This is a genomic window from Pseudoroseomonas cervicalis (assembly GCF_030818485.1).
GTDB classification, from domain to species: domain Bacteria; phylum Pseudomonadota; class Alphaproteobacteria; order Acetobacterales; family Acetobacteraceae; genus Pseudoroseomonas; species Pseudoroseomonas cervicalis_A.
In genome coordinates this window covers 54,197-106,795 of sequence record NZ_JAUTAJ010000001.1, presented here as the reverse complement: position 1 = coordinate 106,795, position 52,599 = coordinate 54,197, and the positions used below count along the sequence as shown (strand labels likewise).

The window sequence follows — 52,599 nt, the reverse complement described above, 5'->3', positions numbered from 1 at the left end:
GACCAGCGCAGCTTCGCCATGGCGCCCTCCAAGATCCAGGAGCTGGTCAGCGCGACCCGCGCCCGCATCGCCGAGGCCGCCGCCAAGGGCGACTGGCCGGCGGTGCTGACCTCGGCCGGGGCGCGGCCCTTCGTGCGGCATCTGGTGGAGCGCATCAACCCGACCATCGCCGTCATCTCGCATGCCGAGGTGCATCAGCGCGCCAAGCTGCGCACCGTGGGCACGATCTGAGCCCATGCAGGCGGCGCTGCATCTCGAGGCCTGGCTCTCCTCCGAGCTCTACCGGCTGCTGCTGGTCTTCGGCCGGGTCTCGGCGGCGCTGCTGCTGCTGCCGGGCTTCGGCGAGATGACGCTGCCGGGGCGCATCCGCATCCTGGCGGCGCTGATGATCGCGCTCTGCCTGGCGCCGCTGGCCGGCCCCGCCCCGGCGCCGCCCGGCGCCTTCGGCATGGTGGCGGCGCTGGCGCTGGAGGTGGCGGCGGGCGCCTTCCTCGGCACGCTGTCGCGGCTGCTGCTCTCGGCGGTGCATGTGGCGGGGCAGATCATCGGCCAATGCATCGGCATCAGCAACGCCTTCGCCTTCGGCATCGGCGCCGACAATGCGGCGATCCTCGGCTCCATGCTCTATGCCGCGGTGCTGGTGGCCCTCTTCGCCATGGATGGCCACCATAGCGGGCTGCGCGCGCTGGCCGACAGCTACCGGCTGCTGCCGCTGGGCGAGCCCCTGCCGGCGGCGGCCAGCGCCCGCGCGGTGACCGAGCTGACCACCGGCGCCTTCCGCCTGGCGATGCAGCTCAGCATGCCCTTCCTGGTGCTCTCCGTGCTGTTCAACGCGGCGCTGGCCGGCATCAACCGCGCCCTGCCGGCCATGCCGGTCTTCCTGATCGGCGCGCCGGCCATTCTGCTGACCGGCCTGTCGCTGCTGGCCCAGGCGGCGCCGACCCTGCTGGGCGAGGTGCTGAGCGCCTATTCCGACGTCTTCCAGCTGAGCCGCTGAGCCATGGCCGAGGAGACCGGCCAGGAAAAAACCCTCGACGCCTCGCCCCGCAAGCTGCAGCAGGCGCGCGAGCGCGGCGACCTGCCGATGTCGCGCGAGGGGTCGAGCTTCGGCCTGTATTTCGCGACGCTGCTGCTGCTCTGGCTGGGCGGCGGGCTGATCGGCCAGCGCTTCGCGACCGTGCTGCTGCCGCTGATCGAGCAGCCGGAGGCGTTTCTCGACCTCACCGGCGCCGGGCATCGCCAGGCCGCGCAGGCGGTGTTCGAGGCGCTGGCCCTGGTGCTGCTGCCGGTCTTCGGCCTGCTGCTGGCCGGCAGCCTGCTGCCGCATCTGCTGCAGAACAATGTCGTGCTGGCGCCGCAGCGGCTGGAGCCGAAGCTGTCCCATCTGTCGCTGATCTCGGGCTTCCGCCGGATGTTCGGGCTGAAGGGGCTGTTCGAATTCGCCAAGGGCGTGGCCAAGGCGCTGACGGTCGCCGCCGCCTGCTGGCTTGTCGCCGCGCCGCTGCTGGAGGGCAGCGCGCAGCTGGCGGCGCTCGACGCCGCGGCCTTCCCGGTGCTGGTGCTGCGCGCGCTTTCCGGCATGCTGCTGGCCATCACCCTGGTGGCCGCCGGGGTGGCGGTGATCGACATCGCCTTCCAGCGCTTCGACTATGCGCGCCGCCAGCGCATGACGCATCAGGAGATGCGCGAGGAGATGCGCTCCACCGATGGCGATCCGCATGTGAAGGCGGCGCTGAAGCGCAAGCGCAAGCAGCTCTCGCAGCGGCGCATGATGGCCGATGTGCCGGGTGCCACGGTGGTCATCACCAACCCGACGCATTTCGCCGTCGCGCTGCGCTATGAGCGCGGCAAGGATGTGGCGCCGGTCTGCGTCGCCAAGGGGGTGGACCGCATGGCGCTGCGCATCCGCGCCATCGCCCAGGGCGCCGGCGTCGCGGTGATGGAGGACCGGGCCCTGGCGCGGGCGCTGCATGCCTCGGTGGAGGTGGGGCAGGTGATCCCGCCGGCGCATTTCGAGGCGGTTGCGAAAATCATCGGCATCGTCTGGGCGCAGCAGGGGCGCAAGGCGACACGCCCGGCCGGCCCTGCCCGACCGCATTGAGAATGCGGTAAGGATTTCAGTGCCTCAGACACACAATTTTCTGCGAGGGCTCGTCACAAAATTTGGAACATTGGCGTTGACGCGAGACGTCCCTTTTGCGAAATAGGGTGCATCGCAACATTCGAGGCCGCTGGATGTCCTTCTCCCTTCGCCGTCCCCTGCTGGGTGCCCTTGCCGCGCTGGCGATGCTGCCCTCCCTCGCCGCCCCGCTGGCCCCCGCCTATGCGGCCGAGGCCGCGCCGCGGAAGGAGTTCGAATTCCTGGCGCTCGGCGATTTCACCGTGAACCTGCCCGGCACCAACCGGCGCATGGCCTATGTGGTCGTGTCGGTGACGCTGGAGACGAAGTCGGACCAGACCCAGTCCTTCCGCGACCTGTCGCCGCGGCTGAAGCAGGCGGTGCTGCGCCGGCTGATGGCGATGTCGGAGCGGCAGGAGCTGCGCCAGGGCCGCGTCGATCCCGCCCAGCTGCGCGACAGCCTCTATGACAGCCTGGCCCAGGTGCAGGAGGAAGGGCTGAAGGATGTGGTGATCACCCGCCTCATCCACAGCTGAGGCAGGGCCGCCTCGGCGCGGCGGCCGGGGCGCCTCCCGGCCGCCGCCCGGCTCCGGAGAGGGGGCGCGGCCAGCCTGGCCCCGCCCCCTCCCCGAAAGACCAGCACACAGAACCGCCCCGGCCTGGCCGCAGGGCGGTCTTTCGCATGGCGGTCGCGAAAAGCGGCCCCGGGCGTGGCGCCCGGAGCCCGGAGCCCCGAGCCCTCAGCCGCGGCCGGTCAGCGAAAGCAGGGCCGCCACGCTGGCGCCGCTGAAGCGATCGCCGCCCCAGCCCAGCGGCTGCACCAGCGACACCAGGCCGGAACTGGCCAGGGCCTTGGCCTCCTCCACGCTGCCCTGCGCCACATAGCGGTCGAGCAGCTTGGACAGCTTGGCCGGATCCTGGAAATCGCTCAGCGACATGCGCTTCTCCAGCTCCGCCTTCTGCCGGTCGACATCCAGGCTGGCGAAGCTGTCCGGCAGGCCGAGCGTCTTCTGCACCACCGCGGCCAGGTTGCGGTCGGCGATGACGCTGTACCAGCTGCCGATCTGCGGCAGCATGCGCTTGGCATAGATGGCGCGGCGCAGCGTCTCCGAGCTTTCGCCGAGCGATTCCTCGAAGCGGATCTGGGTGTAGCGGGAGGCGATGAAATCGATGGTGGCGCTGTCGCCCACCTTGGGCCCGCCGCTGCCCGGCACCGCCTTGCTGCCCGCCGTCTCGGAGACGAGATAGGCGCGCGCCGTGCTCTCGGGGTCGGCGACGAAGCTGAAACTGCCCTTGCCGCGGCCGCGCGCATCGGTGACCACCAGCTTCAGGCCGAGCGCGGTGACGCTGATATCCTCCGCCCCGCCATCTGCCTTGCGGAACGCCTCCTGCAGCGCCGCGGCGATGTCCTGCCGGCGGGTCAGCCCGCGCAGATCGACATTGTCGATGGTGAGCCCGGCGAAGCTGGCGCCGGCGACGGTGAAGCTCTGGCCGGCCATCACCCCCTCCAGCTGCAGCGTGGTGGTGGAGGGCACGGCCGGGATCTCCGGCACGGCGATGCCGCCATAGTTCAGATCGCGCGAGAGCTGGCGGTAGCGGTAATCCGTCATCCGCCCGGCGACCGAATTGCTGTCGTCCGGATTGCTCTCCAGCACCTTGCGGATCAGCGCGTCATAGCCGATCTGCCCCTCCAGCCCATAGGCCTTCAGCACCATGGTCTGCAGCCGGCGATCGGCCAGCAGGTCCTTGGCGGTCAGCTTGGTCGGCAGCTTCTCGCGCAGATAGGCGAGATCGCGCTGCAGGACAGGATCCTTGGCAAAGGCCTTGAAGTCGGTCGGAGCCTTGCCCTGCAGCAGCTTCCACCCCGCCACCCCGGTCGGGATGCCGAGGCTGATGGCCGCGATGCTCATGCCTCGGTGGAGAGACGCGGCGCCCCTGCCTCCTCATCGGAAGGCTGGTAGCCGGCCGGCAGGCGCAGGATGACACGATCCGTCTCCGGATCGCGCAGCTCGGAATAGAGCCGCATCGTGTCGCCATCGAGGCGCACATCGAAGCTCGGCCCGGCGGCCGTGACCTGCTTCTGCCGCTCGGCCACCTGCACCTCGCTGGGGCTCGGCGTGGCGGAGGGGCTTTCGCGCTCCTCGCTCTCGACCCGCGGCAGGCCCTTGGTGGTGGGCTCCGGCGGCGTCGCCTGCTTCTTCACCGCCTGGGTGGCTTCGATCATGGCAGATGCTCCTGTCTTCGGCGTTGAACCGGGTCTTTGATCTCGGTCGTTCTGGGCTTCTCCCATCCGGCCTTATGCTAGGCTGATCACGGGGCTTTCACATCATCCGGCGTGTGCCTCAGCCGGGCCTCGCCCGGCGGCACGGGCGGCATCGGCCGCAGCGCGGCATCGCGACGGAAGCGGGGCGGCGGATCGAGCTCGAGCAATGCCGATTCATACAGCACCAGGTCGCGCAGCGCGGCCAGCGCCCGGTAGGTGTTGCCCTGGCGCATCTGCTGCTCCGCCTCGTCCAGCAGCGTCACATGCTCGGGCTTGAGGAAGACGCTGCGCAGGCTGGCGATCTGCTCCAGGAAGGCATCGATGCTGCCCAGCGAGGATTGCGCGTTCAGCAGCACATTCTGCGCGGCGAAATAGGCGCGGCGCACCGGCGTGCTGACATCCTCGGGCAGCAGGACATCCTTCTCGCGCACGATCTGCGCCTTGGTCTCGACCATCAGATAGGCGCGGCGGTCGCCATTGGTGACGACGGCGCCATTGATGAACAGCCTCTCGCCGGGGGCGAGCTTCAGGATCAGCGACATCTCAGCCGGGCTCCGCGGCCTGGGCCGTGGCGGGCCGCAGCCCGGCCATCACGGCGCGGTTGACATCGCACAGGGCCTGCGGGCTGCGGCCATCGCGCAGCACGCGCTGGCTTTCGGCGAAGACCCAGCGGGCGAGGGAGAGCAGCCGCCCCTTGGTCACCATGTCCCAGCCATTGTCCTCGGTCGCGAGGTCGGCGGCGAAGGCGGTCCAGACCATGCGGTTCTCATGGATCGCCTCGGGCAGGGCGGCGGGGCCGGCGCCGGGACGCTGCGCCGCTTCCAGCAGCGAGGTGGCGCGCGCCAGCACACGATACTCGATGTCGCGCGGATCCTCGGTGCCGCGTATGACCGACCCGTAGGCCGTCGCGGCGCCGCGCGGGCGGTGCAAAGGCGCTTGCAATGCGCCGTCGGGGGCAGCGGTCAGCATCGGATTCTTCCTCGGTCACGCGCAGGCCGGGGCTGGCAGGGCACAGAGGGGCGGCGATGGCGGCGCGGCGGAGGCGAACCCCGCCGCACGGCCTTCCGCCCCTCAGGGCAAGCGGGGCGCGGCACCGGCCGCGCCCCACGGGCTCAGCGGAACAGCGACAGGATGCTCTGCGGCGCCTGGTTGGCGATGGAGAGCGCCTGGGTGCCGAGCTGCTCCTGCACCTGCAGCGCCTGCAGCCGCGCCGCCTCTTCCGACATGTCGGCATCGACCAGCGCGCCGAGGCCGGTGGTCAGCGTGTCGACCAGCTTGTCCAGGAAGTCCTTCTGGATGTCGATGCGCGTGCCCACCGTGCCGAAGGCGGCGGCGGCGTTGTTCACCGTGCTGGTCGCGCTGTCGATCTTGCCGAGCAGCGTCTGGTAGTCGGTCAGCGAGGAGTTGAAGTAGTAGAGCTCGTCGCCGGTGATGCTGTCGCTGATGATCGACATCTTGCCGGTGGTGCTGTCGACATAGACACCGAAATCGGTGCCCGCCGTGGCTTCCGGCGCCGCCAGATAGTCATCGGCGGAGACGAAGTCGGCCGTGGCGCCGCCCATGCCCTCGGCGGTCGCCGCGACATTGGTCGAGCCGGTGGTCAGCGCCGTCTGCAGCTCGGTCGCGATGTCCTTGCCGGTGACATTGGCGTTGGTCACCTGGCTGGCGGCGACCGCGATGACATAGACATTGTCGACATTGCTGTAGGCGCTGTCGCCCACCAGCAGGTCGCCGGTGTTGTAGGCGCCGTCGACCACCTTCAGCACATAGCGGAACTGCGTGGTGGCGTCGTCCTGGTCGAGGCTGGAGCCGACCTTGATCTCGAAAGTGTCGCCGAGCTGCAGCGGGCGGTCGACGAAGCTGACATCGAGGCGGCGCATATCGGCGCTCAGCGAGGTCGAGGCGGTGGTCGCCGCGTCGAAGCTGCCGGCCGAGCCGGTGCCGGCGGCCACCGTGACGATCGCCGAGTAGTTCACCACCTTGGTGGTGCTGTTGATGTTGCCGAAATACTCGACCACATCGCGGTTCTTGGCGCTGATGGTCAGCGTGTCGGTGTCCAGCGTCGAGCCCGAGGTGTTCAGGCGGTCGGCGCGGAACAGGGCGCTGAAGCCGGAATCGGCGTTCAGATAGTCGACCAGGGTCTGGATATCGTTGATATCCTTGGTCAGCTTCACCTTCAGCGTGCGCTGCGTGCCGGTCGAGTCGACATATTTGAAGTCGACCTCATTGCCATTGTTCAGGTTGGTGCCCGTCGCACCGACCGTCAGCTGCAGCTTCTTGGTGCCGTCATTGGTGTTGACGAAGGTCTGGTCGGCGCGGGAGAGCACCGTCAGATCCTTCAGGCTCTCCAGCATGGAGCCTTCGGCCACCGTCAGGTTCTGCTTGTTCAGCGCGGTATAGGCCGCGGTGGAGACGCCGTCGACGGCGTTCACCGAGGTCAGCACGCGCTGTGAGCCGCTGGAATTGACCAGGTTCACGCCCTTGAAGGAGGCGGCCTGCGCCGTGGTGTTGATCTGCGCCAGCAGGGCGTCGATATCCGCCTGCACCTGCTGCTTGTCCACCGCCGGGTTCTGCGCCGAGGTGACCTTGGTGCGCACCTGCTTCACCAGGTCGGCGATGGTGGTCGCCGCCGCCTCGGCCGTCGACAGGATGGAGGAGGAGACCGAGAGATTCTCGCTGACCTGCTTGTAGTTGGCGATGTCCGACCGCATCGAGGTGGCGACCGCCCAGGTGGCGGCGTTGTCCTTGGCGGTGGAGACCTTGAGGCCGGTGGAAATGCGGTTCTGCGTCTGCAGCAGGTTCTTCTGGGTCGCCTTCAGCGACTGCAGCGCCGTCATCGCGCCGTTGTTGGTGAGGATCGAGCTGACCATGATTGCGCCCTTCGAGGGTTCCGGTTCTCTGGGAAGCGCCTTCTGACGCGGCTATCGGCGGCACGGCCCCTTGGGGGCGGCGGCGACGAGCGTTTCTAGCATTCTGCGAAATCCGGCCACAAGAATCATCTGTGTCGCGGATCACGAGATTTCGCGTCCGGCGCCAGGCAGCGCCGCGGCCAGCCGCGCGACCGGCGCCGCCCAATCCTCGCCGGCGGCGCGGCGCCACAGGCGCAGGCTCGGATACCAGGGGCTGTCGCTGCGCGCGGCCTGCCAGCGCCATTCGGCCACCGGCGGCAGCAGCAGCTCGCAGGGCAGGCCCAGCGCGCCGGCGAAATGCGCCGCCGAATTGTCGATGCTGACGACATGGTCCATGGCGGCGATCTGCGCCAGGCCGAGCTCCAGGCTCTCCCGCGCATCCACCTTGTCGTCCACCAGCAGCTCGAGACCGGCGGCCTCCGCCTCGGCCCGCAGCGCATCGGCCTCGCCATATTGCAGGCTGACCAGCCGCCAGCCCCGCCGCGCCAGCGCGGCCAGGGCGGCCAGCGGCACCGAGCGCGCCGCGCCGCTCACCGGATGGGTGCTGCGCCAGGACAGGCCGAGCAGCCGCGCCCCGCCCGCGGTTTCGTAGCGGCGGCGCAGCAGGGCGCGCAGCCCGGGCTCGGCCGAGAGATAGGGGCGCTGCGCCGCGAAATCCGCCTCCCGGCGGCGGAACAGCCGCGCCAGCCCGGCCACCGAGATCTGCCGGGTGACGCCGGGCGGCGGCGGGCCCTCGGCCAGCAGCGTCAGCTCCGGAAAGGCGCGGCCGAAGGCGCCCCAGAGCCGCGGGTGGCAGAGCAGCAGCAGCTTCCGCCCTTCGGCCAGGAGCTGCGGCAGGATGGAGGCGAACATCACCTCGTCGCCCACCCCCTGCTCGCGCCAGACCAGCACGCGCTCGCCCTCGGGCAGCGCCTCGCCCTGCCATTCCGGCAGGCCGTGCGAACGGTCGACATGGTCGGGCTCGCGCAGTCGGCGGGCATAGGCGTCCCAGCCCTCGGCGTAATGGCCGAGCGTCAGCAGGGTGCGGCCGAGATTGGTCCAGCTCGCCGCATCCCCGGGCGCCAGCGCGGCGGCGCGGCGCGCCATCTCCAGCGCCGCCTCGTGCCAGCCTTCCTCGGTCAGCAGATTGGCCAGCTCGGTCACCGCGCCGACATCCTGCGGCCGCAGCGCGACCGCCTGGCGCAGCGCGTCCAGCGCCGCCTCGCCCTGGCCCAGGCGGCGGCGCAGCAGGGCCAGGTTGAACCAGGCATCGGCCTGGCCCGGGCGCAGCGCCACGGCGCGGGCGAAGGCGGCAGCGGCCTCCTCCAGCACCGCCTCGGGCGGGCTGCCCTGCTGCAGGCAGAGGCCGAGGCTGAACCAGCCCTCCGGCGTGGCGGGATCCAGCGCCAGGGCGCGGCGCAGCGCCGCCTCGGCCTCGGCGAAGCGCCGCTCCGCCTGCAGCGCCAGGCCGAGATGCAGCCGCGCCGGCGCCTCCGGCGCGCCGTCGCGCAGCGCCGCCTGCAGCGCCGTGACGGCCGCGGCCGGTTCGCCCGCCGCCAGCAAAGCGAGGCCCAGATTGTAGGCGGCGACGGCGCAGCCCGGCCGCGCGGCGGCGGCCTGGCGCAGCGCCGCCACGGCCTCCCCGGCCCGGCCCAGCAGCAGCCAGGCGCGGCCGAGCTGCAGCCGCGCCTCGGCATAGTCGGGGCGCAGGCGCAGCGCGGCGGCATAGGCCTCGGCCGCCTCCGCATGGCGCTCCAGCGCGGCCAGCGCATTGCCCAGGTTGAACTGGCTCTCCGCCCGCCCGGGCGCCAGCGCCACGGCGCGGCGGCAGGCGGCGAGCGCCGCCTCCGGCTGGCCGGCGGCGCGCAGCGCCAGGCCGAGATTGCGGTGATACTCCGCCTCCCCCGGCCGCAGCGCCACGGCGCGGCGCAGCAGCTTCAGGGCGGCGCCGGCCTCGCCCTGCTGGCAGAGCAGCAGGCCGAGCAGGTTGTGCGCATCGGCCTGCACCGGCTTCTGCGCCAGCAGGGCGCGGTAGAGCGGCGCGGCGGCCGCCAGCTCGCCCTGGCGGTGCCGGCGCAGCGCCTCCTGCAGCCGCGCCGCCGGCGAGGCCTCCGCCGGCGCCGCGCGGTGCCGGGCGCCGCTCATGCCGTGCGGTCGAAGCTGGCGGCCAGGGTGTGGCGCAGCCGCTGCCGCTGCGGGCCGACCGGGGCGTAGAGGCCGGGATCGGCGGCCTGGGCCAGGTCGCTGCGCAGCTGGTCGCGCACCGCCTCCAGCGCGCCGGCGACGGCGCCCAGCACCATGGCGTTCTCCTCCGCCGCGCGCATCATGCCGCGCAGCGCCTGGCGCTCCGCCTCGCTCTGCGGCGGGCCGGCCTGGGACAGGGCGGCGACGGCGCGGCGCTTCTCGGCGATCAGCCGGTGCAGCTCGGGCAGCGCCGCCTGGCGCGCCGCCGCCGCCTCCTGCTCCAGCACCTGGTGCAGCGCCTGGGCGGCCTGCAGCAGCGCGCTCATGGCCGGCCTCCCGCCGGGAGCGTGCGCCCGGCCGCCTCGCCCTGGACGCGGCGGGCGATGGCCTGCTCCAGCGCGCCGGTCAGGCCGAGCCCGCCCTGGCGCACCAGCGCCTCGCCCAGCGCCTCGTCCATGAAGCTGTCGAAGGCCTGGCCGCCGGTGCCGCGGCCGCCCAGGCCCTCCTTCTGCGGCGGGCGGGCGGCGCGCAGCAGCTCGGCGGCGAAACTGGCCTCCAGCTGCTGCGCCAGGCGGCGCGGCGTGGGCGGGCGGCTGGCGCCGCCGGCGCCCGGGGCCCAGGCGGGCGCGGCCGGCGCCGCACCGATCGGCGCCGTCTCAGCCATGCGGAAGGGCCAGGGGAAACTGCGTCATCCTATCGCTCCCTTTTTCGTGAGGAAAAGGTCTTGGACCGGGATGATGTTAGCGAGGGATCAGCAAATTTTCGCATAACGTGCGGTATCGCCGGCCTCCAGAAGGGACGGCTCCTTGATCTCCAGAAGGAGCGACCCGGATCGCGTCACGCGACGCGGACACAGAGGAAGAGACACTGTGGACGAGGATGAGGACCGGCTGCACCCCCCGCACAAGCGTCGCCAGCAGGTGCGCCGGCGTGCCCTCGCCGCCGAGCTGCGCGGCGAGTTCGACCGCCGGCTGCTGGCGGGCGAGGAGGTGAACAGCCTGGCCCGCGCCTTCGGCATCGAGCCCTGGTACGCGCAGCGCCGCGCCAAGCGCGTGATGAGCCGCGCCAGCAAGGGGCGGGACAGCTCCCCCTTCCTGTCCAGCTTCGCCGAGGTGGAGGACGACATGACGCCGATCCAGTATGCCTGCTGCATGCTGGGCGGCCGGGTGCGTCCGCTGCGCAACGGCTATTTCGTGCTGGACGGGTTCCAGGCCGGGCCGAAGGAGGTGACGCGCGCCGCCAACCGGCTGCTGCGCGAGCGCGGCCTGGCGGAGATCCCCTATCCGGGGCTGACGCCGCTCTATCGCTGAGCGACAGGGTACTGCAGCGACGGGACGCCGCAGCGGCGGGGTAGCGCAGCGAGAGGGCGCCGCGCCGGCGGCCGCCGGCCAGCAGCCAGCCGGGGCGGCCAGCAGGAGGGAAGCCCTGACGGGCGAAAACCCGCCACGGCTCATGGCGGGCGCGGAAGCGGCCGGGGCCGTGCGGCATCGCAGCCGGGCCGGGCGCCCGCCCGGGAGCGAGGGCGGCCCGGGCGCCGCCGCGGGCCGCGGCCGGGAGGGCCAAGGGGCGCCTCCCCCGGCACCAGGCGCCGATGCGCGGGCGGTGTCGCCGCCCGGCGCCTCAGCCCAGCGCCGGCTTGCCGATCAGCAGCTCCTCGGGCGTCGCGCGCAGCTCGGCCTCCAGCGCCACCAGATCGGGCACGCCTTCCTCGGCCAGGTCGGCCACCGCCTCGGCCGCGGCCTGGGTGGCCTGGGCCAGGGAGTGCAACGCCGCCTCGGCCTCCGCCACCAGGGCGGCGGTGCTGGCGGCGGCCGCCGCGGCCAGCTCCGGCGAGACGGCGAGGCTGACGGTCAGCCCGGCCTCCGCCGCGGCCATGGCGGCGGGCGGCTCGGCCGTGGCCTCCTCCGGCGCCATCTCGGCCGGCTTCGGCTCCGGGTCGCGCTGGCGGTGCAGGCCGCGCAGCCGGGCGCCGCGCTCGACGCTGATCTCGTCATAGACCAGCTCGGCATCCAGCGAGGCGGTGCGCACCACCTCGACCTCGCGCGCCAGCAGCGTGCCGCGCAGCGTGCCGCAGATGCGGGCGCGCTCCACCGTCACCGTGCCCTCGATCAGCCCGCCCGGCTCCAGCAGCAGCACCGGCGCGTGCAGCGTGCCGCGCAGCACGCCCTCCACCCGCACCACGCCGCGGCTGCGCAGCCTGCCCTCCAGCTCGCTATCGGCGGCCACCAGCATGACGGAGGCGGGCTGCGGCGCGCCGCGGCCGATGCGCGGCTCCTGCCGGTCGCCGCCGATGCGCTCGGCCGGGGTGCGCTCGGCCGGGGCGCGCTCGGCGGCCTCGACCAAGCCGCGAAAGGACGTGGCGTCCTCGGCCAGGGACGGGCCGGCGGCCGAGAGGTCGATGCGCTCGAAGGTGATGCGCGGCTCCCCGCCGCTGGGCTTGCCGAAGATGCTCATGACGGATCCCGTTCTAGGATGGCCCCTCGCGGAAGGCCGTGGGTGGCATGGCGGCGGGGCGCCGCTCCGCAGCCCTTTCTAGGTTTTTCGCACAGCGGACGCAAACATTTTCGCAAAAGCCGGCGCGCGGCCGGCTCAGCCGACCAGCGCGGCGCGCGCCCCGGCCAGGCGCAGCGCCTCGTCCAGATGGCCGCCCTGGTTCAGCGCCTGGGTCAGGGCGGTCAGGCGCAGCGCCTCCGGCGCCAGGCCCGGCCGGCCCAGCGCGGCGCCGAGGGCGGCCAGGCCGCGCTCGGCGGCGGCGCGGTCGAGGCCCGGCAGCAGCGGCGTGGTGGGGGCGGTGCCGGGGGGCGGCAGCAGCTCGGCCGGGGCCGGCACGGGCGGGCCGTCGGGGCGGTGCAGCAGCCCGGCGGCGCGGTCGGCCTGGGCGCTGCTCCAGCGCAGCAGGGCGGGCAGCGGCGTGGCGGTGGTCAGCATCAGCCCGACCATGCGCTCGAGCGCCGTGCCGACGCGGCCGGCCTGGGAGAGCAGCTGGGCGCAGGCGGCCTCGTCCAGCACGCAGAGCCCGTCGGGCGCCACCTCGGCGAAGGGATCCTCCAGCGCCGGCAGGTGGAAGTCGCGGAACTGCTCCAGCGCCGCGGCCAGCGCCGCCTGCTCCACCAGGGCGGTGTCGGGGCAGCCCAGCGCCGCCAGGCGGCGGGCGCGCAGCGCGGCCAGATCGGCCGGCAGCAGCGCCGCCAGCGGCAGGGCGCAATCCGGATCGGCCATCAGCGGGCCCAGGCGCTGCAGCGGCGCCAGCTGGGTGCCGCCCTCGCTGCGCGGCAGGGTGCCCTGGTCGATCGCCCAGCGGCGCAGCGCCTCGGCCGCGGTGCCGAGGAAGCGCTTGCTGCCGATGCGCACCAGGCAGAGCCGGGCGGAGAGCGCGGCCATGCTGGCCCAGGCCTCGGCCGCGGCGCGGTCGTGGAAATGCTCGCGCCGGAAGGCCATCGGCCCCTGGCCGACCACCACCTGCCACTGCCCATCCTGTCCGGGACGCACCCGCGCGGTCATCGCCTTCTCCTCGAGCCTCGGCACGATCACGACTCCGTGAACAGAGAAGCCGGCCCGGCGACGTCCTGCAAGCCTGCAGGCGCGCCGGACCGGCAAAAGCGCGGCCGAGCCCCGCGACACCGTCGCGGAGCGGCGCTTTTCATGGTATTTCGCACAACCATGCAGCAGGCGGCAGGAGCACAGCAGCGCGGGCCAGGCCGGGGCCGGGCCGCCCCACAGGCGGCGCCGAGCGCCGCCCGGGCCGCGTCCTGCCCCGGGCGGGCGGCGCGCGGCCGCGCCGGCTCAGGCGAGGACGAGGGGTTCGGCCGGGGCATCCGTCTTGCCGGGGGTGGCATTGGCCGGGGCGGGCGGCGCGGCGATGGGCGCCAGCGGGCCGAGGCCGGCCGTGCTGCCGGGCTGGAGGCCCGTCTGGATGCCGGCCTGGATGCCGGATTGGGCGCGCAGCAGCGCGGCCAGATCCTCGGGCAGACGGCCCTCGATCATCACCGCGGCGCCGTCGATCTCGACCATGGCGCCGGAGAGCAGGCGGGTCTCCATCTCCACCCCGCGCGGCGTGGGCTCGACCAGGCGCAGCGTTTCGCGCGCGCGGTGCAGCGCGGCGGCGCGCAGCGCCTCCAGCACCTCGGCGCGGCTGAGGCGGATGCTGTGGTTGACGAAGAAGGGGGCGGATCCGGTCATGGGAGAGGTTCTCCTTCCTGGCAGCTTGGATCAGGCACGCCTGGCGGGGCCCGGCGCGGCCGGAAGGGCGGCACCTGCCCGCTGGTCCGGCGCGGCGCCGGCGGGGCCGCGGCCGCGCCGTCCCGGGGACAGGGATTTTTAGCACCGGCGCTTCCGCCCCACCACATCGGTGATCGAGAACATGGTAAGCCAAAGCCTAACCGGGCCAGGCCTCACAGCGCTGGGCCGGGGTGGCCCGGCCTCCTGCGAAAAACAATTTACGAAAAATTGCCATGACGCATTTTTGCGTATGGATCAAAGAGCGAAAAAAGTCTAAACGCGGCGCAGGCCCCCCTCCCGATGGGGGCGGCGTTTCCAGCGGGAGCAAGCAGCGCATGGCGCGGGTCAGTGGAGCAGCACGCAAGACCCCCAGAATGGCGGAGGGCAGAATCGCGGAGGGCGCGGCCGGAGAGACGCAGCCCAAGGCGCCGCGCGCGGCGCGGGGCAAGGCCGCGGCGCAGGCCGGGCGCATCGTCCAGCTGCAGGGCCAGGCGGCGGACGGGCCGCGCTTCTCGATCGAGCTGGTGACGCCCGAGGGCGCCACGGCGCTGCTGGCGCGCAAGCGGCCGGGCGCCGGCGACAATGCGGCGGCGATCAATGCCTATGCCGAGGCGATGCGGGAGGGGCGCTGGATCCTCAACGGCATGCCGGTGATCCTGTCGCGCGGCGGCGTGCTGCTGGACGGGGTGCAGCGGCTGCGCGCCTGCGTCAAGGCGGGGCTGCCCTTCCTGACGGTGATGGCGCAGAACATCCCCGATGACGTGCTGCACACGATCGACCAGCAGCGCCGCCGCTCCTTCGCGGGCGTGCTGGAGGCGCGCGGCATCCCGCATGCGCATGCGCTGCAATCGGCGCTGGTGAAGCTGATCCGCTACGATGACGGCAAGATGCTGCGGGGCGCCGGCACCGCCTCCTGGTCGCGCATGGACCGGGTGCTGCGGGCCAATCCGGATCTCGAGCAGGCGGTGAAGATGTCGCTGGAGAGCGAGGCCACCGCGCTGTCCGAGGCGGTGCGCACGCCGCTGCTGTTCATGGGCTTCCGGGTGGACAAGGCCGCGACGCGGCGCTTCCTCGACGCCATCGCCTGGCCGGAGAAATATGCGCCACTGGAGCCGGGGGGGCGCGGATCCGCGACCTGATCGAGCTGACGCGCGGCGACCCGGCGACGCGGCTGAAGCCGGTGACGCTGTTCGCCCTGTGCATCAAGGCGCTGAACGCCACGCTGGCCGGCGAGACGCCGCGCAGCTTCGCCTGGATCGACCGCAGCGCCAACCCGACCAAGGGGGAGGAATTCCCGCGCCTGGAGGGCTATGCCGGGCTCGACGATCCCGGCCTGCCCGGGGAGACGGAGGAGACGGCGCAGGAGCTGCGCGCGGCGGTGGAGCGCCTGACGCAGGAGGAGAATGTCTTCCCGCTGTCGATCGAGACCATCACGCCGGAGATGGCCGAGGCCTATCTCGGCCACAACACGCGCAACCGCAAGATCGTCGCCGCGCATGTGGACGCCATCGCGCGCGACATCCGCGCCGGCAACTGGATGATGAACGCCCAGCCGATCTGCTTCAGCCGGTCCGGGCGCCTGCTGAACGGCCAGCACCGGCTCTCGGCGGTGATCCAGGCCGGCGAGGCGATCGAGGTGCCGGTGATGCGCGGCCTGCCGGAGGAGGCTTATGCCACCTACGACATCCACGCCAAGAAGGGCCCGCAGCTGGGCGCCGGCTTCGAGAGTTTCGGCGACCGGCCGCTGATCGCCGCCGCCGCGGTGCTGCTGTGGAAGCATGAGCTGAAGCCCGCCGGCACGCGCAACGCCAAGCCCACCCCCTCGGAGGTGATGCGCATCGTCGAGCAGCATCCGCGGCTGCTGGAGATGCGCACCTTCGGCCGCAAGATGATCGAGTTCGGGCGCGGCTCGGTGCTGGCCTATGCCGCCTATTGCATCGAGCGCGAGGATCCCGAGCTGGGCCGCGTCTTCCTGGAGCGGTTCGAGACCGGCGCCGATCTGCCGCGCGGCCACCTGATCCTGGAGCTGCGCAAGCGCATGCAGATCCTGCGCCGCGAGCGCACCAGCCAGGAGGAGCAGCTGAAGGAGCTGCTGAATGCCTGGGCCCGCTTCAAGGAGAAGCCCGATCTCGGCCGGCTGTGAGCCGGCCGCCAGCGGCGGCCGGCCCTGACAGGAAAAGATGAGGGGGTGCGGGGGAGAATTCTTCTCCCCCGCTTTTTTTGCCGTCAGCCCCGCCGCCGCCGCAGCTCGGCCTCTTCCGCCTGCTGCTCCGCCCGGCGGAGCGCCGCGCGCCGCGCCGCCTCCTCCTTCTGCCCCAGAGCGATCTCCAGCCGCTTCAGATGCGCGAAATCCTCGCGCAGCGCGTCGCGCTCGGCTTCCTCGGCCTGTGCGGCCTTGTGCAGCCCGGCCAGGAGCCGGCCGCGCTGGCGGCCGGCCCGGCGGAACCAGGCGGACCAGAGCGCCATGCCTTCGGCATCGCCGCGCGCGCCTTCGGTTTCCCGCGCCGTGGCGGTGTCGTGCGCCGCGAGGCGCGCGGCCTCGTCCAGGCGGGCGCGCTCGGCGGCGGCGACCGCCACGCGGCGGGAATCGGCCTGCTGGCGGGCCAGGCGGATCAGCAGTGGCAAGCCGTCCATGGGCGCGGGTTCCGGGCGGGTTGCGAAGGGTCTTGGCCGCCGGGGCGGCGGCGTGCTACCTCATAGCCGTTTTTCGCAAAATGGTCGAGGCGCGATGCGGGCATGGCGGCGATGGCTGGTGGTGGCGCCCCTGGCGGCGGGGCTGGCCGGGTTGTGCGGCGCGCAGGCGCTGTCGGGCCGCACCGCGCCGCCGCCCGGCGCGGCGCTGCAGGGGCATGTCTCCGGCTCCGCCTTCCTGGTGGCGCCGGGGCTGCTGGTGACCAATGCGCATGTGGTGCTGCGCTGCCGGGAGGCCGGGCTGCCGATGCAGGTGGCCGGCCAGCCCGGCCCCTGGCGCGTGGTGGCGGAGGCGGCGGTGACCGACCTCGCCCTGCTGGCCGGGCCGGCGGGAGCGGCGGATGCGCCGCTGCCGCTTTCCGCCGCGCAGCGCCTGGCGCGTGGCATGCCGGTGCTGGCCATGGGCTATCCGGCGCAGCATCCGGTGCAGCCTGGACGCGGCACGCTGCAGGCGAGCCCCGGCACGCTGCGCCGCGCGGCGCTGACGGTGCATGCGCCGGAGGGCGGCCAGGCGGTGAGCTTCACCCTGACCGACCGCGCCGGGCGCGAGATGGAGGCGAGCTGGGAGGACGGGCTGCGCTACTTCGGCGCCGACAAGGCGGAGCGGCTGCGCTGGCGGCTGGAGATCGACGCCGCCCTGGCCGGCGGGCAATCGGGCGGGCCGGTGCTGGATGCGGCGGGCAATGTGGTGGGGGTGGTCTATGCCGGCGGGCCGCAGGGAAGTTCGGCGGTGCCGCTGGCCGATCTGCGCGACTTCCTGCGCCAGGCCGGGGTGGCGCCGCTGCTGCGCAACCCGCCCGGCGGCGCGCCGGCGGATTGGGAGGCGGTGCGCCGCCGCGCCGGGGAGGCGATGCGGCAGGTGGCGTGCTGAGGCCGCGTTGCGGGGCGATTCCGGCCTGTTCCCTTCGCCGTGCAAAGGCGTTCCGCAGCGCGGGGTCCTGACCTAGCATGCGGCCGCATGCCCGCGGTCAGGCCGGAAAGGCGCGAGCGGGCCCAGCCATGGGGTCAGGGCGTCCGTGTCCAACGCGTATTTCCTCCGCAGCCTGCGGCACCATCCGGATGAAGCCGGCGCCTGGCTCTACAAGGAGGATTGGCCGCTCGGCGGCGTCTGGAGGATCAATGGCACGACCCGCCTCGGAGCCGATGAAGCCATCTTCAAGACGCATTGGCTTGATCCGTTTCTGCACGGCGACATCACGGGCGTGGAGTATGTCGCGCTGCTCTGGGCCCGCCGTGGTTGGCTGAAGGAGCATGCGCGACGCGTGCCGCGGGCTCTCTGGCACCGGGGTATCCGCATCTGAGCGCCCGGCGGGCCATGGCCCGAAGGGGTCGTGGCGGCACCCGAAGCTCGCAGGATAGGACGCGCGTGGGGCCGGCCTCAGGCCGCGGCGGGGGCGCGGGCCGGGATGGGCAGGGCCGGGCGGGCCAGCCAGGCGGCATCCTGCTCGCCCTCCAGCGCGCCGAGCAGGGCGGCGACGCCGGCGGCCAGCGCCGCCTGCCCGGCGGCGCGCAGCCCCAGCACCACATCGCGCAGCGCGGCATCCTGGGAGAGGCAGTCGAAGCCGCTGCGCCGCGCCAGATCGGGCGCCGCCGCGGGCAGGGCGGTGTGCGAAGGCGGCTCGGCCAGCAGCCAGAGGCGCTGCTCCTGGTCGCGCAGGGCATGCGGCGCGTGCTCGGCGCCCTGGCCTGCGCGGCAATCGAGCCAGTAGAGCGCGCCCTCGGCCGAGAGGCGCTGGCACAGGCCGGGCAGGCCCGGCACCGGCTGCCAGGGGGCGCTGCCGGCCAGCGCCAGCAGCGCGGCCTGGCGGCGCGCCGGCAGGCCGGCCTGCAGGATGGCGGCGGCGAGCGGCGCCAGGCCGATGCCGCGCATCTGCTGGCCGATGCGCAGCAGCAGCGCGCGCGCCGCCTGCTCGGCCGCCGCGGGCGCGGGCTCCAGCGGGGCGGGCAGGCCGGGGTCGAGATAGTCGGGCAGCACCACCGCGCTGTCCTGCTGCAGCCGCAGATGCCAGAGCCGGTCCAGCGCGGCGCCGGCGGCGTTCAGCAGCAGGGTGAGGCCAAGCGACATTGGTTCGTCCATGTCCTGGGCGGTGCGGGCGGGCCGGGCTTTGCCGGCCGCGCTTCCGGCGCTCCGCGATTCAGCGAATGAGCGGAGTATGAGGCACCGTCGGTTAACAACCGCTAAGCGCCTTTCGGGCGTATAAACAGCAGGACAAAACCGTTGTGCCCTGCAACGAGCGGCCTCGCCGTCCGTTCTGGGGGCAACGGGACGCCAGGACGGCCGGAGCGACCCGCCCCAGACCCCCATCCCTCCCCTGCCCCCTCAAGGAGGAACGCACCCCCATGCGCGTCGTCCTGCTCTCCTGCCTGCTTGGTGCCACGCTGCTGCCCAGCCTGGCGCTGGCGCAACCCGCCCGCCAGGGCGTGCCGCCGATCGACACCAGCCAGCTGCATGCCCGCAGTTTCGATGTGCGCGGCTTCGACCCGCTCGGCATGCCCAGCACGCCGCCCGTGCTGGCCGAGGCGCCCACCGCCGCGCCGGCGAGCCCCGCCGCCGCCCCGGCCGCCGCGCGCGGCGGTGCCGTGGCCGCGCCGCTGCGCGAGGCGCGCGCCGAGCAGGCCGGGCGCGGCACGCCGATGTTCAGCGATGGCTGGAGCCGCAATGGCTATGGCGCGGTGCGCTGAGCGGCCTCTCTCATTTTGAGACACCGTCTCGATTGCCGATTTCGCGCCGGCGCGGCATAGTCTGGCCACGCCGGCAGGAGGCCGCGGATATCTACTCCGCCACCTCCCATGAGGCTTTGATGAACGCGCATTTCGGACGCGGTTTCGTTGTGGTGCACGCGGCGCTGGGCCTTTATGTCGGCCGCACCCCGTCCCTGTCCTTCTGGTCCAAGCTGAATGCGGCGGGGCATGACGCCGTCGCCACCTTCGCCAGCGAGGCGCTGGCGCGCTTCCATGTCGAGCTGTGGGAAGGCGGCTGGCCGGAGGATGCGGCGGCGGCCGGGCTGCATGTGCTGCCGGTGCGGGTCGACCGTCCGGGCGGCTGGGCCAGCATCCAGGCGCTGCGCAGCGCCGGGCTGGACGAGCATCTGGGCGAGCTGGCGCATCCCGGCTGGGCCGGCGATGCGGGGCATTGCTGAGCGGCCCACGCCGCCCGCCCTGCCCCGCCTTTCGCGGCCCGCCTGGCGCTCCATCGCCTCAGATGAATTGCAGGTCGGCATGCATGGCGCCGCTGGCCTTCAGCGCCACCAGCACCGAGATCAGGTCGCGCGGCGCCAGGCCCAGCGCGTTCAGCCCATCCACCAGATCCTTCAGCGTGCTGGCCGGCGGCAGCGTCGCCAGGCGGCGGCCGCGCTGGTCGTCCACCTCCACCTGGGTGCGCGGCACCACCACCGTCTCGCCGCCCGAAAGCGGGTTGGGCTGGCTGACGATCGGGCTTTCCGTCACGCGGATCACCAGATTGCCATGGGTGATGGCCACGGGGTCGATGCGCACCTGGGCGCCGACGATGATGGTGCCGGTGCGCTCATCCACCACCACCCTCGCCGGGGTCTCGGGCCGGATGGTCAGCGCCTCCATCTGCGCGACCAGGCCGGGCAGGCGCTCCTGGAAGCCGGGCGGGACGCGCATCTCCACCGTGGCGAGGTCGAGCGCCGTCGCGCTGCCGGGGCCGAAGCGCTGGTTCAGCGCCTCCTCCACCCGCACCGCGGTGGTGAAATCGGGCGAGCGCAGCGACAGGCGGATGCTCTGCAGGTTGCGCATGTCGACCGGCACCTCGCGCTCCACCAGCCCGCCGCCGGGCACCCGGCCCTGGGTGGTGACGCCGCTGCTGATGCTCTGCGCCTGGCCGGCGGCCTGGAAACCGCCCACCACCACCGGGCCCTGGGCCACGGCATAGACCTCACCATCGGCGCCGAGCAGCGGGGTGACGATCAGCGTGCCGCCATTCAGGCTGCGCGAATCGCCAAGGCTCGAGACCTGCACATCGATCGTCGTGCCCTGGCGGGAGAAGGCCGGCAGCGTGGCGGTGACGATGACGGCGGCGGTGTTCTTGGTCTGCACGCGGGCATCGGCGACATTGACGCCCATGCGCTCCAGCATCGCGGTCAGGCTCTGCTGGGTGAAGGGGTTGTTGCGCAGCTGGTCGCCGGTGCCCTGCAGGCCGATCACCAGCCCGTAGCCGACCAGCTGGTTGCCGCGCACCCCCTCGATGGTGACGACATCCTTCAGCCGCACCTGGGCGGCGGCGGGCGCTGCCGCCAGCAGCAGCAGGGCCAGCAGCGGCAGCACAGCGCGGAGGGAGGGGGGGCGGCGCATGGCGGCGGCCCCGCTCAGAGCCGGTAGCGCAGGCCGGCCTCGGCCAGCACGTCATGCGGCATGCCGGCGGGGTCGAGGCCGAGCACGCGGCGCAGCGTCTGCAGCCCCTCCTGCAGCTGCAGGGCGCGCGTCGCCGCCTCGCCCTCCGCCCCGGTGGGCGGCAGCTCGCGCAGGCGCAGCAGCAGCAGCCACAACTTCACCGCCAGGTCGCGCGCCAGCGGGGTCGCCAGCATGAAGCCCTCGGCGCAGGCCTCCAGGCTGCAGCCCATCGCCTCGGCCATGCCGGCATAGGCGGCGACATCCTCCTCCTCCAGCGCCAGGGGCACATAGGGGGGCGGTTCGGCAGCCGCGCTGCGCAGGGTCTCGGCGGTCATGTCACGGCTTCTCCGTCTGTCGCGGCGCGGGTCAGAGATAGTTCACCAGGCTCAGCTCGGAGAGCTTCGCGGTGATCGAGTAGGTGGCCTCGAGCTGGATGCGCAGCGTGTTGATGCGGTCCGACACGGTGTAATAGTCCGCGCCTTCCAGATCGTTGATCTGCGCGGTCGCGGCGGCCACGGCGCGCTCCTGGATCTCGCCCACCTTGTCGAGCCGGTCCTGCTTGCCGCCAAGCACACCGGCCACGACGGTCAGCTTGGCGCGCGCGCCGTTCATCAGCAGGCCGGCCTGGTCCAGCAGCGCGGTCTTCGCCTCCTCCGACAATTCGGTCGAGGGCGCGTCGAGCATGGAGAGGATGGCGAGCGACTTGAACGCGTCCTTGAAGGCGGCGTTGTCGGCCCGGACATTGTAGCTCAGCGTCTCGCCCGCGCCGATGCGGATCAGCGAGGGCGCGTCCGATTCCGGATCGGTGCTGCCGGCCAGATCGGTGCGGCTGGTCGATTGGTAGACCAGGCCGTAGAAGGAGGTGAGACCCGTGTTGTCGCGCTGCACATTGGCGAACAGCGCGTCGAACTGGCCGATCAGCGCCGTCGCCTGGGTGGCGTCGAGCGGCCCGCCGGCGGCGGTCACCGCGGCATCCAGCTGGTTCTGCGCCCAGGCGAGCAGGCCGGAGGAGGACGAGAGCGGCGGCTGCGAACTGTCGGTGCCGCCGAACAGATTCTGCCCGTCCCAATGGCTGTTGAGCAGGTCGGTCATGCTGCCCATCACCTCGCGCGCATTGCTGGCGATGATGGTGTAGCCATTGCCCTTCAGCGCATCGATCTTGAGGATCTCGGGCGCCATCTGGTCCATCAGCCCGCCCACCGAGGTCAGCGCCTCCTGTGCCGCCTTCAGCCGCTGGCCGGCCAGGCTGGTCGAGTTGCGGATCGCCTCGCCCTGCTGCACATCGCCATAGAGCTTGTAGAGCAGCGAGGCGCCGACGCCGAGCGCGCGCGCCGGATCCGCCTTGCGGCCGGAGGACATCTCGGCGGTCAGCACCGCCAGCTCGCTCTGCAGCCGGGCGAGGTTGCGCTGGCGCCCCAGCGCGACCCCCGAAGGGCTGACCCGATCCGTCATCATGCTCTGTTCCCTTCCGCGGCTCAGCGGCCGATCGTGCTCAGCTCATCCAGCATGCGCGTCGCCGCCTGGATGATCTGCACGGAGGCCGAATAGGTCTGCTGCACCAGCAACAGCCGCTGCAGCTCCTCATCGACATTGACAGCGGTCTTGTTGCTGAGCTCCTCGCGCGCCTCGGCGGCGAGGCGGCCGCGCGTCTCCGCCCGGTCGCTCCACACCGCGCGCTCGCCCTGCATCAGGCCGATGCTCTGCGACGCCGCCTGGGACAGCGTCATCGAGGCCGGCAGGCCGGTGCTGCTGTCATAGGCGCGGCTGGCATTCATCGCGTCGAGGGCCGCGATGATATGCGTGTTGTCGCCGGCATTGCCCTGCGCCGTGGCATTGACGCCGGTGCGCATGCGCCAGAGCTGGCCGCCCTGCTCGGGATCGACCGCGGCGTTGAGCTCGATCTTGCGCGCCATGCCGACAAAGGTCGGATAGCCGCCGCTGCCATCCCAATTGGCGGCGCCGGCATCGGTGAACAGCCCGGCCTGGTTGCCGGTCAGCGTCGGATCGGCATCCTGGAAGCTCTCGATCAGCCGCACCGCGACCTGGTCCAGCATGTCGACGAATTTCGGCAATGTGTCGTCGCGCAGCCGCAAGGCGCCGGCCAGGCTGCCGGTGTCGGAGATGCGCAGGGCCTGCCCGTCCACCGTCACCGCCGAGAGCGCGGCGGGGTGGCGCTGCTCGGCCTGGATCACCGGGCTGTGGGTGAAGTCCAGCCGGTGCACCACGGTGCTGTCATACAGCGTGTTGCCGCCATCGCTCATCACCAGCAGATGGCCGGGGCCATTGTCGAAGATGCGGATCGGGATGGTCTTGCCGATCTCGGCCAACAGCACGTCGCGCCGGTCCTCATATTCGGCGGTGGAGCCGCCGCGGGCGCTGGCCAGGGCCAGCTTGCGGTCGATCTCGGCCAGCTGGTCGAAGGCGCTGTTCAGCCCCTCCACATCGCGCGAGACCTGCAGATCCGCCTCCGAGCGCGCCTTGGCGACGGCGGCATCGGCATCGTGCAGCGCGTCCACCAGGTCGCGCGCCGCCTCCAGCGCCTGGCTCTGCGCCACGGCATTGTCGGGGGCGGAGGAGAGCGTCGTCATCGCCGTCTGGAAGGCGCCGAGGCGCGAGGAGAGCGAGCGCGCATCCGAAGGCTGGCCGATCAGCGCGTTATAGGCCTCGAGCCCTTCCTGCAGCTGCTGCGCATAGGCCTCGCTGGCATCGGCCGAGCGCGAGGCGGCGGCCAGCGCCGCATCGCCCAGGCGCTGGGTGACGTCGGTGTTGACGCCGGAGCCGGTGCCGGCCACCAGCCGCTCGCTGCGCGGCATGTCGCGCCGCACATAGCCCGGCGTGCTGGCATTGGCGATGTTGTTGGACAGGATCGCCGCTTGCCGCTGTTCGGCGGCGAGCGAGGACAGGGCGTTCGACAGGGCGGCGGAAATGCTCATGCTGCGCTCTTCCAGGCTGGAGGACGGGAGCGGCGGGGCGCGCGCCCCGCCGCCAGGCGCCTCACCGCTTCAGGTTGGTCGCTTCCTCCAGCATCTGGTCGGCGGTGCGGATGACCGAGGCGTTGGAGCTGTAGGCCCGCTGCGTCTCGATCAGGTTCGTCAGCTCGGTGCCGATATCGACATTGGAGGCTTCCAGCGCGCCGCCGCTGGTGGTGCCGGCGGCGCCGCTGCCGGGATCGAGCAGCCGCACCGCGCCGGCATCGAGCGACATCTCATAGGCATCGCCGCTGACCGGGTTCAGCCCGTTGGCATTGGGGAAGACCGCCAGTTTCAGCGCGTAGATCGGCCGCGACTTGCCGTTGGAGAAGGTGGCGATGACCTGGCCGTCATCGGCCACTGAGACCCGCTCCAGCAGGCCGAAGGCCGAGCCGTTCTTCTCGATCTTGGTCGGCAGGTAGTTGCCGGTGAGCTGGGTGATGCCCTCGAAGCTGTTGAAGGTGCCCAGCGTGATCGGCAGATCGGTGCCGGCGAAGCCGCCCTGCACGCCGACCTTGACCGTCAGCGTGCCCTTCACCGCGTCGTAATTGCCGAGCACGCTGGCCGCCGGCAGATTGTCCGGCGTGCCGTAATTGGTGGCCGGCGTGGTCGGCGTCGCGCCATAGGTCGCCGGGTTGGGCACGCCGCTCAGCAGCGGCGAGGAGCCGGCGGGCGGCGCGAAGCCGGACGCCACCTGGGCGGAGCCGGCGGCCTGCGCCGTCGCGTCCCACACCGCCGCCAGCGTGCCGGCATTGTCGCCATTGCTCCAGAATTGCAGGCCCATGGCGGCGACCCGCTTGGTCGGGTCGTAGAGATTGGTGCTGGAGAGATTGCCCGAGGCGCTGTCGAAGATCTCCAGCGTCCAGGTGCTGGTGTCGGTCGCGCCATCCTGCTCCGGCAGCACCGGGGTGAAGCGGTAGGTCAGGGTCTGCGTGCCGCCGGTGGAATCGTAATAGTCGATGCTGCTGACATAGGCGTTGCTCGGCGGCGGCGGGTTGGCGAAGCCGGTGTCGTTCTTCGGCAGGTTGAACCAGGTGCGCATCTCCGTCGTCGGCGCCGAGGCGACGGAGATGTTGTTGATGTTCACCGTGCTCAGGCTGTCGACATTGTTGTCGCCCATGTTGCTGACGGGCTGCCCATCGGCGCCGAGCTTGACGCCCTGCAGGTAGAAGCCGGCCGAATTGACCAGATTGCCGAAGGCGTCGGGGCGGAAGGAGCCGGCGCGCGTCGCCAGATACTTGCCGGAGCTGTCGGCATCCTCGTTCACCACCAGGAAGCCATTGCCGCTGATGGCGATGTCGGTGTCGACGCCGGTGGCCTGCACCTGGCCGACCTTGCTGATCTCCAGCCGGTTGCGCGGCGCGACGCCGGCCAGCGCGTAGGAGCCGCTGCTGGAGCCCTCCAGCACCAGGCTCTCGAACTGGGTGTCGACGCGCTTGTAGCCGACGGTCGAGCTGTTGGCGATGTTGTTGGAAATGCCCGCCAGCTTGGTGGCCTGCGCATTGAGGCCGGAGGTGCTGGTGCGGAGTGCGTTGATGGCCGTCATGGCGGTCCCTCGGTGTCAGTAGGGCATCGGGAGGCGGCCGGCATCCTGCCGGCCGCGCGGTGCGGCATGGTCGTTGCGGGGACCGGCGCCGGCTTCTGCCGGCCGGCCGGATGCGTCGCGCGGTTTCACCGGCGCGGCTCCTGCTGGGCGCGGCGCGCGGCCGCGGCGCGCGCATCCGCCACCACATCGGACCGCAGCACGGTCACGGCGATGCGGCGGTTGCGCGGATCATTGGGCGCCTCGGCCAGCAGCGGCTCGACCGCCGCCTTGGCCTCGACGCGGAACAGCCGGGCCGGGCGCACGCCGGAGCGTTCCAGCACCCGGCGCGCGGCATTGGCGCGGTCGGCCGACAATTCCCAATTGCCGTAATTGCCGCGCTGGAAGGACTGGCCATCGGTGTGGCCGGCCACCACCACCTCATTCGGCACGCTGGCCAGCACGCTGCCCACCACCTCCAGGATGCGCAGCAGCCGCGGCGTCGGCTCGGTGGCCCCGGGGTTGAACATGGGCTGGCCGTCGCGGTCGAAGATCTGCAGCCGAAGCCCCTCGGGCGTCATCTCCAGCTGGATGTTCTGCGAGAATTCGCGCAGCGCGTCAGCGCGCATCTGCCGCTCCATCTCGGCCTTCAGCGCGTCGAAGCGCTGCCGCTCGATCGGGTCGCGCATCGCCTCCTGCTGCTGCGGCGCGGCCTGGGCGGCGGCGCCGTCATTGGCGGTCTCGCCGCCCTGGCTCTCCGGCCGCGCCCCGCCATCCTCCACCTGGGTCAGGGAATCCTGCCGGCTGTCGCCGGCGATCAGCACCGAGCGCCCGCCATCCAGCGTGCCATTGCCCGAGGGCAGGTCGAGGATGGAGGAGGCGGTGAAGAACTGCGCGATGCCCTCGCGCTGCGATTCCGTGGTGCTGGAGAGCAGCCACATCACCAGGAAGAAGGCCATCATCGCCGTGACGAAATCGGCATAGGCGATCTTCCACTGGCCGCCATGCTCGTCGTCATGGTCGCCATGGTGCTTCTTGATGATCACCGGGCGTTTGAGATGGTCGTCAGCGCTCATCACCCCGTCCCCTGGCGGCCTGCCTGTTTAGCGCGATGGTTTTTCGCATTTCAAGTCCGACCCTCCTGCCCGCTGTGCCGCAGCGTCAGATGGCCCTGCAGGCGGAGCGGCCGCAGCACGCCCGCGAAGCCCTCCTGCAGCGCCGCCAGCACCGGGCGCGGCAGGGGCTGGGCGGTCTCCAGCACCGCGTCCAGCCGCGCCTCCTCGAGCCGCGCGCGCAGCTCCACCCGCCCCGTCGCCGGCAGCACCAGCCGCGCCGCCAGGGCATGGCGGTCGCGCCGGCGGCGATCGGGGCGCCAGAACAGCGCCAGCCAGAGCAGCCCGCCCGAGGGGCCGAGCAGCGGCACGGCGCGGCCCTGCCAGGCGGCGGGCTCGCCCAGCGAGGCCGGCAGCGGCGGCACCGCCTCCAGCAGCGCCGACAGCTCCGGCTCGGCCAGGGCCAGCGAGGCGGCCAGCGCCGCCAGCCGCTCCGCCCCCAGCCAGCGGCGCGGATCCGGCCGCAGCAGGGCCAGCGCCAGCGGCAGGACCAGCCCGCCCGGCCCGCCCGGCAGCAGCGGGCCCAGCCCGGCCCGCAGCAGCAGCGCCGCATCCAGCGCCGGCCATTCATCGGCCGCCGGCAGCTCCGGCTGGCCGAGCGGCGGCACCGCGCTCAGCGCCCGCGCCGCGGCGGCGTAGCCCGCCCCCGCCTCCCGCCCGGCGGGCGGCGGGGCGGGCTCGGCGCGCGGCGGCGGCGGCCCGGGCGCCTGGTCGGGCGTCACCGGCTCCACCGCCCCCAGCCTGTCGCGCCGCTCGGCCATGGCCGGCCCCGCCCTTCCCTCAGCTCTCGCCCGCCTCGTCCTCGTCGAGGATGAAGATGCGGCCCTCATCGGCCAGGCGCTTGGCGATGGTGATGATGTCGGCCTGCGCGTCCTCGACCGTCTTGCGGCGCTGCGCCGGCATGTTCTCGATCTCGTCGCGCATCATCGCCGCGGCGCGCGCCGACATGCTGGCCAGGAACAGCTCGCGCAGCTCCTGGCTGGCCGCCGTCAGCGCGATCTGCAGCTTGTCGACCGGGCATTCCTGCACCAGCGTGCCGAAGGTGGTGCGGTCGACGCGGATCAGGTCGTCGAAGGTGAACATGATGCGCTTGATGCGGCTGGCCGCATGCGGCTCGCGCGATTCGATGACGCGCATCAGCTGGTCGACCAGCCCCTTGTCAGCGCGGTTCATGATCTCCGCCACGATCTGCGAGCTGTCGCGCTCGTAGCTGCGGCTGAGATTGGTGATGAACTCCTTCTGCAGCGTCGCCTCGATATCCTGCAGCACGCCCTTCTGGATGCTGTCCATGCGCACCATGCGCAGCACGATCTCGTCGATCGAGGCCTTGGGCAGCAGCGCCAGCACGCGGGCCGCGTGCTGCGCCGGCAGCTTGGCCAGGATCACGGCCGCGGTCTGCGCCAGCTCGGTGCGCAGATAGGTGGCCAGCACCTCGGGCGAGATATTGGCCAGCTTCTCCCACATGGTCTTGCCCTCGGGACCACGGATCTCGTCCATGATCTCGCTGACCTTCTCATTCGGCAGCAGGCGGCGCAGCAGCCGCTCGGTCGTCTCGGCGGTGCCGATCACGGTCCCGGTGCGGCCGACCTCGTTGCGGAAGCGGGTGATCACCCGCTCCACCTGGTCGATGTCGATCTTGCCGAGATTGGCCATGGCGCGGCTGACGCGGCGGATCTCATGCTCCTCCAGCCGGTCGAACAGCGCCTGCATGCGCTGCTCGTCCAGCGTCATGAACAGCGTCGCGACATCCGAGAGGGAATCCTGCCGGTTCTCGCTGGGGCGCACGGCGCGGCGCGCTTCGGGGGCTTTCATCGGTCGGGACCTCGCGGCTCGGATCGCAGGGCAAGCAGGGGCAACAGCAGCGCGGCCAGCAGGGCCGTGCATTCGGGGGGCGGGCCGGCATGCTGCAGCCGCGCCAGCGCCTCGGCGGCATCGCCCTCGCTGCCGGCGGGGGGCGGCAGGAACACGCCCTGGCTGGCGGCGATGGCGGCGAGCCGTTCGCGCAGGCCGGCCAGGCCGGCTTCCGGCACCGCCTCCTGCGCCGCGACCAGGCGCAGCGCCGAGGCCAGGGCGCGCCGCCGCCGGCGCCGCGGCGCCAGGGCGGGCGGCGCCACGGGCGCGGCCAGGCGCGGCGGCCCGCCCGCGGGCGGGCTGTCCTTCCCGGCGCTGCCCTTCCCCTGGCCGCCGCTCATGCGGTGAAGCTCCGCACCAGGGCGCCGGCCACCAGCGACCAGCCATCGACCAGCACGAAGAAGATCAGCTTGAAGGGCAGGCTGACCACGACCGGCGGCAGCATCATCATGCCCATGCCCATCAGCACCGAGCTGATGGCGATGTCGATCGCCAGGAAGGGCAGGAACAGCAGGAAGCCGATCTGGAAGGCCTTGTTCAGCTCGGAGATGATGAAGGCCGCCGAGAGGATGTGCAGCGGCACCGGCGCGCGCGGCGCGACCTCGCCGGCGCGCGGCTCGGCGCCCTGCGTGCCGGGGGACGGCGCCGGCGGCTGCCAGCGGGCGATCTCGATGAACAGCGCCAGGTCGCGCTCGCGCACATTGGCTTCCATGAAGCTGCGGAACGGGCCGAGCGCGCGTTCGGCCGCCATCTCCTCGGTGATGGTGCCATCGATCAGCGGCCGCGCCGCGTCGTTCCAGGCGCGCTCCAGCACCGGCGCCATGACGAAGGCGGCAAGGAACAGGCTGAGGCTGACGATCACCGAATTGGGCGGCGATTGCTGCAGGCCGAGCGCGGTGCGCAGCATCGACAGCACCACCACGATGCGGGTGAAGGCGGTGGCCACCACCAGGATGCCCGGCGCCAGCGCCAGCAGGGTCGTCGCGACGATCAGGCCGACGACATTGGTCGTCAGGCTCTGCGCGCCGCTGGCCACGGCCTGGCCGCCCTGCGGGCCGAGGCTCAGCGTCACGCTCTGGCCGAGCGCCGGCAAGGCCAGCAGCAGCAGCGGCAGCGCCAGCGCCGCGACGCGCGCCGCGCGCTGGACGGCCGGCAGGGCGGAGGGGGGAGGCGGAAGCGGCATTCTGCGCGCGTCCTCTGGAACCGGCCGGGCTCAGCTGGAGGAGGAGACGATCTCGGTGATCGAGATCGACAGCCGCCCGTCATCGGTGATCTGGATCTCGCCGCGCGCGATCAGCCGCTCATTGGCCATCAGGTCGATCGGCTCGCCCACCTTCTTGTCGAACTCGATGACCGAGCCGCGGCTGAGGTTGAACAGGGCCGCCATCGGCAGGCGCTTGTTGCCGAGCACCACCTGGACATTCACCGGAATGTCCATGATGCGGGGCTTGCGCTCGGCGAGGAAAGGGTTCTCGGTGGGCGCGCTCTCGCTCACGGCGTCGTCTCCTGTGGCATGGCGGCGCCGAGCGTGGCCAGCACACGCTGCAGCAGGGCCGCCGGGTCGTAGATCAATCCGCCATCGGCCCAGCCGGCCTCGGCCTGGCCCTCCGGCAGCGCAGGGTCGGGCAGCAGCCGCACCCGGCCGGCCGGATCCTGGGTCTGGTCGCGGCCCGGGAAGCCCTCCGCCTGCATGGCGGCGAGCGTCTCCGGATGGGCGCGAAGCGTGATGCGGTCGGCGGCGCGCTCGGTCAGCGCCTCGGCCAGCAGCGCCGCCACCTCGCCGCCGGCGGCGCGCGCCAGCAGCGTCGGGAAGACGGCCTCCAGCGCGGCCACCAGGGCGGCGCGCAGATCGGCATCGAGCAGGCGGCGATCCTCGGCCCGGCGCGCCAGCAGCCGCTCCAGCGCGGTGGCCGCCAGCGCCGCGCCCTTCTCGCCGCGGCGGGCCTGCTCCTCGGCCGCCTCGCGCTCGGCCTCGGCGCGGCCGGCGGCGCGGCCCTCGGCACGGCCGCGCGCCAGGCCCTCCTCCAGCCCGCGCTGCCGCCCGGTCTCCAGCGCGATGGCGCGGATCCGCTCCTCGGCGGCCAGGCGGGCGGCGGTGGTGCCATCCTCATCGGCGATCAGCGCCGTCAGCGAGGGCGGGTGATAGGGACGCGCCATCATACGGGGGTGCCCTCCTCGATCCAGGTGCGGATCACCGCCAGCGCCTCCTCGGGGCGCTGGTCGACGATCTCCTGCAGCGCGGTCAGCGAGGAGAGGCGGATCTGGATGTCCTGGCCCACCGTCGCGATGGCGTCGTCCATGCTCTCCGCGGCGGCGGCGGCGGCCGCGGCGGCCGCGGCGGCGGCAGCGGCGGCGGCGGCCTCGGCGGCCAGGCGCTGCTGGCGGCGGCGGAACAGGATCAGCGAGGCGCCGGCGCCCAGCACCATCACGCCACCCACCAGCGACCATTGCAGGCCGCTCAGGCCCAGCACCGCATTGGTCTCGGAAGCGGCCAGGGTGCCGAGCCCCTCATCCGGCAGGAAGCGCAGCGTGTCGACGGTGACGGTGTCGCCGCGCTGCTGGTTGTAGCCGACCGCCGAGCGCACCAGCGCCGCCAGCCGCTCCAGCTCCTCGCGCGGGCGGGGCTGCACATTGCCCTCGGCATCGGCGATGCCGTCGACGACGACGGCGACGCTGACGCGCTTCACCGCGCCCGGCTCGCGCACCGTCTCCTCGACCTTGGAGGAGATCTCGAAATTCACCGTCTCATTGTTGCGCTGCACGGCGCTGACGCTGCGCGTCGCGTTCTGGTTCACCTGCTGGTTGGGCAGGTTCTGGCCGACGGTGACCGGCGCCTGGCCGCGGCCATCCTCGCTGTTCTCCTGCTCGGTCTGCAGCTGGCGGCCGCGCTCGACCTGGCCGAGCGGGTCGAAGGTCTCGGCCCGCGCCACGGTGCGCGCGCCCTCCACCTCGACCGAGGCGACGGCGCGCACCTTGCCGCGGCCGACCAGCGGCTCCAGCAGGTCGAGCACCGCCTTCTGCAGCGCATGCTCCTGCGCCGCGCGGATCTCGCCGAGCCGGCCGGCGGCGGCGCCCATGCCGCCATCGGCGGCCAGCACCACGCCATTGCCGTCCATCACCGAGACATCCTCCTGCCGCAGCCGCGGCACGGCGCCGGCGACCAGCAGGCGGATGGCGGCGGCCTGGGCGGCGCCGAGCCGCTGCCCGGCGCTGGTGGTGACGGTGACCGAGGCGGTGGGCGGCGGCGCATCGCGCGAGAAGCTCTCGCGCTCCGGCAGCACGATATGCACGCGGGCGGCGCGCACCCCCTGCATGGTGATGATGGTGCGGGCCAGCTCCCCCTCCAGCGCGCGCAGCCGCTGCACGCGCTGCATGAAGGAGGTCATCTGCATCGGGCTGGTCTGGTCGAGCAGCTCGTAGCCGGCGCCGCCCTGGCGCGGCAGCCCCTCGGCGGCGAGCTGCATGCGCAGCCTGGCCACCTGGTCCATCGGCACCAGGATGGTGCCGTCGCCGCGCGCCTCGACCGGGATCTTCAGCTCCTCGAGCCGGGCGGTGATGCGCCCGGCCTCGGCCGGCTCCAGCCCGGCATAGAGCAGGCCCGACGGGGCATTGGCCGAGCGCGCCACCAGCAGGACGGCCAGGATGGCCATCACGGCGACCGCCGCCAGCCCGGCGAGTTTCGCAGGCCCCAGCCGTGCCAGGCCACCGCCCAGACCGCCGAGATCGAAACCAGCTCCGAGGGTGCGTACTTGCTGCATCGACCTTCTATCGCCCCATGCTGACCCCGGCGCGGCCCTGCCGGCCGCCCCGCCCGCCACGCCCTTTGGGCGCGCCGCCTCCGCGCCGCCGCGCCGGGGCGCGCCGGGCACTCTGCCCGCGACACCCTTGCGAAAACGTCGCTCCGCCGCGTCCCGCCGCCCACCGCCCCGCCCGGCGCCGGCCCCGTCGCCCGCCCTGTCGCCCCCGGGCCGGGGGCGGAAGCGCCGCGAACTCGACCGGTGGTTGTTTTTAGCGTGGCATGCGAGAACGCTTCGGTTTATATCTGCCGCCACTCCGCTTGTCGCGCGAAAAATCGCCAGTGCCGGGAGATCGCCGCCCATGTCCTCCACCACCGCGGAGAAATCCGCCAAAGCCACGGAGAAGCCGGCCCGCCGCAAGGGGGGGCGCGGCAAGCTGCTGCTCCTGCTGCTGCCCCTGCTGCTGCTGGGGGGCGGCGGCGCCGCCGCCTGGTTCCTGGTGCCCGCCGTGCCGGCGCTGGTGGGCGGGCTGCTCGGCGCCGCCCCGGCCGGGGAGGCCGAGGCCGCCGCCGCGGCGCCCGCCGGCCCCGCCGCGCGGCCGAGCTTCGTCGAATTCCCGGAGATGACGCTGTCGCTGCCGAATGGCGGCCGGCCGCGCCAGCTGCGGCTGCGGATCGCCGTCGAGGTCAATGGCGACCCGGCGCTGCTCTCGCCCGAGCTGCTGAGCCCGCGCATCTATGACAGCCTGCTGCTCTATCTGCGCACGCTGCGCGAGGGCGAGATGGAGGGCGCGCTGGCGATGGACCGGCTGCGCGGCGACCTGCACCGGCGCTTCGAGCTGGTGGTCGGGCCCGGCAAGGTGCGCGACGTGCTGATCACCGGCTTCGTGGTGGCCTGAATGAGCGGCAGCGAGAACAACGACACCCCCGAAGGCACGGGCGAAGGCGCCGAGCCGGATCCGATGGCCGATTGGGGCGCCGCCGGCGTCGCCATGGGCCAGGGCGACATCGACGATCTGTTCGGCGGCGAGGCCCCGGCCGAGCCGGAGGCCCCGAAGCGCGGGCTGGAGGCGCTGGTCGGCGGCGCGGTGCGCTATGAGAAGCTGCCGATGCTCGACATCGTCGTCGACCGGCTGGCGCGGCTCATGACCAGCTCCTCGCGAAAATTCACCGCCGACAACGCCGATGTGGTGATCGACCGCACCCGCCCCGTGCGGGTCGGCGCCTTCCTCGACACCGTCACCCTGCCGGCGCTGATCGGCATCATCCGCATCGAGGAATGGGATGGCTATTGCCTGGCCGCCCTCGATTCGCGGCTGATCGGCTCGATCGTCGACATCCTGCTGGGCGGGCGGCGCAACGCGCTGCAGCCGATCGAGGGCCGGCCCTACACGCCGATCGAGCGCACCTTCGTCGAGAAATTCGTCTCGGTCGTCACCAACGACCTCAGCCGCGCCTTCGAGGCGGTCTCGCCCGCGAGCTTCCGGCTGGAGCGCTTCGAGATCACGCCGAGCTACGCGCTGATCACCAAGCCCACCGCCGCGGCGCTGACCTTCCGCGCCGAGATCACCATGGAGGGGCGCGGCGGCTTCATCGACTTCCTGATCCCCTATGCCTCGCTCGAGCCGGTGCGCGACCTGCTGAGCCAGGAGGTGCTGGGCAAGAAGTCGGGCGGCGACACGATCTGGCGCAGCCACCTGGCCGAGGAGCTGCCGCGCGCCTCGCTCGAGCTGACGGCGGTGATCGAGACCCGCACCGTGCCCTTTTCCGAGGTCGCCGCCTGGCAGCCGGGCTCGGTCTTCGTGCTCGACAAGCGGCAGGAGGACCCGGTCGATGTCTTCTGCGAGGGGCTGATGATCTGCCGCGCCACCATCGCCACCAAGGGATGAGCGGGTGGTGCTGCGCGTCGAGGATTGCGTGATCGAGAAGGGCTGGCCGGGCGACGCCACGGGCCAGCAGGACGGATGACGGAGAAGCCGCATGAACTTCCCCCAGATGCTCGATGCCGCCGCCCTGCTGGTGCTGGGCGCGCAGGCGGTGTGGATCACCCTGCTGTATCGCCGCATGGGCCGGCTGCGCCTGGCGCTGGAGGGCGCCGGCGCGGTGATCGGCCAGCTCGATGAGGCGTCGCGCCGGCTCGATGCCTCCTCGGGCGGCATCGTGCAGAAGGTGCGCGACGGCATCGCCGAGGTGGACAGCAAGATCGGCGCCTGCCGCAAGCTGATGCTGGAGCTGAACGGCGCCTCCCGCCAGGCGGAGGAGGTGGCGGCGCGCCTCGACCAGGCGCTGCGGCAGAACCGCCGGCTGCAGCAGGCGCGCGCCGCCGCGCCGCCGCGCGAGCTGGTGGAGCCGCTGGGCCTGGCCGAGCGCCTCTCCGGCCGCGCCGCCCCGCCGCTGCTGAACCTGGCGCCCGAGCCCGTCGCCGCGCCGCTGGCCGGGCTGTTCGAGCCGGCGGCGGCCCTGGCCACGCCGGGGCCCGCGCTGGGCGCGCTCACGGCTTCGCTGGACGAATCCCTGCGGGGGTCCCTGGCCGCGCCGCTCGCCGACCCGCTGCCTGGCCCCCTGCCGGGCCCGCTGCCGGCGGAGCTGACCGAGCCGCCGCTCGGCAGCCTGCTGGCGGCGGAGCTGCTCTACGCCCATCGCGCCGCCGCCCTGCCGGAGACGCGCACCATCCGCGTCAAGCTCGACTGACCGAGGGATCAGAGCCATGACCCAGCCCGACCTTGCGATCCCCTCCCCCCGCCGCGCCCGCTTCGGGCCGCGGCTCGGCCTGCCGCTGATGGCGCTCTCCCTGACGGCGCTGCTGCCGGGCCGGCTGGACGGCCTGTGGCCGGTGCTGGCGCAGACCCTGCCCGGGCCGCTCTCCACGCCCGCGCCGCGCCCCGCTGGCCCGGCGCCGGCGCTGGCGGCGCGCGAGGGGGTGGTGGTGGTGCCGCAGATCAGCGCCATGCTGGCCGCCCCGGTGCGTCCCAGCCCGCTGGGCGAGGAGCGCCCCGGCGATGGGAGGCTGCTGGCCGAGGTGACGCGCCGCCAGGCCGAGATCGAGCGGCGCGAGCGCGCGCTGGAAGGGCGCGAGGCGCGGCTGCAGGCGGCCGAGAGCATGGTGCGCAACCAGATCGCCGAGCTGACCCGGCTGCGCGAGGAGGTGGAGCGGCTGGTGGTGAAGGAGAGCGGCGCCGCCGAATCCGACATCGACGCGCTGGTCTCGCTCTACGTCAACATGCGCCCGCAGCAGGCGGCCAAGGTGCTGGAGCGGCTGGAGCCGCCGCGCGCCGCGGTGATCCTGCTGAAGATCCCCGAGCGGCAGGCCGGCCCGATCCTGGCGCAGATGGAGCCGCCGGCGGCGCTGGCGGTGACGCAGGAGATCGCCGGGCGGCGCGAGGCCCTTCCGCGTCAGCAACTGAGCCGCGCGGCGGGCCATACCGAAAACGGGGAGAGCCGCCCGGCTCTCCCCGTTTCCCGTGCCGCGGTTTCGCAGAACATCAGGGACGGCGCGGCGGCGCCTGGGCCAGCAGACGGTCGGCCAGCTGGGCCGAGATCGGGTGCAGCCCGGTGCTGTCGCGCAGCGCATAGCCGCCCTCGGCCAGGGCGGTCATCTGGCTGTGGCCGGCGGGCAGGCTGAATTCCAGATCGCCCTCCAGCAGCTCGGCCGCCTGGCGCAGCCCGCCCTCCCCGGCCGGGGCGCGGCCCGTCGCGGCCCAGCCGGCGGCGGCGACCGGCCCGCCCCACAGCCCGCCCTGGGCGGAGAGGCGGCGGGAGAGCTGCAGCACGGCATCCAGCGTCGCGGCCTCGGCCAGCGGCACCGCCTCCTGCGGCCCCTCGGCGCGGCGCAGCGCCATGCGCCAGGGCAAATCCTCCCGCCCGCTGCGCACCAGGTCCAGGCACCATTCGCCGCGCCGGGCGCACCAGGCCAGCGGCGCGGTGGTGGCGAAATGCACCACCCCTTCCATGGTCTGGGCACCGGCGGCGCTGGGGCCGGGGCGCGCCAGCTCCAGCTTCAGGCGGGTGTAGCGCCCGGGCTGGCGCTGGCTGCGCCACCACATCCAGGCGCCGGCGGCCCAGGCCAGGGTCAGCCCCCCGGCCAGGCCCCAATCGAGGCGGGGCGCCATCCCGTCCATGGCGCCGGCGCGGGCGCCGAGCGCCACGGCGCCCAGCATGGCGGCGGTCTGCAGCACGGCGTGTCGGCGCCAGGGGGTGGAGGTCATCGGCGTTCTCCGGCGAAAGGGCTCCGCCGCGACTCTGCGCCTCATTTATTATTTTTCGCACAATATGGCCGGCAGCATGACCGCCGATTCCCGCCCCCCCCCCCGGCGCCCGGCGCCCGGAAGGAAAGCATGCGCGACGCGGCCCCCCCGCCCCTGCCCGTGCTGCTGGACCCCGCCCTGCCGCAGGAGGGCGCCTGGGTGGTGCTGCCGCTCGCCCTGCTGCGGCGGCTGCCGGCCGCCCCGCGCCCCGGCCGCGGCGCGCTGGCCTATCTCGGCCTGGCCGAGCAGCTGGCCGGCGCGGCGCCGCCGCAGCCGCGCGCCCGCATGACGCTCAGCCTAGCCTATGTGCCCGCCCTGGCCCTGCCGGAGCCGCTGCGCCAGGGGATGGCCGCGCCGGCCCTGGCGCTGCGCCAGCCGGGCTGCATCGCCCGGCTGCTCGGCCTGCCGCCGCTGGATGCGCGGGCGGTGCGCTTCGGTTTCCAGGGGGCGCGGCTGCGCTTCCATGATGGCGGCGAGGGCGAGGTGGTGGCGGTGGAGGAGCGCGGCGGGGTGGCGCTGCTGGTGGCCGAGGAACCGGGCGCGGCGCCGGGGGCGGCGCGGCGCGAGGTGCCGCTGCATGGCTTCGCCCGCCAGGTGGCGGGGTGGGAGGGTCCGCCCGCCCCGGCGAAAAACCCTTGAATGGCGCCATGCGAAAAATCAACATTGCGCGACGACACAGGAGCACCCCGATGATCGAGCCGGAACCCGCCCCCACCCCCGCGCCCCTGCTGTCCGAGGCGGCGGCGGAGGCGCTGCTGCGGCGCGCCGTGGCGCTTGGCCGCCGCGACGGGCTGGCGGGGCCGGAGGACCGGCCCGCCTGGCCCCGCGCCGCCCTGCTGCGGCCGCTGGGCACCGCCGAGGCGGCGCCGCCCCTGCTGCTGCTGGCGCTGCGGCAATGCTATGCCGCCGGGCACCGCCATGGCAGCGATGTGCGGCGCGAGAAGGCGCGCCGCCGCGCCTGAGGGGCGGCCGGCTCAGGCCTGGCGCTGCGCCGCGGCGTCGCCCGCCGCCGGCTGCGCGGCGGGCGGGATCGGGCCGGCCTGTGGCGCGGCATCCACGCCGGCCTGCGGCGCGGCATCCGCGGAGGGGGTGGCGGCCGGGGAGGCCGCGGGGGTCCCGGCCCGGCCGCCCTCGCCCAGGCTGTAGGCGCGCGCCGCCGCCGCCGGCTGCTCGCGCAGCGCGCCCAGCACGCTGGCCGGCAGCGCCTCGCCCTCCTCGCGCCCGCGCGGGGCGCTGCGGGCCATGCGGCTGAACACCTCGACCAGGGTGGAGACCATGGATTGCTCGGTCGCGTGGCGCACCCGCGCCGGGCTGCCGCTGCCCCACCAGCGCGGCTCCTCGCTCGGCTTCGCCTCGCCCGGCTTGGGCGGGGTCTGCTGCTGCGGCCGCAGCTCCACCGGCCCGGCCGGCGCCTGCAGGCCGAGCTGCGCATAGACCTGGCCGATGCGCCCGCGCAGCTTGTCCATCACCTGCTGCACCGAGAGCGGCGCGCCATCGGCGGCGCGGAAGATCGCCGGATTGGCGCGCGCCGCCTCGGGCAGCACGTCGCTGGCGGCGCGGCTGGGGTCCTGGTTCAGCGTGCGCAGGAACTCCGTCGCGCCGCGCTGGCCGAGGAAGTGGCCGAGATACAGCTCCGTCGAATCGGGCGCGCGGCCCAGCACCGGGCGCAGCGCATCCGCCAGATCCTTCAGATGCTCGGCGCCCAGCCGGGCCGAGATCTCCGGATCGTCGCGCAGCGCCAGGATGCGGCTGCGCAGCGCCGGGTCGGAGACGGTGAGCCGGCCGCCCTGGCGGGTGATGGCCGCGGCCTCATTGGCCAGGCCATGCGCCGCGCCATGCTCCTGCACCACGGCGAGCCAGGTCTGGTCGATGAACTGGAACAGCCCGCGGGCCGAGGAGGTGCCGGCCTGCGCATCGCTGCGGAAGCCGCTTTCCATCGCCGCCTTGGCGGCCAGCACGTCGAATCCCATGCCGGTCGCCTGGGCGGCGCTGCGCAGCGCGCCGGCCACCTGGCTGTCGACGCGGTAGCGGCCGATCGCCTCGGTGCGGGCGGCGTTGCCCGCCTGGTCCAGGCCTTTTGGCGTGACGGGAAGCGGCATGGCGGTCCTCGCTGCGTTATGCGAAAAATGCTCATAGCATGGAAAGATGCGAAATGATAAGAGCGTTCCGCCGGCCAGATCCTGGCCCGATAGACGCAACCAGCGGGGCCGCATCGCTCGATGATCCAGATCGCCGGAATCCTTGGAGTCTTCGTGGCCGTCTTCGGCGGCTACCTGATCGCAGGCGGCAAGATGGGCGTGATCCTGCACGCCGTCGGGCCGGAGATGATGATCATCGGCGGCAGCGGCTTCATGACGCTGCTGATCGGCGGCGACATGGCGCTCGTCACCAAGACGATGAAATCCTTCGGCAAGGTGTTCAAGGGGCCGAGCTGGGGCCGCAAGGATTTCACCGACCTGCTCTGCCTGCTCTACCTGCTGCTGCGCACCCACCAGAAGGAAGGCGCGGCGAAGCTCGAGAAGCATATCGAGAAGCCGGAGAACTCGCCGATCTTCAGCCGCTATCCGCGGCTGGCGCGCGATGCGGCGCTGAACGGGCTGATCTGCGACACGCTGCGCACCATCACGCTGAACAACAAGGACCCGCACCGGGTCGGCGAGATGATGGAGACGGCGATCGAGAAGCGCCACCATGAGAACATCAAGCCGGCCAAGGCGATCCAGACCATGGCCGACGCCTTCCCCGCGCTCGGCATCGTCGCCGCGGTGCTCGGCGTCATCAAGGCGATGGGCGCGATCAGCGAGAGCCCCGAGGTGCTGGGCCGCATGATCGGCTCGGCGCTGGTCGGCACCTTCCTCGGCGTCTTCCTCTCCTATGGGCTGGTCGGGCCGATGGCCAGCCGCCTCAAGCAGATCGTCGAGGAGGAGCGGAAGATGCTCGACGTCACCCGCGCCGTCGTCACCTCCTATCTGGAGAATCTGTCGCCGCAGATCTGCGTCGAGGTCGGCCGGCAATCGGTGCCCTCCAAGCTGCAGCCGAGCTTCGACCAGATGGAGGAGCAGCTGCGCGAGGCCGGCCGGGCCAAGACCGATGGCGAGGCGGGCGGGGAGTAGGCCGATGCGCCGGCACCGCCCCGCCCCGCCCCGGCCCGATGCGAAACCGAGGCGCGGCGCTCGCCCTGCCGCCGGCGCTGCTGCTGGCCCTGGCGGGCGGCCCCGCCCTGGCGCAGCCCGCAGCCCCTGCCGCTGGCCCCGCTCCCGCTGCCCCCGCTGCGGCCGCCGCGCCGGCCGCGGAGGCCGCGCCCATGGTGCGGGTGCGCACCGGCCAGCACGCCGATCGCGGCCGGGTGGTGCTCAATCTGGGCCGCATCCCGGCGCACAGCCTGCGCCGGGTGGGCGATGGGGTGGAGCTGCGGCTGCAGGGCGCCTACCGGCTGGACCTGTCCGAGCTGCGCCGCATCACCGAGCTGGCCGGCATCGAGGCGGTGCAGGAGGGCGAGGAGACGGTGCTGCGGCTGCGCCCGGGCTGCGACTGCAATGCCGAGCTGGGGCAGTCGGGCGGCGCGCTCTATGTCGATCTCCGCCGCCCGCCGGCGCCGCCGCGCGAGCGGCCCGTCGCCGCCGCCGCCGCCGCCAATGCCGCGCCCCCGCTGGCCGAGGCGCGGCGCAGGCTGATCGAGGATGCGGTGCGGCTCGGCCTGATGGGGCGCGAGCAGGCCGAGGCGATGCTGCGCCAGGCCCCCGCCGCCGCCCCGGCCGCGCCCCCCGCCCCGGCGGCCGCCCCGGCGCCGCGCGGCCAGGCGGCGCAAGGCCAGGCCTCCCAGGGCCAGGCGGCCCATGGCCAGGCCGGGCACGGCCAGGCCGCTGCGCGCGACGATCTCGGCGCGCTGCGCGAGGCGATGCTGGGCCGGCTGGCGCTGCTGAACGGCGCCGCCCCGCCGCCCGGCAGCGCCGCGGCCGGCGGCGCGGCGGGCGGCGCGCCGGCGGCACCGCCGCAGGCGGCGCCCCAGGCCGCTGCCGCGCCGCCGCGCCCGCCCTGCACCGAGGCCCCCTTCAGCCTGGCCGGCTGGACCGCCGGGCCGGGCGACTTCATCGCCGGCCTCGCCCGCCGCCGCGGCGAGCTGGCGCTGTCCGACCAGGGCACGGCGGAGCTGGCGGGCCTGGCCGAATACTATGCCGGGCATGAGCTGGCGCGGGAGGCGCTGGAGCTGCTGGCCACGCCGCTGGCCGAGGCGGCGGTGCCGGAGCAGCGGGCGCGGCTGGACCGCGCGCGCGACCTGGCGCGGCTGCTGCTGCGCCAGCGGCTCGACCCCGCCTCGCCGCTGCTGGCCGAGGCCGCCGATTGCGCCCGCCCCGACCTGCCGCTGTGGCGCGGCCTGGCGGCGGCGCTGCAGGGCGATGCCGCCGGGCTGGCCCGGCTGGCGCCGCAGATCCGCGCCCAGCTGCGCGAGGTGCCGCCCGGGCTGCGCATCGCCTTCGTGCACATCATGGCCGATGCGGTGGAGGAGGATGCGGAGACGCTGCGCAGCCTGGTCGCGGTGCTGCGCACCATGCCGGAGCTGCGGCCGGACCAAGAGGTGGTGCGCAGCTGGCTGATGGCGCGGCTGGCGCGGCTGGAAAACAACCGCGCCGACGAGACCACGCATCTGGAGCGCGCCGCGCGCGGCGGCCGCAGCCTGCCCGCCATGCTGGCCCAGGCGCGGCTGGCCTCGCTGAATTTCGGCCGCCCCGGCGCCGAGGGCAGCCGGGCGGAGGCGCTGCTGCTCGATCTCAGCCGCACCTACCGGCATGATTCGCTGGGCGAGGAAGCGGCCATGCTCTACGGCCAGAAGCTGCTGGAGCGCGGCGATCTCGGCGCCGCCCTGGCCGTCGCCGATGGCGCCAGCCAGGCCTCGCAACGGCCGAGCACCGAGAGCCGCGGCGCCCGGCTGGCCGCCCAGGCGCTGCGCCTGCTGCTGGTCGACGCCAAGGGTCTGGCGCTGCCGAGCCCGGGCGAGCGGCTGGCGCTGTACTGGCAATATGAGGGCTATGCGACGCCCGGCGAGCGTGGCGACGACATCCGCCGCGGCGCGGCGCAGCTGATGCTGGAGCAGGGCCTGGCCGATGCCGCGCTGGAGACGGTGCAGGCGCTCTCCCCGGCGACCGCCCAGCAGCCCGAGGGCGCGCTGCTGCTGGCCCGCGCCGAGGCGGCCTCGGCCCAGGGCGATCCGCAGCGGGCGCTGGCCCTGCTGCGCCAGCTGCCGCCCGGCGAGGCGGTGCAGCGCGCCGCCGCCGCGGCCCTGGCGCGGCTCGGCCGGCCGCTGGAGGCGGCGCAGGAGCTGCAGGGCCTGCGCGAGCTGCCCGACCGCAGCGCCCGGGCCGGGCTGCTGTTCCAGGCCCAGGCCTGGCCCGACGCCATGGCCGCCTATGCCGAGCTGCTGCGCGACCCCGGGCTCGACCCCGCCGCGCGGGCCGAGGCGACGGCGCGGCTGGCCAGCGCCGCGGCACTGGCGCGCCAGCGCCCCGGCGTGCCGGGCGAGCTGCTGGCGCCCGAGGGCGGCGCGGCCGCGCTGCTGCAGCTCTCCGGCGGCGCGCCGCCCACCGAGCGCGGCGTGCCGGCGCTGCGCTCGGCCATCTCGCGCAGCCGGCAGGTCGAGCAATTGCTGCCAGCCGCGGCGCCGCGGCAGGGCCCATGACAGGACAGAACTGAGATGGACAGCCCCAGCACCGTCAGCCTCTCCGGCCAGATCGCGCTGCGCCAGCAGCTCGATGTGGTGGCCAACAACCTCGCCAATGCCACGACCAGCGGCTATCGCGGCGACCGCACGCTGTTCCAGAGCTATGTGAACCGGCTCGCCGTGCCGGGGCGCGAGATCGCCTTCGTGCAGGACCGCGCCACCTATATCGAGAACCGCCAGGGCCCGATCGGCTCGACCGGCAATCCGCTCGACCTGGCGATCGAGGGCGACGCCTTCTTCGGGGTGCAGCGGCCGGGCGGCGCGCCGGGCTATACCCGCGACGGTCGCTTCAAGATCCGCGCCGACAATGTGCTGGCCGACAGCCAGGGCCGCGCCGTGCTCGGCGAGGGCGGCGCGCCGATCACCCTGCCCGAGCGCATCAGCGCCATCGAGATCCGCGCCAATGGCAACATCCTCGTCACCAGCGAGGGGCGGGTGGAGCAGGCCGGGCGCATCGCGCTGTTCTCGGGCGGCGATATGCGCGGCCTGCGCAAATCCGGCGACGGGCTGTTCGAGATCCCGCCCGCCAGCCTGCAGACCGTCGATCCCGACGCGCCCGGCAACCGCGTGCGCATGGCGCAGGGCGCGCTGGAGGGCTCGACCGTGCAGACGGTCTCCGAGCTGGCCAGCATGGCGCTGGTGCAGCGCGCCTATGAAAGCATGCAGCGCATCATCGCCGATGACGACAGCCGCCTGCGCCGGCTGATCGAGACGGTGGGGCGGCCGAACTGAGCCCCCGCCCCGTTTTCCCTTTCCGCGCCGTTCCTGAAGGACCCAGACCATGCGCGCCATGAACATCGCCGCGACCGGCATGCAGGCCCAGCAGACCAATGTCGAGGTCATCGCCCACAACATCGCCAATGTCTCCACCACCGCCTATACGCGGCGCAAGGCGGAGTTCCAGGACCTGCTCTACCAGTCCGGCGAGCGCGTGGGCTCCGCCTCCTCCGAGGCCGGCACGCTGCTGCCGGTCGGCACGCAGGTCGGGCTCGGCGTGCGCAACTCGGCGATCAACCGCATCACCGTGCAGGGCACGCTGGGCGAGACCGGCAACCGCTACGACCTGGCGCTGGAGGGGCGCGGCTATTTCGGCATCGACCTGCCGGACGGCACCGTCGCCTATACCCGCGATGGCAGCTTCAAACTCTCGCAGGAAGGCCAGATCGTCACCACCGAGGGCTATCCGGTGCAGCCGGCGATCAACATCCCGATCGATGCGCGCGACGTCACCGTCAACCAGGCGGGCGAGGTGCTGGTCACCCAGGCCAATGGCCAGCAGCAGAATGCCGGGCGGCTGAACCTCTTCATCTTCCCCAATGAGGCGGGGCTGGAGGCGATCGGCGGCAACAAGTTCCTGGAGACCGAGGCCTCCGGCCAGCCCAATCAGGGCCTGCCCTCCGACCCCGGCTATGCGCGGGTGCGGCAGGGCTATCTCGAAGCCTCCAACGTCAATGTCGTGCAGGAGATCACCCAGCTGATCGCCGCCCAGCGCGCCTATGAGATGAACTCGAAGGTGATCGAGGCGACCGACCAGATGCTGCAGACCGCCAACAACGTGCGCTGAGGAGAGCTCCGATGCGCGCTGGCCTGCTGCTCCTCGCCCTGGCCCTGCTCGCCGCCCCACCGCTCGCCGGCCCGGCCGGCGGCGCCAGCGAGGTCTGGCACGCGACGCGGCCGCTGCAGCCGGGCGATGTGCTGCGGCCCGAGGATGTCGAGCCGCAGGCGCCGCGCCGCGCCGCCGCCGGCCAGATCGAGGCCGAGCGCGACATCATCGGCCTCGAGGTGAAGCGAAGGCTGCGCGCCGGCATCGCCATCACCGAGCGCGACATCGGCGAGCGCAGCGCGGTGCGCGCGGCGCAGCCGATCCGCGTCTTCTGGAAGCGCAACGGCATCTCGCTGGAGCTGGAGGGCCGCGCCCTCGAGGCCGGCGCCATCGGCGAGCAGATCCGCGTGCACAACCCGCAGAGCGGCCGCACCATCCGCGCCCTGGTCGTCGCCGAAGGCACGGCCGAGGTGCGCGGCGCGCCATGACAAGGACCCGGCCGATGGACGCCGCCCGCCCCGCCCCCCCCGCCGCCGCGCCGGCCCGCCGCCGCCTCGGCCGGCTGCTGCCGCTGGCGCTGCTGCCGCTCGGCCTCGCCGCCTGCGACAGTTTCGGCCATATCCAGAAGCCGCCCACCGTCTCCGCCCCCGGCGAGCTGGCGATCCCGCCCGGCATCGAGGGCGACAGCCCGATCGAGGTGGCGCGCCGGCCGCGGCTGGACGGGATGGGGCCGACCATGGTGGGCTCGCTCTGGCGGCCCGGGGCGCGCAGCTTCTTCCGCGACCAGCGCGCCCGCGCGGTGGGCGACCTGCTGACCGTCGAGATCGAGATCGACGACAGCGCGCAATTCGACAACCGCACGGATCTTGAGCGGGAGAGCGAGCAGACCTTCAAGCTGCCCTTCCTGTTCGGCCTGCAGGGCATGCTGGGCCGCGCCTTCGGCGGCGGGCTGGACCCGGCGGTGGAGCTGGGCGGCGACAGCACCGCCAAGGGCAATGGCCGCATCCGCCGCACCGAGAAGATCCGCCTGCAGCTGGCGGCGACCGTGGTGCGCGTGCTGCCCAGCGGCAATCTGGAGATCGCCGGCTCGCAGGAGATCCGCGTCAACAACGAGCTGCGCGAGCTGCAGCTGCGCGGGCTGATCCGGCCCGAGGATATCCGCCCCAACAACCGCATCGCCTCGGAGAAGATCGCCGAGGCGCGCATCACCTATGGCGGGCGCGGCGTCGCCAGCGACCTGCAGCGGCCGCGCTGGGGCCAGCAGATCATGGAGCGCGTGCTGCCCTATTGAGGCGGCGCGCCTCCGGGCGCGGCGCCGGGCGGGAGCTCAGGCATGGCGGGCTGCGCCGGCGGGGCCGGGGCCATCGCCGCCGGCCCCGCCGGCCGCAGCGCCAGCAGCGCGGCGCGCAGGCCATTGGCCGCGCCCTCGCCCAGCCCCTCGGCCAGCAGCAGGGGCGCGCCCGGTGTCGTCGTCTCGGCCCAGAGCCGGGTCTCCGCCGCGCGCTGCTGCGCGGCGATGCGGGCGGCCAGCGCATGCACCCCGGAAGCGGCCTCGGCATGGCGGCCGGCGCCGCGCCGCTCCAGCCGGATCTCGCGCAGGGCCGGCCAGGGCAGATGCGCCTCCGGCAGGGTCAGCCCGGCGGCATCGGCCCGCAGCCGCCGCGGGCGGCGGCCGCGCCGGGCGCCGCGCCAGGCCGCCGCCGCCAGCCCGGCCACCGCCAGCCCGGCCAGCGCCGCCGCCAGCGACACCGCGTCATGCCGGCGCGGATCGGCCAGCACGGCCAGCGCCGGCAGGCCGAACAGCAGCGCCAGCAGCAGCGCGGCGGCCAGGAAGCCGCGGGCCGGCGCGGCCGGGTGGATGGTGAACTCCACCCCCTCCGGAAGCTGCCGCCGCTCGAAGCCGCCTTCCGCCGGCGGGCTCATGCGGGGCGGGGGGGATGGCGCGTGGCGGGGTGGAGGGGACGCATCGGCAGGCTCCGCTGAGGCGGGAATCCTGGCATGGCCGGGCCGGGCCGCGCCAGGGGCAGCGGCCGGCCGGGCGTCCGGGTCCGCAGGGCCGGCCCGGCCCCGCCCGGCCACAGCACCGCGATCCGGCCGGCCCCGGATTGCGACCGCCCGCCGCATCCGCTTATTTAGGCATCCTGCCTGCCTGCTGACCCTGCCCTTCTCCGGGGCCGCCCCTCCGGCCGGTGTCCCGGCGCTTTTCCCCAGGAGCTTCCCGACGTGGCATCCTCGCCTTCCCCGCTGGCCGATCTCGTCCGTGCGGGCCAACTGACCACGGAACAGAGCTCGCGCAACTTCACCCTGCACCGCTTCACGCTGGAGGGGCCGGCGCTGATCGGCACGCGCCGCTTCGGCGACGCCCGCGGCCATTTCTCCGAGACCTGGAGCGCCCGCGACCTCGCCGCCTGCGGGCTCGAGGCGGAGTTCGTGCAGGACAATTTCTCGACCTCCGCGCCGGTGGGCACGCTGCGCGGGCTGCATTTCCAGATCGCGCCGGAGCCGCAGGCCAAGTTGGTGCGGGTGCTGCGCGGCCGGGTGCTGGATGTCGCCGTCGATCTGCGCCGCGCCTCGCCCACCTATGGCCAGCATGTCGCGGTGGAGCTGACCGCCGAGGCCGGCAACCAGCTCTTCGTGCCGGAGGGCTTCGCGCATGGCTTCTGCACCCTCGAGCCGGATTGCGAGGTCGCCTACAAGGTGACCGGCTACTACGCCCCGGCCTGCGACAAGGGTGTCGCCTGGGACGATCCCGACCTCGCCATCGCCTGGACGCTGCCGCCGGGCGGGCCGGTGCTGTCCGACAAGGATGCCCGCCAGCCGAAGCTCGCCGAGCTTCCGGCCTATTTCTGATCGCCGCGCTCTGGAGGAATAGACCCATGCGGATCCTGGTCACCGGCGGTGCCGGCTTCATCGGCTCGGCCCTGGTGCGCCGCCTGGTGCTGCAGGAGCAGGTCGAGGCCGTGCTGGTCGTCGACAAGCTGACCTATGCGGGCGAGCGCCGCAGCTTGCGCGATTGCGAGGGCAAGCCCGGCTTCGGCTTCCTGCAGGCCGACATCGCGGATGCCGCCGCCATGGCGCAGGCCTTCGCCGGGTTCCGCCCCGATGCGGTGATGCATCTGGCGGCCGAGAGCCATGTGGACCGCTCCATCGCCGGCGCCGCGCCCTTCATCCACACCAACATCGTCGGCACCTTCACCCTGCTGGAGGCGGCGCGCGCCTATTGGAACGCGCTGGACGCGGAGAAGCGCGCGGCCTTCCGCTTCCTGCACATCTCGACCGACGAGGTCTTCGGCTCGCTCGGCCCCACCGGCTATTTCACCGAGACCACGCCCTATTCGCCGCGCTCGCCCTATTCGGCCAGCAAGGCGGGCTCGGACCATCTGGTCGCCGCCTGGCACGAGACCTATGGCCTGCCGACGCTGATGACCAATTGCTCGAACAATTACGGGCCCTACCATTTCCCCGAGAAGCTGATCCCGCTCACCATCCTCAACGCGCTCGAGGGCAAGACCCTGCCGGTCTATGGCAAGGGCGAGAATGTGCGCGACTGGCTGTTCGTGGACGACCATGTGCGCGCGCTGATCACCGTGCTGCGCCAGGGCCAGATCGGCCAGACCTACAATGTCGGCGGCAATTCGGAACGCCAGAATATCGAGGTGGTGCATGCCATCTGCGACACGCTGGACCGGCTGCGCCCCGACCCCGCCGGCCCGCGCCGCCGGCTGGTCAGCTTCGTCGCCGACCGCCCCGGCCATGACGCGCGCTACGCCATCGACGCCAGCAAGCTGAAGCGCGAGCTGGGCTGGGAACCGTCGGAAAGCTTCGAGACCGGGCTGGAGAAGACCATCGCCTGGTATCTGGAGAATGAATGGTGGTGGCAGCCGCTGCGCCAGCGCGTCTATGGCGGCGAGCGCATCGGGCTGCTCGACCAGACCAGCCCCGCCAAGGCCGCCTCCTGATGCGCATCCTGATCGCCGGGCGCGAGGGGCAGGTGGCGCAGGCCCTGCTGCGCGCCTTCGCCCCCGAAGGGCATGAGGTCACCGCGCTTGAGCCCCCTGTTCTGGACCTGACCAGCCGCGACAGCATCGCCGCCGCCATCGCCGCCGCGCGGCCCGAGCTGGTGGTCAACGCCGCCGCCTACACGGCCGTCGACAAGGCCGAGGATGACGCGGCCCTCGCCTTCGCGGTCAACCGCGACGGCGCCGCCTGGCTGGCCGAGGCGGCGGCCGGTGTGGGTGCGCCCTTCGTGCATTTCTCCACCGACTACGTCTTCGACGGCGCCGGCGGCGCCCCCTATGCCGAGGACGCGCCCACCAGCCCGCTCGGAATCTATGGCCGCTCCAAGCGCGAGGGCGAGGAGGCGGTGCTGGCCGCCAATCCGCGCAGCGTCATCCTGCGCACCGCCTGGGTCTGCTCGGCGGATGGCAACAACTTCGTCAAGACCATGCTGCGCCTGGCCGCGACGCGCGACGAGGTCGGCGTGGTCGCCGACCAGCGCGGCGCCCCCACCTTCGCCGCCGATCTGGCCGAGGCGGTGCGCGCCATGGCGCCGCACCTGCTCCAGGCGCCGGCCGGCGATCCCCGCTTCGGCCTGTTCCATCTGACCGGCGCGCCGCACACCAGCTGGCACGGCTTCGCCGAGGCGATCTTCGCCGGCGCCGCCGCGCGCGGCCACAAGGTGCCGCGCCTGAAGGCCATCGGCACCGCCGACTACCCGACCCGCGCCCGGCGCCCGGCCGATGGCCGGCTGGACTGCCGCCGCATCGCCGCGCGGCATGGCATCCAGGCCGCCGATTGGCGCCGCTCGCTGGATGTCGTGCTGGACACGCTGATCGGCCCGCCCAACACCGGCGCCACGCCGCAGGAGACCAAGTGATGAAGGGCATCGTGCTCGCCGGCGGGTCCGGCACGCGGCTGCATCCGGCGACGCTCGCCGTGAACAAGCAGCTGCTGCCGGTCTATGACAAGCCGATGGTGTACTATCCGATCTCGGTGCTGATGCTGGCCGGCATCCGCGAGATCCTGATCATCACCGCCCCCGAATTCCTCGACATGTACCAGCGCCTGCTGGGCGATGGCAGCCAGTTCGGCGTTGCCTTCACCTATGCGGTGCAGCCCAAGCCGGAAGGGCTGGCGCAGGCCTTCATCATCGGCCGCGACTTCGTGGGGGATGATTCCGTCGCGCTGGTGCTGGGCGACAACATCTTCTACGGCGCCGGCCTGTCGGAGCTGATGCGCAGCGCGCGCGAGCGGCGCGAGGGCGCGACCGTCTTCGCCTATCATGTCGACGATCCGGAACGCTATGGCGTGGTCGAGTTCGACGCCGCCAACCGCGCCCTCTCCATCGTCGAGAAGCCGCCCCAGCCGCGCTCCAACTGGGCGGTGACGGGGCTGTATTTCTACGACAACCGCGTGCTCGACATCGCCGCCGCGGTGAAGCCCTCGGCCCGTGGCGAGCTCGAGATCACCGACGTCAACCTGGCCTATCTCGAGGCCGGCGCGCTGCATGTCGAACAGCTCGGCCGTGGTTATGCCTGGCTGGATACGGGCACGCATGATTCGCTGCTCGATGCCGGTGAGTTCGTGCGCGCCATCCAGCAGCGCCAGGGTCTGCCGATCGCCTCGCTGGAGGAAATCGCCTTCCTGAACGGCTTCATCGGCGTCGGGCAACTGCGCGAGCGCGGCAAGCTCTTCGCCAAGACCGCCTATGGGCAGCACCTGCTGCGGCTGGCGGATGAGGCGGAGCGGAGCCGCTAGGAACTGAAGAAAAGTCCGGGGGAATGAATTCCCCCGGGCCCCCTTCTTCTTTCTGTCAGGGCCGGGCGCCGCTGGCGCCCGGCGTCAATCCGGGCTGTAGCCGAAGCCGCTGGGCGGGTTCGCCGCCCGTCTCCACCCAGACGCTCTTGCTTTGCGTGTAGGACAGCAAGGCCTCGCGGCCCGAGGAACGGCCGAAGCCGCTGCGGCCGAACCCGCCAAAGGGCGACATCACGCTGATCGTCTTGTAGCCATTGATCCAAAAAGTGCCCGCCCGCACCGCCGCCGCCACGCGGTGCGCGCGGCCGACATCGCGCGTCCACACCGCCCCCGCCAGCCCATAGGGCGTGGCATTGGCCAGCGCGATCGCCTCCTCCTCCTCGCGGAAGGACAGCGCCGTCACCACCGGGCCGAACACTTCTTCCTGCGCGATCTCGGCCTCCGGCCCCACGCCATCGACGATGGTGGGCGCGTAGTAGAAGCCGCCCGTCTCGCGCAGCGCCTCGGGGCATGCGCCGCCCGCGGCCAGCACCGCGCCGCCCCGCACCGCCGCCTGCACCAGCCCGTCGATGCGCTGCCATTGCCGGCGGTTGTTGATCGGCCCGATCTGCGTCGCCGGGTCCTGCGGCGCGCCCACCGGGATGCGGCGCGCGGCCTCGGCCAGGCGCTCCAGCAGGCGCGGGCGCAGCCCCTCCTGCACCAGCAGGCGGGAACCCGCGACGCAGCTCTGCCCGGCGCCGGAGAAGATGGCGGCCTGGGCGCCCAGCACCGCGCGGTCCAGATCGGCATCGTCAAAGACGATATTGGCGGATTTGCCGCCCAGCTCCAGGATGCAGGGCACGATGTTGCGCGCCGCCTGCGCCGCGATCGCCGCCCCCGTGGCGGCGGAGCCCACGAACACCACCAGCCGCGTCTCGGCATCGCCCACCGCGGCGGCGCCCGTGGTGGCCCCCGCGCCCGCCAGCACATTGACCAGGCCGCGCGGCAGCCCCGCCTTCCCGGCCAGCACGCCGAGCGCCAGCGAGGTCAGCGGCGTCAGCTCGGAGGGCTTCAGCACCACCGCATTGCCGGCGCAGATCGCGGGCGCGATCTGCCAGCCGGCGGTGAAGATGGGCGCGTTCCAGGGGGTGATCTGCACCACCGTGCCATAGGGCTCAGGGCGGGTGTAGTTCAGGTGGCTGGTGGGGACGGGGATGACCTCGCCATGCAGCTTGTCGGCCCAGCCGGCATAGTATTCGAACATCTCCGCCACCTTGGCGACCTCGACCCGCGTGTCGCGGATCGGCTTGCCGGCGGAGAGGCTCTCGAGCGCGGCGAGATCCTCGGCGGCGGCGCGCACCGCCTGCCCCACCGCCCAGATCGCGCGGCCCCGGGCGGAGGCGGTCAGCGCCAGCCAGGCGCGCTGGCCCTCGCGGGCGGCCTGCATGGCGGCCTCCACCACCGGGGCGCCGGCATCGGCATAGGTGAGGAAAACCTCGCCATTGGCCGGGTTCACCAGCTCCAGCGCCGCGCCGGTGCCGGGCAGGATCTCGCCGCCGACCCAGCTGCCGACCGCCCCGCCGGGCAGCAGGCGGGCGATCAGCTCGTGCAGGGTGGGGGCGGTCATGCGGCGTTCTCCGGGCGGCGGTAATCGGCCATGCGGGTGAAATCATCACTGTCGGCGATGCGCGGGCGCGCCTCCTCCCACAGAAGCGCGGCATGGGCGCAGAGGGGGAGCTCGACGCCGCTCTCGGCGGCCAGCGCGATGGCCAGGGTGACATCCTTGCGCATCAGCCCGGCGGAGAAGCCGCTGTCGAAGCTGCCCGGCAGGATCCAGCGCGGCATCATCACCTCGCTGATGGCGCTGCGGCCCGTGGCGGCGTTGACGACGCCGAGCGCGGCCTCGGCGGGCAGGCCGGCGGCCTCGGCCAGGCGCATCGCCTCGCCGGTGGTGACGAGGTGGGCGGCCACCAGCATGTTGTTCACCAGCTTGGCGATGTTGCCGGCGCCCGACGGCCCGACATGCACCGCCTTGGCCGAGAGCGCGTCCAGCACCGGGCGGACCGCCTCCAGATCCTCCGCCTCGCCGCCGATCATCATGGTGAGGCTGCCGGCGGCGGCGCCGGAGGGGCCGCCGCTGACCGGGGCGTCGAGCAGCGCGTGGCCCGCCGCGGCCAGGGTGGCGGCCAGGCGGCGGGTGGTGCCGGGGTCGGAGGTGGAGGTGTCGATCACCACCACCTTGCGGTCGGAGCGGGCGAGCAGGCCGCCGGGAGCGGTGGCCACGGCCTCGACATCCCGCGCATAGGGCAGGGAGAAGACCAGCGCGTCGGCCTGGCGCAGCAGGGTGGCGAGGTCGGCGAAGACGATGCCGGCGGCCTCGGCGGGCGCGCGGCGGGTGTCGCTGATGTCGTGGCCGAGCACGGTGAAGCCGGCGCGCAGCAGGCTGGCGGCCATGCCGAGCCCCATCTGCCCCAGCCCCACCACGCCGATGCTGCGCAGTTGCATGCTGTTCTCCCTGGTATTGCCGCAGGGTCTCGCGCAGCGTGCGTTGCCACAAGCCGGGAATTTCCGAACAGTGCGTTGCCGCGCGCGCAACGCCGGCCGCCAGCGGCGGCCGGCCCTGTCAGAGAAAAGAAGGGGGTCCGGGGGAATTCATTCCCCCGGCCTGTCATATCCTTCGGCGAAGAGGGCGGCGTCGATGTCGCGCCGCCCGTGCAGCACGCGGACCAGCAGCACGCCCTGTTCGTCGCTGCGGTAGAGGATGAGATAGGGCGCTTCCACCAGCATGCGCGCCCCGGGGGCGAGGGCCGGCAGGGCGGTGCCGGCATTGGGGAAGTCCTTCAGGATCTCCAGCCGCGCGGCGATGCGGTCGAGCAGCCGGTCGGCGGCGCCGGGGTCCTGTTGCGCGACATGCGTCCAGATCTCGACCAGGTCGGCGCGGGCGCGGGCGGTCTGGCGCAGCAATTCAGCGTCCGCGCGCGGCCATCCGGGCGCGGGCTTCCTGCTTCACCGCCTCGATGTCGAGGGCGCCAGCTTCGCCGCTGGCGATGCCCTCCTGCCAGGCGCGCTGCAGCTGTTCGAGGGAGTCCTGCTGCCGCTGGTGCTGCTCCAGCAGGCGCAGCCCGTCGCGCAGCACCTCGCTGGCGGAGCTGTAGCGGCCGCTGGCGAGCTGGCGCTGCACGAAGGCCTCGAAATGCGGGCCGATGGTGTAGCTGCTGGGCATGGGCGCCTCCCGACTATCATTCAATGATATCGGTCGCCGCGGCGCGGCCGCAAGCTTCTGACGTCAGAACCTCGCAATCCCGGCGAAGAGGGAGAGATGGCGCGCCAGATGCTCCAGCAGCAGGGCGGCGGCGGCGGGCAGCGGGCGCGCCGCGCGGTGCAGCAGATGCGCGCTGGCCTCGGCCAGCAGCGGGTCGGCCAGTTCCACGGCGTGCAGCCGGCCCTCGGCCAG

The 52,599-nt window shown here is 73.2% G+C and carries 60 protein-coding genes (2 of these 60 only partly in view); 27 read left to right on the top strand and 33 right to left on the bottom strand.

Annotated features, from left to right (window positions below):
• From flhA to QE401_RS00550, 4 genes are all read left to right on the top strand, one after another.
• A protein-coding gene (flhA, locus tag QE401_RS00565; RefSeq protein ID WP_307136306.1) for a flagellar biosynthesis protein FlhA crosses the window boundary here: on the top strand, positions 1 to 231 show its 3' end. The gene continues 1,830 nt to the left of window position 1, outside the view; the window shows 231 of its 2,061 coding nt (coding positions 1,831-2,061); the start codon falls outside the window, past its left edge; the stop codon is at positions 229 to 231.
• 4 nt (positions 232 to 235) lie between these two features.
• Positions 236 to 997, top strand: coding sequence for a flagellar biosynthetic protein FliR (locus QE401_RS00560; RefSeq protein ID WP_307136305.1), 762 nt, complete (start codon positions 236 to 238; stop codon positions 995 to 997).
• Positions 998 to 1,000: 3 nt separating this feature from the next.
• Positions 1,001 to 2,101, top strand: a complete 1,101-nt coding sequence (locus QE401_RS00555) for an EscU/YscU/HrcU family type III secretion system export apparatus switch protein (protein WP_307136304.1) — start codon at positions 1,001 to 1,003, stop codon at positions 2,099 to 2,101.
• A 134-nt stretch (positions 2,102 to 2,235) separates the two neighbouring features.
• Positions 2,236 to 2,655 carry a flagellar basal body-associated FliL family protein gene (locus QE401_RS00550; protein ID WP_307136303.1) on the top strand — a complete coding sequence of 140 codons (420 nt, stop codon included), beginning with the start codon at positions 2,236 to 2,238 and terminating at the stop codon, positions 2,653 to 2,655.
• Positions 2,656 to 2,859: 204 nt separating this feature from the next.
• Here the strand turns inward: QE401_RS00550 and QE401_RS00545 are convergent, their stop codons facing one another.
• The 8 genes from QE401_RS00545 to QE401_RS00510 all read right to left on the bottom strand — a co-directional run bounded on the left by QE401_RS00545 (position 2,860) and on the right by QE401_RS00510 (position 10,118).
• Complete coding sequence (locus tag QE401_RS00545) at positions 2,860 to 4,029, bottom strand: DUF1217 domain-containing protein (protein ID WP_307136302.1); 1,170 nt, start codon at positions 4,027 to 4,029, stop codon at positions 2,860 to 2,862.
• Positions 4,026 to 4,343: a hypothetical protein gene (locus QE401_RS00540; protein WP_307136301.1), complete on the bottom strand. Its 318-nt coding sequence runs from the start codon at positions 4,341 to 4,343 to the stop codon at positions 4,026 to 4,028. The genes QE401_RS00545 and QE401_RS00540 overlap by 4 nt, the downstream gene beginning before the upstream one ends.
• Before the next feature lie 86 nt (positions 4,344 to 4,429).
• Positions 4,430 to 4,924, bottom strand: coding sequence for a flagellar biosynthesis repressor FlbT (locus QE401_RS00535; RefSeq protein WP_307136300.1), 495 nt, complete (start codon positions 4,922 to 4,924; stop codon positions 4,430 to 4,432).
• A 1-nt stretch (position 4,925) separates the two neighbouring features.
• Positions 4,926 to 5,351 (bottom strand): flagellar biosynthesis regulator FlaF, encoded by a 426-nt coding sequence (locus tag QE401_RS00530; RefSeq protein WP_307136299.1) that lies wholly within the window; start codon positions 5,349 to 5,351, stop codon positions 4,926 to 4,928.
• 143 nt (positions 5,352 to 5,494) lie between these two features.
• Complete coding sequence (locus QE401_RS00525; RefSeq protein WP_307136298.1) at positions 5,495 to 7,252, bottom strand: flagellin N-terminal helical domain-containing protein; 1,758 nt, start codon at positions 7,250 to 7,252, stop codon at positions 5,495 to 5,497.
• A gap of 141 nt (positions 7,253 to 7,393) precedes the next feature.
• Positions 7,394 to 9,415 carry a tetratricopeptide repeat protein gene (locus QE401_RS00520; protein WP_307136297.1) on the bottom strand — a complete coding sequence of 674 codons (2,022 nt, stop codon included), beginning with the start codon at positions 9,413 to 9,415 and terminating at the stop codon, positions 7,394 to 7,396.
• Positions 9,412 to 9,780: a hypothetical protein gene (locus QE401_RS00515; protein ID WP_307136296.1), complete on the bottom strand. Its 369-nt coding sequence runs from the start codon at positions 9,778 to 9,780 to the stop codon at positions 9,412 to 9,414. The genes QE401_RS00520 and QE401_RS00515 overlap by 4 nt, the downstream gene beginning before the upstream one ends.
• Positions 9,777 to 10,118, bottom strand: coding sequence for a rod-binding protein (locus QE401_RS00510; RefSeq protein ID WP_307136295.1), 342 nt, complete (start codon positions 10,116 to 10,118; stop codon positions 9,777 to 9,779). The genes QE401_RS00515 and QE401_RS00510 overlap by 4 nt, the downstream gene beginning before the upstream one ends.
• Positions 10,119 to 10,323: 205 nt before the next feature.
• Here QE401_RS00510 and QE401_RS00505 point away from each other — a divergent pair, with 205 nt between their 5' ends.
• Positions 10,324 to 10,764, top strand: coding sequence for a hypothetical protein (locus tag QE401_RS00505; protein ID WP_307136294.1), 441 nt, complete (start codon positions 10,324 to 10,326; stop codon positions 10,762 to 10,764).
• A 310-nt stretch (positions 10,765 to 11,074) separates the two neighbouring features.
• Here the strand turns inward: QE401_RS00505 and QE401_RS00500 are convergent, their stop codons facing one another.
• From QE401_RS00500 to QE401_RS00490, 3 genes are all read right to left on the bottom strand, one after another.
• Positions 11,075 to 11,908: a bactofilin family protein gene (locus QE401_RS00500; RefSeq protein WP_307136293.1), complete on the bottom strand. Its 834-nt coding sequence runs from the start codon at positions 11,906 to 11,908 to the stop codon at positions 11,075 to 11,077.
• A gap of 135 nt (positions 11,909 to 12,043) precedes the next feature.
• The gene (locus QE401_RS00495) at positions 12,044 to 12,979 is read right to left on the bottom strand and encodes a hypothetical protein (protein WP_307136292.1); all 936 of its coding nucleotides are present in this window, start codon (positions 12,977 to 12,979) and stop codon (positions 12,044 to 12,046) included.
• A 258-nt stretch (positions 12,980 to 13,237) separates the two neighbouring features.
• Positions 13,238 to 13,633 (bottom strand): methionyl-tRNA synthetase, encoded by a 396-nt coding sequence (locus QE401_RS00490; protein WP_307136291.1) that lies wholly within the window; start codon positions 13,631 to 13,633, stop codon positions 13,238 to 13,240.
• Between the two features lie 413 nt (positions 13,634 to 14,046).
• Between QE401_RS00490 and QE401_RS00485 the strand changes: the two genes are divergently transcribed.
• Both QE401_RS00485 and QE401_RS00480 read left to right on the top strand, forming a co-directional pair.
• Positions 14,047 to 14,811: a ParB/RepB/Spo0J family partition protein gene (locus tag QE401_RS00485; RefSeq protein WP_307136290.1), complete on the top strand. Its 765-nt coding sequence runs from the start codon at positions 14,047 to 14,049 to the stop codon at positions 14,809 to 14,811.
• A 41-nt stretch (positions 14,812 to 14,852) separates the two neighbouring features.
• Positions 14,853 to 15,815: a hypothetical protein gene (locus QE401_RS00480; protein ID WP_307136289.1), complete on the top strand. Its 963-nt coding sequence runs from the start codon at positions 14,853 to 14,855 to the stop codon at positions 15,813 to 15,815.
• Between the two features lie 83 nt (positions 15,816 to 15,898).
• Here QE401_RS00480 and QE401_RS00475 read toward each other — a convergent pair whose 3' ends face one another.
• Positions 15,899 to 16,306, bottom strand: a complete 408-nt coding sequence (locus QE401_RS00475) for a hypothetical protein (protein ID WP_307136288.1) — start codon at positions 16,304 to 16,306, stop codon at positions 15,899 to 15,901.
• A gap of 118 nt (positions 16,307 to 16,424) precedes the next feature.
• On the opposite strand from QE401_RS00475, the gene QE401_RS00470 reads away from it, so the two are divergent.
• Both QE401_RS00470 and QE401_RS00465 read left to right on the top strand, forming a co-directional pair.
• Complete coding sequence (locus tag QE401_RS00470; RefSeq protein ID WP_307136287.1) at positions 16,425 to 17,234, top strand: S1 family peptidase; 810 nt, start codon at positions 16,425 to 16,427, stop codon at positions 17,232 to 17,234.
• A gap of 145 nt (positions 17,235 to 17,379) precedes the next feature.
• A complete protein-coding gene (locus tag QE401_RS00465; protein ID WP_307136286.1) occupies positions 17,380 to 17,664 on the top strand; it encodes a hypothetical protein in 285 nt (94 codons plus the stop codon).
• Positions 17,665 to 17,741: 77 nt separating this feature from the next.
• On the opposite strand, the gene QE401_RS00460 is transcribed toward QE401_RS00465, so the two are convergent.
• On the bottom strand, positions 17,742 to 18,428 hold the full coding sequence (locus QE401_RS00460) for a hypothetical protein (protein ID WP_307136285.1): 687 nt from the start codon (positions 18,426 to 18,428) through the stop codon (positions 17,742 to 17,744).
• A gap of 275 nt (positions 18,429 to 18,703) precedes the next feature.
• Here QE401_RS00460 and QE401_RS00455 point away from each other — a divergent pair, with 275 nt between their 5' ends.
• Positions 18,704 to 19,045, top strand: a complete 342-nt coding sequence (locus QE401_RS00455) for a hypothetical protein (protein ID WP_307136284.1) — start codon at positions 18,704 to 18,706, stop codon at positions 19,043 to 19,045.
• Positions 19,046 to 19,164: 119 nt separating this feature from the next.
• Complete coding sequence (locus QE401_RS00450) at positions 19,165 to 19,503, top strand: hypothetical protein (protein WP_307136283.1); 339 nt, start codon at positions 19,165 to 19,167, stop codon at positions 19,501 to 19,503.
• 58 nt (positions 19,504 to 19,561) lie between these two features.
• Here the strand turns inward: QE401_RS00450 and QE401_RS00445 are convergent, their stop codons facing one another.
• From QE401_RS00445 to fliF, 13 genes are all read right to left on the bottom strand, one after another.
• Entirely contained in the window at positions 19,562 to 20,680 is a 1,119-nt protein-coding gene (locus QE401_RS00445; RefSeq protein ID WP_307136282.1) for a flagellar basal body P-ring protein FlgI, read from the bottom strand.
• A gap of 14 nt (positions 20,681 to 20,694) precedes the next feature.
• Complete coding sequence (locus QE401_RS00440) at positions 20,695 to 21,054, bottom strand: polysaccharide deacetylase (RefSeq protein ID WP_307136281.1); 360 nt, start codon at positions 21,052 to 21,054, stop codon at positions 20,695 to 20,697.
• Positions 21,055 to 21,085: 31 nt separating this feature from the next.
• Positions 21,086 to 22,174, bottom strand: a complete 1,089-nt coding sequence (locus tag QE401_RS00435; protein ID WP_307136280.1) for a flagellin N-terminal helical domain-containing protein — start codon at positions 22,172 to 22,174, stop codon at positions 21,086 to 21,088.
• 20 nt (positions 22,175 to 22,194) lie between these two features.
• Positions 22,195 to 23,652: a flagellar hook-associated protein FlgK gene (gene flgK / locus QE401_RS00430; RefSeq protein WP_307136279.1), complete on the bottom strand. Its 1,458-nt coding sequence runs from the start codon at positions 23,650 to 23,652 to the stop codon at positions 22,195 to 22,197.
• 61 nt (positions 23,653 to 23,713) lie between these two features.
• Positions 23,714 to 25,234, bottom strand: coding sequence for a flagellar hook protein FlgE (locus QE401_RS00425; protein WP_307136278.1), 1,521 nt, complete (start codon positions 25,232 to 25,234; stop codon positions 23,714 to 23,716).
• A gap of 125 nt (positions 25,235 to 25,359) precedes the next feature.
• Positions 25,360 to 26,286, bottom strand: a complete 927-nt coding sequence (locus QE401_RS00420; RefSeq protein ID WP_307136277.1) for a flagellar motor protein MotB — start codon at positions 26,284 to 26,286, stop codon at positions 25,360 to 25,362.
• A 50-nt stretch (positions 26,287 to 26,336) separates the two neighbouring features.
• On the bottom strand, positions 26,337 to 27,083 hold the full coding sequence (locus QE401_RS00415) for a hypothetical protein (RefSeq protein WP_307136276.1): 747 nt from the start codon (positions 27,081 to 27,083) through the stop codon (positions 26,337 to 26,339).
• A gap of 19 nt (positions 27,084 to 27,102) precedes the next feature.
• The gene (locus tag QE401_RS00410; protein ID WP_307136275.1) at positions 27,103 to 28,134 is read right to left on the bottom strand and encodes a flagellar motor switch protein FliG; all 1,032 of its coding nucleotides are present in this window, start codon (positions 28,132 to 28,134) and stop codon (positions 27,103 to 27,105) included.
• A complete protein-coding gene (locus QE401_RS00405; RefSeq protein ID WP_307136274.1) occupies positions 28,131 to 28,514 on the bottom strand; it encodes a hypothetical protein in 384 nt (127 codons plus the stop codon). Before QE401_RS00405 ends, QE401_RS00410 begins: the two co-directional genes overlap by 4 nt.
• The gene (gene fliP, locus QE401_RS00400) at positions 28,511 to 29,356 is read right to left on the bottom strand and encodes a flagellar type III secretion system pore protein FliP (RefSeq protein WP_307136273.1); all 846 of its coding nucleotides are present in this window, start codon (positions 29,354 to 29,356) and stop codon (positions 28,511 to 28,513) included. The genes QE401_RS00405 and fliP overlap by 4 nt, the downstream gene beginning before the upstream one ends.
• Before the next feature lie 30 nt (positions 29,357 to 29,386).
• The gene (locus tag QE401_RS00395; RefSeq protein WP_007005989.1) at positions 29,387 to 29,668 is read right to left on the bottom strand and encodes a FliM/FliN family flagellar motor switch protein; all 282 of its coding nucleotides are present in this window, start codon (positions 29,666 to 29,668) and stop codon (positions 29,387 to 29,389) included.
• Positions 29,665 to 30,333 carry a hypothetical protein gene (locus QE401_RS00390; RefSeq protein ID WP_307136272.1) on the bottom strand — a complete coding sequence of 223 codons (669 nt, stop codon included), beginning with the start codon at positions 30,331 to 30,333 and terminating at the stop codon, positions 29,665 to 29,667. The genes QE401_RS00395 and QE401_RS00390 overlap by 4 nt, the downstream gene beginning before the upstream one ends.
• Complete coding sequence (gene fliF / locus QE401_RS00385; RefSeq protein WP_307136271.1) at positions 30,330 to 31,931, bottom strand: flagellar basal-body MS-ring/collar protein FliF; 1,602 nt, start codon at positions 31,929 to 31,931, stop codon at positions 30,330 to 30,332. Before fliF ends, QE401_RS00390 begins: the two co-directional genes overlap by 4 nt.
• Positions 31,932 to 32,271: 340 nt before the next feature.
• Here fliF and QE401_RS00380 point away from each other — a divergent pair, with 340 nt between their 5' ends.
• From QE401_RS00380 to QE401_RS00355, 6 genes are all read left to right on the top strand, one after another.
• Positions 32,272 to 32,808: a flagellar basal body-associated FliL family protein gene (locus QE401_RS00380; RefSeq protein ID WP_307136270.1), complete on the top strand. Its 537-nt coding sequence runs from the start codon at positions 32,272 to 32,274 to the stop codon at positions 32,806 to 32,808.
• Positions 32,809 to 33,798: a FliM/FliN family flagellar motor switch protein gene (locus QE401_RS00375; protein WP_307136269.1), complete on the top strand. Its 990-nt coding sequence runs from the start codon at positions 32,809 to 32,811 to the stop codon at positions 33,796 to 33,798.
• Positions 33,799 to 33,889: 91 nt separating this feature from the next.
• Positions 33,890 to 34,600 (top strand): hypothetical protein, encoded by a 711-nt coding sequence (locus tag QE401_RS00370; RefSeq protein WP_307136268.1) that lies wholly within the window; start codon positions 33,890 to 33,892, stop codon positions 34,598 to 34,600.
• Positions 34,601 to 34,616: 16 nt separating this feature from the next.
• Positions 34,617 to 35,531 carry a MotE family protein gene (locus QE401_RS00365; protein WP_307136267.1) on the top strand — a complete coding sequence of 305 codons (915 nt, stop codon included), beginning with the start codon at positions 34,617 to 34,619 and terminating at the stop codon, positions 35,529 to 35,531.
• A 712-nt stretch (positions 35,532 to 36,243) separates the two neighbouring features.
• On the top strand, positions 36,244 to 36,792 hold the full coding sequence (locus QE401_RS00360; protein WP_307136266.1) for a hypothetical protein: 549 nt from the start codon (positions 36,244 to 36,246) through the stop codon (positions 36,790 to 36,792).
• 50 nt (positions 36,793 to 36,842) lie between these two features.
• Complete coding sequence (locus QE401_RS00355) at positions 36,843 to 37,115, top strand: hypothetical protein (protein WP_307136265.1); 273 nt, start codon at positions 36,843 to 36,845, stop codon at positions 37,113 to 37,115.
• A gap of 12 nt (positions 37,116 to 37,127) precedes the next feature.
• Here QE401_RS00355 and QE401_RS00350 read toward each other — a convergent pair whose 3' ends face one another.
• Entirely contained in the window at positions 37,128 to 38,252 is a 1,125-nt protein-coding gene (locus QE401_RS00350) for a lysozyme family protein (RefSeq protein WP_307136264.1), read from the bottom strand.
• Positions 38,253 to 38,372: 120 nt separating this feature from the next.
• Between QE401_RS00350 and motA the strand changes: the two genes are divergently transcribed.
• Genes motA through QE401_RS00320 form a run of 6 tightly spaced genes read left to right on the top strand, consistent with a single transcriptional unit; the run spans position 38,373 to position 44,703 of the window.
• Positions 38,373 to 39,266, top strand: coding sequence for a flagellar motor stator protein MotA (motA, locus tag QE401_RS00345; protein ID WP_307136263.1), 894 nt, complete (start codon positions 38,373 to 38,375; stop codon positions 39,264 to 39,266).
• Between the two features lie 38 nt (positions 39,267 to 39,304).
• Positions 39,305 to 41,827: a hypothetical protein gene (locus QE401_RS00340; protein ID WP_307136262.1), complete on the top strand. Its 2,523-nt coding sequence runs from the start codon at positions 39,305 to 39,307 to the stop codon at positions 41,825 to 41,827.
• A 15-nt stretch (positions 41,828 to 41,842) separates the two neighbouring features.
• Positions 41,843 to 42,601: a flagellar basal-body rod protein FlgF gene (flgF, locus tag QE401_RS00335; protein ID WP_307136261.1), complete on the top strand. Its 759-nt coding sequence runs from the start codon at positions 41,843 to 41,845 to the stop codon at positions 42,599 to 42,601.
• A 49-nt stretch (positions 42,602 to 42,650) separates the two neighbouring features.
• Positions 42,651 to 43,433, top strand: coding sequence for a flagellar basal-body rod protein FlgG (flgG, locus tag QE401_RS00330; RefSeq protein WP_307136260.1), 783 nt, complete (start codon positions 42,651 to 42,653; stop codon positions 43,431 to 43,433).
• An 11-nt stretch (positions 43,434 to 43,444) separates the two neighbouring features.
• Positions 43,445 to 43,900: a flagellar basal body P-ring formation chaperone FlgA gene (flgA, locus tag QE401_RS00325; RefSeq protein ID WP_307136259.1), complete on the top strand. Its 456-nt coding sequence runs from the start codon at positions 43,445 to 43,447 to the stop codon at positions 43,898 to 43,900.
• Between the two features lie 14 nt (positions 43,901 to 43,914).
• Entirely contained in the window at positions 43,915 to 44,703 is a 789-nt protein-coding gene (locus QE401_RS00320) for a flagellar basal body L-ring protein FlgH (protein WP_307136258.1), read from the top strand.
• Here QE401_RS00320 and QE401_RS00315 read toward each other — a convergent pair.
• The gene (locus QE401_RS00315) at positions 44,697 to 45,335 is read right to left on the bottom strand and encodes a hypothetical protein (protein WP_307136257.1); all 639 of its coding nucleotides are present in this window, start codon (positions 45,333 to 45,335) and stop codon (positions 44,697 to 44,699) included. The genes QE401_RS00320 and QE401_RS00315 overlap by 7 nt on opposite strands.
• A gap of 300 nt (positions 45,336 to 45,635) precedes the next feature.
• Here QE401_RS00315 and rfbC point away from each other — a divergent pair, with 300 nt between their 5' ends.
• From rfbC to rfbA, 4 genes are read left to right on the top strand one after another with little or no spacing between them, the layout of a single operon-like run.
• On the top strand, positions 45,636 to 46,262 hold the full coding sequence (gene rfbC / locus QE401_RS00310) for a dTDP-4-dehydrorhamnose 3,5-epimerase (RefSeq protein WP_307136256.1): 627 nt from the start codon (positions 45,636 to 45,638) through the stop codon (positions 46,260 to 46,262).
• A gap of 26 nt (positions 46,263 to 46,288) precedes the next feature.
• Entirely contained in the window at positions 46,289 to 47,371 is a 1,083-nt protein-coding gene (rfbB, locus tag QE401_RS00305) for a dTDP-glucose 4,6-dehydratase (protein ID WP_307136255.1), read from the top strand.
• The gene (rfbD, locus tag QE401_RS00300) at positions 47,371 to 48,288 is read left to right on the top strand and encodes a dTDP-4-dehydrorhamnose reductase (protein ID WP_307136254.1); all 918 of its coding nucleotides are present in this window, start codon (positions 47,371 to 47,373) and stop codon (positions 48,286 to 48,288) included. Before rfbB ends, rfbD begins: the two co-directional genes overlap by 1 nt.
• Complete coding sequence (gene rfbA / locus QE401_RS00295) at positions 48,288 to 49,169, top strand: glucose-1-phosphate thymidylyltransferase RfbA (RefSeq protein ID WP_307136253.1); 882 nt, start codon at positions 48,288 to 48,290, stop codon at positions 49,167 to 49,169. The genes rfbD and rfbA overlap by 1 nt, the downstream gene beginning before the upstream one ends.
• 55 nt (positions 49,170 to 49,224) lie before the next feature.
• On the opposite strand, the gene QE401_RS00290 is transcribed toward rfbA, so the two are convergent.
• The 5 genes from QE401_RS00290 to QE401_RS00270 form a co-directional block, all read right to left on the bottom strand.
• Positions 49,225 to 50,772, bottom strand: coding sequence for an aldehyde dehydrogenase family protein (locus tag QE401_RS00290; RefSeq protein ID WP_307136252.1), 1,548 nt, complete (start codon positions 50,770 to 50,772; stop codon positions 49,225 to 49,227).
• Positions 50,769 to 51,650: an NAD(P)-dependent oxidoreductase gene (locus QE401_RS00285; protein ID WP_307136251.1), complete on the bottom strand. Its 882-nt coding sequence runs from the start codon at positions 51,648 to 51,650 to the stop codon at positions 50,769 to 50,771. Before QE401_RS00285 ends, QE401_RS00290 begins: the two co-directional genes overlap by 4 nt.
• Positions 51,651 to 51,797: 147 nt before the next feature.
• The gene (locus QE401_RS00280) at positions 51,798 to 52,109 is read right to left on the bottom strand and encodes a type II toxin-antitoxin system RelE/ParE family toxin (RefSeq protein ID WP_307136250.1); all 312 of its coding nucleotides are present in this window, start codon (positions 52,107 to 52,109) and stop codon (positions 51,798 to 51,800) included.
• A 1-nt stretch (position 52,110) separates the two neighbouring features.
• Entirely contained in the window at positions 52,111 to 52,368 is a 258-nt protein-coding gene (locus QE401_RS00275) for a type II toxin-antitoxin system ParD family antitoxin (protein WP_307136249.1), read from the bottom strand.
• 63 nt (positions 52,369 to 52,431) lie between these two features.
• Positions 52,432 to 52,599, bottom strand: the final stretch of a protein-coding gene (locus QE401_RS00270) for a LysR family transcriptional regulator (protein ID WP_307136248.1). 756 nt of this gene lie beyond the right edge of the window; 168 of the gene's 924 nt are visible here — the last part of the coding sequence; its start codon lies beyond the right edge, outside the window; it ends in the stop codon at positions 52,432 to 52,434.

Bases quoted from the DNA above. Each gene is read 5' to 3' on its own strand.
- QE401_RS00560 (WP_307136305.1), top strand. From the start codon at position 236: ATGCAGGCGGCGCTGCATCTCGAGGCCTGGCTCTCCTCCGAGCTCTAC.
- QE401_RS00555 (WP_307136304.1), top strand. From the start codon at position 1,001: ATGGCCGAGGAGACCGGCCAGGAAAAAACCCTCGACGCCTCGCCCCGC.
- QE401_RS00550 (WP_307136303.1), top strand. From the start codon at position 2,236: ATGTCCTTCTCCCTTCGCCGTCCCCTGCTGGGTGCCCTTGCCGCGCTG.
- QE401_RS00545 (WP_307136302.1), bottom strand. From the start codon at position 4,029: ATGAGCATCGCGGCCATCAGCCTCGGCATCCCGACCGGGGTGGCGGGG.
- QE401_RS00540 (WP_307136301.1), bottom strand. From the start codon at position 4,343: ATGATCGAAGCCACCCAGGCGGTGAAGAAGCAGGCGACGCCGCCGGAG.
- QE401_RS00535 (WP_307136300.1), bottom strand. From the start codon at position 4,924: ATGTCGCTGATCCTGAAGCTCGCCCCCGGCGAGAGGCTGTTCATCAAT.
- QE401_RS00530 (WP_307136299.1), bottom strand. From the start codon at position 5,351: ATGCTGACCGCTGCCCCCGACGGCGCATTGCAAGCGCCTTTGCACCGC.
- QE401_RS00525 (WP_307136298.1), bottom strand. From the start codon at position 7,252: ATGGTCAGCTCGATCCTCACCAACAACGGCGCGATGACGGCGCTGCAG.
- QE401_RS00520 (WP_307136297.1), bottom strand. From the start codon at position 9,415: ATGAGCGGCGCCCGGCACCGCGCGGCGCCGGCGGAGGCCTCGCCGGCG.
- QE401_RS00515 (WP_307136296.1), bottom strand. From the start codon at position 9,780: ATGAGCGCGCTGCTGCAGGCCGCCCAGGCGCTGCACCAGGTGCTGGAG.
- QE401_RS00510 (WP_307136295.1), bottom strand. From the start codon at position 10,118: ATGGCTGAGACGGCGCCGATCGGTGCGGCGCCGGCCGCGCCCGCCTGG.
- QE401_RS00500 (WP_307136293.1), bottom strand. From the start codon at position 11,908: ATGAGCATCTTCGGCAAGCCCAGCGGCGGGGAGCCGCGCATCACCTTC.
- QE401_RS00490 (WP_307136291.1), bottom strand. From the start codon at position 13,633: ATGACCGGATCCGCCCCCTTCTTCGTCAACCACAGCATCCGCCTCAGC.
- QE401_RS00485 (WP_307136290.1), top strand. From the start codon at position 14,047: ATGGCGGAGGGCAGAATCGCGGAGGGCGCGGCCGGAGAGACGCAGCCC.
- QE401_RS00475 (WP_307136288.1), bottom strand. From the start codon at position 16,306: ATGGACGGCTTGCCACTGCTGATCCGCCTGGCCCGCCAGCAGGCCGAT.
- QE401_RS00460 (WP_307136285.1), bottom strand. From the start codon at position 18,428: ATGTCGCTTGGCCTCACCCTGCTGCTGAACGCCGCCGGCGCCGCGCTG.
- QE401_RS00455 (WP_307136284.1), top strand. From the start codon at position 18,704: ATGCGCGTCGTCCTGCTCTCCTGCCTGCTTGGTGCCACGCTGCTGCCC.
- QE401_RS00450 (WP_307136283.1), top strand. From the start codon at position 19,165: ATGAACGCGCATTTCGGACGCGGTTTCGTTGTGGTGCACGCGGCGCTG.
- QE401_RS00445 (WP_307136282.1), bottom strand. From the start codon at position 20,680: ATGCGCCGCCCCCCCTCCCTCCGCGCTGTGCTGCCGCTGCTGGCCCTG.
- QE401_RS00440 (WP_307136281.1), bottom strand. From the start codon at position 21,054: ATGACCGCCGAGACCCTGCGCAGCGCGGCTGCCGAACCGCCCCCCTAT.
- QE401_RS00435 (WP_307136280.1), bottom strand. From the start codon at position 22,174: ATGATGACGGATCGGGTCAGCCCTTCGGGGGTCGCGCTGGGGCGCCAG.
- flgK (WP_307136279.1), bottom strand. From the start codon at position 23,652: ATGAGCATTTCCGCCGCCCTGTCGAACGCCCTGTCCTCGCTCGCCGCC.
- QE401_RS00425 (WP_307136278.1), bottom strand. From the start codon at position 25,234: ATGACGGCCATCAACGCACTCCGCACCAGCACCTCCGGCCTCAATGCG.
- QE401_RS00420 (WP_307136277.1), bottom strand. From the start codon at position 26,286: ATGAGCGCTGACGACCATCTCAAACGCCCGGTGATCATCAAGAAGCAC.
- QE401_RS00415 (WP_307136276.1), bottom strand. From the start codon at position 27,083: ATGGCCGAGCGGCGCGACAGGCTGGGGGCGGTGGAGCCGGTGACGCCC.
- QE401_RS00410 (WP_307136275.1), bottom strand. From the start codon at position 28,134: ATGAAAGCCCCCGAAGCGCGCCGCGCCGTGCGCCCCAGCGAGAACCGG.
- QE401_RS00405 (WP_307136274.1), bottom strand. From the start codon at position 28,514: ATGAGCGGCGGCCAGGGGAAGGGCAGCGCCGGGAAGGACAGCCCGCCC.
- fliP (WP_307136273.1), bottom strand. From the start codon at position 29,356: ATGCCGCTTCCGCCTCCCCCCTCCGCCCTGCCGGCCGTCCAGCGCGCG.
- QE401_RS00390 (WP_307136272.1), bottom strand. From the start codon at position 30,333: ATGATGGCGCGTCCCTATCACCCGCCCTCGCTGACGGCGCTGATCGCC.
- fliF (WP_307136271.1), bottom strand. From the start codon at position 31,931: ATGCAGCAAGTACGCACCCTCGGAGCTGGTTTCGATCTCGGCGGTCTG.
- QE401_RS00380 (WP_307136270.1), top strand. From the start codon at position 32,272: ATGTCCTCCACCACCGCGGAGAAATCCGCCAAAGCCACGGAGAAGCCG.
- QE401_RS00375 (WP_307136269.1), top strand. From the start codon at position 32,809: ATGAGCGGCAGCGAGAACAACGACACCCCCGAAGGCACGGGCGAAGGC.
- QE401_RS00370 (WP_307136268.1), top strand. From the start codon at position 33,890: ATGAACTTCCCCCAGATGCTCGATGCCGCCGCCCTGCTGGTGCTGGGC.
- QE401_RS00365 (WP_307136267.1), top strand. From the start codon at position 34,617: ATGACCCAGCCCGACCTTGCGATCCCCTCCCCCCGCCGCGCCCGCTTC.
- QE401_RS00360 (WP_307136266.1), top strand. From the start codon at position 36,244: ATGCGCGACGCGGCCCCCCCGCCCCTGCCCGTGCTGCTGGACCCCGCC.
- QE401_RS00355 (WP_307136265.1), top strand. From the start codon at position 36,843: ATGATCGAGCCGGAACCCGCCCCCACCCCCGCGCCCCTGCTGTCCGAG.
- QE401_RS00350 (WP_307136264.1), bottom strand. From the start codon at position 38,252: ATGCCGCTTCCCGTCACGCCAAAAGGCCTGGACCAGGCGGGCAACGCC.
- motA (WP_307136263.1), top strand. From the start codon at position 38,373: ATGATCCAGATCGCCGGAATCCTTGGAGTCTTCGTGGCCGTCTTCGGC.
- QE401_RS00340 (WP_307136262.1), top strand. From the start codon at position 39,305: ATGCGAAACCGAGGCGCGGCGCTCGCCCTGCCGCCGGCGCTGCTGCTG.
- flgF (WP_307136261.1), top strand. From the start codon at position 41,843: ATGGACAGCCCCAGCACCGTCAGCCTCTCCGGCCAGATCGCGCTGCGC.
- flgG (WP_307136260.1), top strand. From the start codon at position 42,651: ATGCGCGCCATGAACATCGCCGCGACCGGCATGCAGGCCCAGCAGACC.
- flgA (WP_307136259.1), top strand. From the start codon at position 43,445: ATGCGCGCTGGCCTGCTGCTCCTCGCCCTGGCCCTGCTCGCCGCCCCA.
- QE401_RS00320 (WP_307136258.1), top strand. From the start codon at position 43,915: ATGGACGCCGCCCGCCCCGCCCCCCCCGCCGCCGCGCCGGCCCGCCGC.
- QE401_RS00315 (WP_307136257.1), bottom strand. From the start codon at position 45,335: ATGAGCCCGCCGGCGGAAGGCGGCTTCGAGCGGCGGCAGCTTCCGGAG.
- rfbB (WP_307136255.1), top strand. From the start codon at position 46,289: ATGCGGATCCTGGTCACCGGCGGTGCCGGCTTCATCGGCTCGGCCCTG.
- rfbD (WP_307136254.1), top strand. From the start codon at position 47,371: ATGCGCATCCTGATCGCCGGGCGCGAGGGGCAGGTGGCGCAGGCCCTG.
- rfbA (WP_307136253.1), top strand. From the start codon at position 48,288: ATGAAGGGCATCGTGCTCGCCGGCGGGTCCGGCACGCGGCTGCATCCG.
- QE401_RS00290 (WP_307136252.1), bottom strand. From the start codon at position 50,772: ATGACCGCCCCCACCCTGCACGAGCTGATCGCCCGCCTGCTGCCCGGC.
- QE401_RS00285 (WP_307136251.1), bottom strand. From the start codon at position 51,650: ATGCAACTGCGCAGCATCGGCGTGGTGGGGCTGGGGCAGATGGGGCTC.
- QE401_RS00275 (WP_307136249.1), bottom strand. From the start codon at position 52,368: ATGCCCAGCAGCTACACCATCGGCCCGCATTTCGAGGCCTTCGTGCAG.